We start from the raw sequence: 53885 nt of genomic DNA on the forward strand, positions 1-53885 counted from the left end.
TCGACCCGACCGTCTTCGTGCAACGCATCCAACCCCCGCCCCCCCCCGGCCCGACCGCCCCCGCCGGACTCGTGGCCGTGCCTGTTGCCCGACCCGGACGAGGCACCTCAGGACCGGGCGGCATGGGCAACCTCTTTGACCTCTCCGTGCTCGACCAGAAACCCGTTGCCATCTTCCAACCTCAGCCGGAATACCCTTGGCAACTCCGCCGCGAAGGCATCACAGGTTCCGTCCTCGTTGCCTTTGTTGTTGATTCCAGCGGAGCCGTTCGCGCCCCCCGCATCCTCCGCGCCACGCACCCCGGTTTTGAGACCCCCGTCCTCAACGCCCTCCAGCGTTGGAAATTCAAACCCGGACGCAAAGGCGGTGCCGTCGTCAACACGGGCAACGTGCAGATCACCCTCACCTTCAACCTGGGGGACGAACGATGAAGCCGGAAAACAAAAGAGATAAAAACCATCGCCCTCCCCCCGTTCCCCTCGTGCGCTGCTGCACATTTCTCAGCCCGAAAATCCTCTCCTCCTTACTCCGATCTCTGTGCCTCTGTGCCTCTGTGGTGAACCTCCTCGCTGCCGCCCCGCAAACGCCGCAAATCAGCCCCGCCCTCTCCGAAAAACTCGCTCCCCTCCACGCCGCCCTCGACGCCAAAAACACCACCGCCGCGCTCGCCCAAATCGACGCCCTTCTGCCCGCCACCCGCGCCGACACCTACGACCACTTCCTCCTCCTCCAAATTCAGGCGCAACTCCACCTCAGCCAAAACGCTTGGACCGCCTCCATCCCCCCCCTCGAAACCCTCCTTGCGCACGACGCCGCCCACACCACGCGCGCCCCGAACGACGCCCCCTGGCTTACCCCCGCCACCCGCCGCGACATCCACCACACCCTTGCGCAACTCCACTACACCCAAGCCGCCGACCTCCCCCTCTCAACCCCGCCCGCCGACCGACGCGCCGCCTGGCAACGAACCCTCGACCACGCCCGCCAAGCCGCTGCCGACCCCGCCCTCCTCACGCCCGACATACAAACCTTCCTTGCCACCGCCCTCTACGCCGCCGCCACCGCCGACCCCGCTGCCCCCGACCCGGCGCTCCTCCGCGAAACCCTCGCCGCCGCCCAACACGGCCTCGCCCTTACCCTCGACCCCCGCCCCCAATATTACCTCCTCCTCATAGCCGCCCACCAACAACTAGGCAACCACACCCCCGCTGCCGAAACCCTCGAACTCCTCGTCCAGCACACCCCCGACAACAAAACCTACTGGAGCCAACTCGCCGGCACCTGGCTCAACGTTGCAGAAGCCGCTGCCACCCACGAACCCGACCGTCCCGCCGCCGCCCGCTCCGCCCGACTCCGCGCCATCCACGCCGTCGAACGCGGCCAGCAACACGGCGCATTCGACACCCCCCGCGACCGCCAAAACCTCATCAACCTCTACCTCAACCTCGACTCCCCCGAACACGCCATCCCCCTCCTCGAAACCGGTCTCCGCGACAACCTCCTCCCCCCCGACCCCGCCCACACCCGGCGCAACTACGAACTCCTCGTCGCCGCGTATCAAAAAACCAACGACACCCCCGCCGCCCTCGCCGCCTGCACCGCCGCCGCCGCGAAATTCCCCGCCGACGGCAACCTCGACCTTCAGGCCAGCCAGCTTTACCACCAAGCCGGACGCCCCAAGGACGCCCTTGCCGCCGTCCGCACCGCCCTGACCAAAGGCAACCTCGACCAACCCAGCCCCGCCCACCTCTGGCACGCCTGGCTCGCCTTGGAACAATCCCTCCCCGAAGAAGCCTCCGCCGCCCTCGACCGCGCTGCCGCCCTCCCCGCCGCCCCCTCCGCGGAAATCGCCCGCCTCCGCGAAGCCCTCGCAGCGACGCCGAAAACTAAAAACTGAAAACCACATCACTCAAAACCCGCACACCATGCGCCGCATCTACATCCTCCCGCTCGTAGCTCTTGCCCTCTTCGCGGCCCTCTACTGGCGGCACGCCGCCACCTACAAAGAGCGCCAGCGCACCGAAGCCGCCGCCCGCGTCGAAGCCCAGCGCCAGCGCCTTGCCGCCGAGCACGAAGCCCGTCGCGCCGCCTACGCCGAAGCCATCGCCGCCCAGGAACAACGCAAACGCGAACGCGAAGAACGCGAAGCCCGCCGCCGCGAACGCGAGACTGCGCGCGACGCCGCCCTGGCCCGCCGCGACCAAGCCGGTTCCCGCCGCGACCAACTAGCCCGCACCCTCCAGCGCCTCGAAAGCGAAATCCCCCCCGAAGCCGAAGCCCTCGAACGCTACCAGCGCGAACTCCGCGAACTCACCGCCGAGCAAACCTTCCTCACCGAAACCTACCTCCCCCAAGCCCGCCTCAACCAGCAACACCTACAAAAACTAGGAACTAGAAATTAGAAATTAAGAGCCGACCTATCCTTAGACAAAATGAACAGAATGGACTCACGCAGAGACGCAGAGGCGCAGAGAAAAAAACTCTCCCCCCCCCCCTCCGTCCCTCCGCGTCCCCGCGTCTCCGCGTGAGAAAAACAACCATCCTTCAAAATTCCTCCCGATGAACCGCCTCTACCTCATCCTGCCGCTCCTCCTGCTCCTCCCCTTCGCGTATCTATATTACGACTACGCGCAAGACGCCCGCCATCGAACCGCCGCTCTTGCGGCCGAGCAAACCCGCCTCGAAGCCGCCGCTGCCGCCGAGCAGACCGCCACCCTCGAAAAAACCCGCGCCGCCGCCGAACGACGCGCTGCCGAACGAACCGCCGAAGAAACCCGCCGCGAAGCCGCCAGCATTGCCAAATGGGAAACCGACACCCGCCGCCTCGCCGAAGAAACCACCCGCCTCGAAACCGAAGTCGCCCGACTCACCGCCCAAGTTGCCGACCGCGAACAACACCTCGCCCGACTCAAACGCGACCGTGCCGCCGCCCGCATAGCCGTCTTCGAAGCTGCCAAAAACCTTGAAGCCGCCCAAGTCGCCCGCCGCACCCTCGACCTCGAAAACCAGCGCCTCCTCACCCTCATCGCTAACCAGACCCAATGACCCGCCTCCCCGACAGAGCGACGGCATCCCCAATCCCAAACCCAACCGCGAGTGGACGCAAATAAAGGCAGGATTTCCCGCCACGGCGCGACGGACGCCACGGTGCGAGAAACCAGCAGGCTGATGGCGTTGCGCCCGTTGCGCCGTGGCGGGAACCCCGTCGTCCCAGAGGGAGACCAGACGCTTCTTTTATTCGCGTCTATTCGCGGTTGGCTTGGCTGCTTTGATGCTCTCATCGTTCCTCCCCTCAAGACTGGCGAAGAGTGGCGGAGGAGCCTTGCGATTGTCCGCCGCCTCCGCATCAATCCACACCCATGCCCCAGCGCGTCACCATCCGCGACATCGCCCGCGACACCGGCGTGCACTTCACCACCGTCGCCCTTGCCCTCCGGGACAGCCCCCGCGTCAACGCCGCCACCCGCGCCGCCGCCGAAGCCATGCCATCCATATCCGCCCGCCTATGATCGCTCCCGCTCCTTTTGCCACCGAGCCAGCCTCCCGCACGCGTGCAACCAAACCCCGCGCGCTGCGCCTCCTCGTCCTTCTCACCGACGAGGAACGCTTCACTTTTTTCCCTGACGGCGGCATTGCCTCATGTCTCGAATTTCCCAATACAATCGCGTGCTGCATTCCACCGGCTGATCCCGTCGCCCACGACTGGACAACACTCCTTGAACAACACCGCCCCGACGTCCTCATCGGCGCATGGTCTCTGCCTCCGCTTCCCGCTCATTTTTCCGGCTGGGCTCCCCGTTATTACTGTCACCTCTCCGGCGCCATCCGCAGGCATGTGCCGCTCAGCCTCATTGAGGACGGTTTGCTCGTCACCAACTGGGGGGATTCCACCGCACCTTATGTGGCCGAGGTTGCTCTCATGCACACTCTCGCCGCGCTCCAAAACGCCGGACACCACCAGTTCGAAATCCATCAGCGTGGCGGCTGGCGCTGCGCCGAAACCGTGTCCGACAAATCCCGTCCGCGCAGCCTCTTTGGTCTGCGTGTCGGCCTCCACGGCTTTGGCGCCATCGCCCGGGAATACGTGCATCTACTTGCCCCTTTCCACCCGCGTCTCTCCGCCTGGGACCCCTACGTATCCGCCGCCACGCTTGCGCAGCATGACATTACTCCAACGCCTTCACTCGAAGCTCTTTTCCAGACGAGCGATGTTTTGGCCGAGTTCGCCGCCCTCACACCCGAGACGGATGGCATCGTCAACAAAACCCTCCTCTCCCGGCTGCCTGCTGACGCGGTTTTCATCAACGTCGCCCGCGGTCGTCTCGTGGACGAGGCCGCGCTGGCCGATTGCGTATCCAGTGAAAAAATACGAGCCGGTCTTGATGTCTTTGCGAAGGAACCCCTGCCCCTTGATTCGCCGTTGCGCGGACAGCCTGCGGTTCACGTCACGCCGCACATCGGCCTGCGTTCCGCCGCCAGTCGTCTGGCCGCAGGACGTCATGCCGTCCAGAACCTCGCCCGTTTCGCCCGCGGACTTCCGCTTCTCAACCCGATCACCCCAGCCCACTATGCCCGGATGACTTGATTCCCCTGTGTGCATTGACTCACGCAGAGACGCAGAGGCGCAGAGAAAACAGATGCATTTCTCTGCGCCTCTGCGTCTCTGCGTGAGAATAAATCGGCTTACAGGCTTTGTCGGGCAAGATCACGCCAGCGCTGCCGCGGCGATTTTTTCGCGCAGATGCGTGGTGCGGGCGCGGGCCTCGTTGTTGCGCACGGCCATGGCGTAGGCGGCGGGTTCGCCAACGATGTAAACTTTTTTCTTCCCGCGCGTGATCGCCGTGTAGAGCAGGTTGCGCTGGAGCATCATGAAGTGCGCCTTCATCAGCGGCACGATCACAACGGGGTATTCGCTGCCTTGCGATTTGTGGATGGAAATGGCGTGCGCCAACGCGAGGTCACCGGCGTCGCCGCGCGCGAAGACGTGGGTTTCGCCGTCAAATGTGGCGTCGAACGCGCCTTCTTCAGCGTCCACAGCGGTGATGGTGCCGATGTCGCCGTTGAAGAGGTTTTTGTCGTAGTTGTTGCGCAGTTGGATGATTTTGTCGCCCACACGAAATTCGCCCGATGGCGTGCGCAAGCCGGGGGCGCGGGGGTTGAGCGCGGCCTGGAGTTGTGTATTGAAATTTCCAACACCGGCAGCGCCTTTGTGCATGGGGGCGAGGACTTGCACGTCCTTGACGGGATGCGGCCACTTGAGGGCGCGGGGAACAAATTCGGTGCAGAGTTGGATGACTTTGCGCACGCAGTCTTCGGCGGAGTCGGCGGCGAGGAATACGAGGTCGCCCCAGACTTGGATGGCAGAGATGTCGCCCACGGTGGGGGGGAGGCTGGGGTCGCCGGCGTTGATGGCGTGAGCAGTGGTGACGATCTGGCTTTGGCCTTGCTGGCGGTGGATGACGTTGAGGCGGGTGACGGGGACGTGTTGCGTGGCAATGATGTCTTTGAGCACGTTGCCTGCGCCGACGCTGGGGAGCTGGTCGATGTCGCCGACGAGGAGGAGGTGGGCGCGCGAGGGGATGGCTTGGAGGAGCGCGGCGGCGAGGCGGGTGTCGAGCATGGAGGCTTCGTCAACGACGAGGAAGTCGGTGGCGAGGGGTTGGTGTTCGTTGTGCACGAATCCGCCTTTGGCTGCGTCGTATTTGAGGAGGCGGTGGATGGTGGTGGCGTAGCCGCCGGTGGTTTCGGTGAGGCGTTGCGCGGCGCGTCCGGTGGGCGCGGCAAGGTGGATGCGCACTTTCTTGGCCTTGAGGATGTCAACGAGGGCACGGAGCGAGGCGGTCTTGCCGGTGCCGGGTCCACCTGTGAGTATCGAGGCTTTGGATACGAGGGCGGCGCGGAGGGCGGCGCGTTGTTGGTCGGCAAATTGGAAGCCTGCTTTTTGCTGCGCCCAGTCGAGGGCGGCTTCGGTTTTGATGGGGGGGAGGGCGCTGCCGGTTTTGGTGAGGCGAACGATGGAGGCGGCGATTTTTTGTTCCGCGCGGTCGAGCACGGGCAGCTGGATGAGGGCGGAGCCGGGGAGGGGTTTATCTACGTCGGGGGGCCAGTGGCGGATGAGGTCGCGTTGTTCAACGAGGGCGTCGATGCGGGCGGCGAGGCGTTCGGCGGCGGTCTCAAGGAGGGGGGCGGCATAGTCGATGAGGTCGGCTTCGCGGAGCGCGGTGTGGCCTTCTTCCTGAAGCGTGTCCATGGCGTAGATGAGGCCGGCGTCGAGGCGGGGCGGGGCGTCGTTGGCAAAGCCTAGGTTGATGGCGATGCGGTCGGCGGTTTTGAAGCCGATGCCGTCCACGTCGCGGGCAACTTTGTAGGGTTGTTGGGTGAGGATGGCGCGGGCTTCGGAGCCGTAGCGGTTGATGAGTTTCACGCACTGGCCGGTGGTGACGCCGTAGGTTTGGAGAAAGATGTAGAGTTCGCGAAAGGCGCGTTGGTCTTCCCAGGCTTTTTTGATGGCGGAGGCGCGTTTTTTGCCGATGCCGGGCACGTCGTGCAGGCGTCCGGAATCTTCGCTGAGCACGCGGAAGGTGTCGGTGCCAAAGGCGTCCACGATTTTGTTGGCGTAGGCTTTGCCGATGCCGTGGACGAGGCCGCTGCCGAGGTATTTGCGAATCCCATACACGCTGGAGGGGAGTTCGCTGCGGAAGGTGTCGATGCGAAACTGGTCGCCGTGTTGCGCGTGGCGGGTCCAGGTGCCGCGCAGGTGGAGCGTTTCGCCGCACTGAACGCCGGGGAGGGCGCCGGTGATGGTGACTTTGGCGTCGGCTCCGGTGCGTCCTTCGGCACGAAATTCGGCGATGGTGTAGTGGTTTTCCTCGTTAAGAAAAATGATGCGCTCCAGCACGCCCGTCAGTGCGTCGGGCGCGTTGGCGGAGGCGGCAGCAGGGGGGGGGGGGGGGGGGGGAGGGGAGTTGGAATGAGGTGCGGTCACGAATGGGAATGTCAGGCGGATGTGAACCGGGTGCGAGGCGTCTTGCGAGGTTTCATGCGGAGGCCGTCTCGTCCGCCAGCTTTGTTTTGTGGCTGCGCAGGCTCCGGTCCAGTCCCAGTGCTTCACGTCCCACGTCGGCCAAGCCTGCGAACACTCCGTCGGCCCCGGCCTGGCGAAGCTCTTCCGCGGAGTGCGTGCCGGTCGTCACGGCGAAGCACGGGAAGCCCGCCGTGTGCGCGGCCTGCACGTCCCACGGTGAATCGCCGACCAGACACGTTGCCGCGGGCTTGGTGTCCTCCGCAGGCACGCCGAGTTCGCGCAGCCGGCGCAGCGTGTCGTCGGCGAATTCTGGCTGCGGTTTGAGCCAGGGCGTGTCCGTGGCGCCGACGATCAACCGGAGCCAAGGGGAGAGACCGAGGTGTTCGCACACGGCGCGTGCCGAGGGACCGTGTTTGTTGGTGAACACGGCGCACGTCACGCCGCGCGCCGTCAGCGCCGCCAGCAACTCGCGGCCCCCTGGCATCACGACCGCGCCTTCCAGCATGGTGCGGTCCCAGTAGGGACGGTAAATCGCGAGCCCTTCCGCCAGGCGGTCTTCGGGGACGAAGTTGCGCATGGCGTTTTCCAGTCCGCCGCCGATCGCGCGCCGCACCTGTTCGAGCGTGGGGGCGGGTAGGCCGAGTCGTGGCAGCGTGTGCGAGTACGCACGATGAATCGCGGGCAGGTGGTCGATCAAGGTGCCGTCGAGGTCGAATAATACCGAGCGGAAACGCATAAGCCCCCGACTCTAGCCCGCTCCGCACACCTCAGACCAAGCCTTTTTTGCCGATTGCCAATCGCCAATCGTTGACCGGCGTGACGCGGGCGTCTCGCCCGCTGTAGGGGCGTCGCTTGCGACGCCCGCGCACGCCATTCGATGCCACGTCCTGCATACGCGGGCTTCGCAAGCGAAGCCCCTACGCGTGGCGCGGGCGTCTCGCCCGCCGGGAACGCCGAGCCCCGGCTCGGCAAGGCCGTCGGCGTAACCATCAGGCATATAACGCCACGCCGGACTTGCACCCGCGCCGGAGCCACTCACTTTACGCTAGCAGATGAGCTGTCCAGCGAATCCATCCAGTAACGCGAGTTCCGCCGCCGCCACCGCCGATGCCATCTTTGAAGACGGCGACCTCCTGCGCATCCGGCTGGGCGGACGCTGGCGCGTCACCGCTCCCCGCCCCTCTCTGGCCGGAGTCATTGGCGACCGCAAACCCCGGCGCATCCGCATCGAACTCGCTCCCAATCTCGAACGTCTCGACAGCGCCCTCCTCCTCTTCACCCACGAAATCCGCAGTTGGTGCGAACAACACAAAACCGACTACGACACCTCCGCGCTTTCCCCTGAAGTTGCCGCCCTTTGCAACAAGCTTGCCACTGCCACGCAGGCCGAGCCCGCGCACGACCGCCGCACCAACCTTCTCACCTCCATCGGCGAGGCCACCATCGAGACCGTCGATCGCGCCACCGGCATAATGAGCTTCCTTGGCGAATGCCTCCTCAGCTTTTTTCATCTGGCCCGCCGCCCCAGGAAATTTCGCTGGGGCGACTGTTCCGAGGAAATGCAACAATGCGGAGCCATGGCCCTGCCCATCGTTGGCCTCATCAGCTTTCTAGTTGGCGTCATCATGGCCTACCAGTCCGCCGTGCTCATGCGCCAGTTTGGGGCCGACATCTACGTGGCCGACGCCGTCGCCCTGGTCATGGCCCGCGAAATGGGCGCCATGATGACCGGTATCATCCTCGCCGGACGCACTGGCGCCGCCTTCGCCGCCACCATCGGCAACATGAAGGCCAACGAAGAAATCGATGCCCTCAGCACCTTTGGCATCCGCCCCGTTGACTTCCTTGTTCTCCCCCGCCTCGTCGCCCTCGCCCTCATGATGCCGCTCCTCACCCTCTACGCCAACGCCCTCGGCATCGTTGGCGGCATGGGCGTGGCCATGGGCGTCCTCGACATCCCGCCCATCACCTACTGGAACCAGACGGTCAACGCCCTCGACCTCTCCGACATCAGCACTGGCCTCATCAAAGCCTCCTGCTTCGGCATCCTCGTCGGCCTCTCCGGCTGCCACCGCGGCATGAACGCCGACCGCAGCGCCTCCGGCGTCGGACGCGCCGCCACCTCCGCTGTCGTTATCGGCATGCTCCTCATCATCATCGCCGACGCCATCTTTGCCGTCATCTTCAACGCCCTTGGCTGGTAATCCCCACCACGTTCACCGCCGTCGCCGCAATGCCGCCCGCCACCACCACTAACCCGGCCCTCCTCCCCCCCCCCCCCCCCGTGGCCCCGCCCGCCATCCAGGCCACCGGCCTCGCTTGCGGATACGGAGAACGCCTCCTCGCCAAAGACCTCAATTTCGCCATCACCCCCGGCGAAATCGTCTTCATCGGCGGCGGTTCCGGCTGCGGCAAAAGCACCCTCCTGCGCCACCTCGTCGGCCTCAATCCCCCCCTTGCCGGCAACGTCTCCTACTTCGGCGAATCCTTCACCGACGCCGGCCCCCTTCGACGCCGCGAACTCCTCCGCACCTTTGGCATCCTCTACCAAAGCGGCGCCCTCTGGAGTTCCCTCACCCTCCGCCAAAACGTCTGTCTCCCCCTCGAAGAATACACCGACCTCAATCGCTCGGAACGCGAAGCCCTCGCCACCTACAAACTCTCCCAAGTCGGCCTCGACGGTTACGAGGACTACTACCCCTCCGAAATCAGCGGTGGCATGAAAAAACGCGCCGGCCTCGCCCGCGCCCTCGCGCTCGATCCGGCCATTGTGTTTTTCGACGAACCCTCCGCCGGCCTCGACCCCATCACCTCGCGCAACCTCGACGACCTCATCGTCGAAATCCGCGACACCCTTGGCACCACCTGCGTCATCATCTCGCACGAACTCGCCTCCATCATGAGCATCGGCCAGCGCATCATCATGCTCTCCAAGGAAACCCAGGGCATCATTGCCGACGGCGATCCGCGCGAACTCGCCCGCTCCAGTCCAAACCCCGCCGTCCGTGAATTTCTCACCCGCGGCGAAGTCAAAAAACATTAACCACAAAAGCACAGAAACACAGAACCCAAGCCAAAGGAAATGCACTTGAATTTTGAATACACACACACCCTTTCCCTTCCCCCCCTCCGGATCGGACTTTGTGCCTCCGTGTCTCTGTGGTTGATTGCAAATTCCCGGAAAAACCCGAACCCAGCCCTCTCATGAAAACCAAGGTCAGTCCCGCCATCATCGGCTTCTTCGTTCTCGGCGCCGTGGCGCTCGGCGCCATCGCCCTGCTCTCCTTCGGCAGTGTCAACCTCTTTAACAAGCCGCCCCGTTTCGTGGTTTATTTCAACGAATCCATCCAGGGCCTCGACATCGGCTCCCCCGTCAAAATCCGCGGCATGCGCATTGGCCGCGTCGCCGACGTGCAAATCCGCCACGTCCCCGGCAGCCATCAATCCCTTGTCGCCGTCATCTGCGAAATCAACCGCGACAAAGTCACCTCCACACGCGGCGTCACTTCCAAGGACGAACCCGGAGAAGGCGTCCGCCGGCTCATCAACGATGGCCTTCGCGCCCAGCTCGGCATCCTCGGCCTCGCCACCGGCATGCTCTACGTCGAACTCGACTTCCTCGACCCCGTCGCCAATCCCGCCGTCCTCCATCCCGAACTCGACTCCCCCTATCAGGAAATCCCCGCCGTCCCCTCCGCCATTGCCCAGATTCAGACCAACCTCAGCGACATCCTTAACCAATTCAAGGACGTCAAATTTGGCGATATGGCCAACGACGTGCAGAAACTTATCGCCGAGCTTCGCATCCAGTTTGAAAAGGCCGACATCTCCGGACTCATCGGCTCCGTCACCCAGGCTGCCCAGTCTGTGCACAACCTTGCCGACTCGCCCGACGTCAAGGAGACCCTTGCCAGTATCAAACACGCCAGCGCCCGTCTGTCCGGGCTCCTCGACGACGTCGGCAAGAACCTCGACCCTCTCACCGCCGACGCCGAAAAAACACTCGTTGAAGCCCGCTCCGCGCTGAAGGAATTTGCCACCACCGCCGCCAGCACCCGCCAGTTCCTCGACAACCAGCAAACCCTCGGAGTCGAAGCCGGCTCCGCCCTGCTCCGCCTCGGCCGCGCCGCCGACGCCATCAGCCGTCTGGCCGACTTCCTCGAACGCAACCCCACCGCCCTCCTCACCGGCCGCCCGCCGGAGAAACAATAAACTCACACCCGCACCCACCTTTCACCATGAAACGCATCCTCGCCGCCACCATCACCGCCGCCACCGCCGCCCTTCTTGTCCTCTGCGCCGGTTGCTCGCTCACGCCCACGCCCCGGCCCGACCCCACCCAATTCTATGTCCTCACCCCCCCCTCGCAGATCGGCGCCCACATTCCGCTTCCAGCCAAACTAGGCCCCCTCACCATCGGCCTCAAAACCGTGCAAATCCCCGCTTACCTCGACCACGTCGAGATAGCCGTCCGCACCGCCACCAACGAAACCATTTACCAACCCTATGCCCGCTGGGCCGAACCCCTTGCCCCCGCCATCCAGCGCCAGATTGCGCTCCAACTCCTCCAGTCCCCGCGTATCGGACAACTCCATACCATGCCCTTCCCGCTGGAGCAAAAGCGCGACTACGACATCGCCCTCTACGTGACCCGTTGCGAAGGCCAGCGCGATGCCGGCGGCCAATCCACCGCCAGCTTTGCCGCCATCATAGTTATCAGCAACGCCGGCACTGGCGACATCGTCGCCCGTCAGAGCTTCACCGCCCCGCCTTATCCGTGGAACGGCCATGACAACTCCATGCTTGTCCAGGCCCTCGGCGAATCCGTCACCAAACTTGCCGCCGCCACCCTCGCCGCCCTGCCGGAGGCGCCTGCGACAGAAAAAGCCAAAAACTGAAATCAAAATATCTCACGCAGAGACGCGTGAGGCGCAGAAAAATCCACTCACACACTATCTTTCTCCGCGCCCCCGCGCCTCCGCGTGAGATCCTCGAACCCATTATTATGGGAGGTTCTAAAAATTCATTTTTGCACAGAAGATAACCAAGAAAACGAAGATGAAGACAGGGAGCATAATTTGTTCTAAATTATTTATTTATAATATTTTATTAAAAAACAAAAGGTTCTTCGACGTTTTCAGTGGAGGGACAGGATTACGATATGGAGTGCGGCGATTCATCGCCGCTTTAGGCGACGTGATTCATCACGTCGCCTCGCCTTACCCTGTTGCTACCTTCTCTGCCGTCTGGCAAAGGACGCATCGGGAGGCGGGAGGGCGGGAGGCGGGTCGTTAAAACGACCCGTCGAAAGCGGCGATGAATCGCCGCACTCCATGTCGAGCCATTGAAAATGTCGAAGAACCAAACAAAAATTCCACTTCAATTGATTGTCTTCGTTTCCTTCGTTACCTTCTGTGCAATTTTTAGAACCTCCCTTATATTTTTGAGAGGGAAGCGGTCTGAGATCAGGTAACTCCATTTCAGCTTTCAGCTTTTCAGTTTTCAGCTTTTCCTCCTCCCCATGCCCTCAACCATTTTCACCATAGCCAATCAGAAAGGCGGCGTCGGCAAGACCACCACGGCCGTCAACCTCGCCGCCGCCCTGGCCGAGAAAAAAATCCCCACGCTCCTCATCGACCTCGACCCGCAGGCCAACGCCACCAGTGCCATCGGTGTTGAAAAACACGAAGGCCGCAGCCTCTACGGCCCCCTTCGCGGCGAAAGCACCGCGCTCGAAATGATCGTGCCAACCCCCACCCCGCACCTCTCGCTCATCCCCAGCGAAGAAGACCTCGCCGCCGCCGAAATCGAAATCGCCCAGTCGGAGAACTATCTCGCCTGCCTCCGCACCCTCTTGGAGCCCGTTCGCGCCAGCGACCGCTACCGCGCCATCATCATCGACTGCCCCCCCTCCATGGGAATGCTCTCGATGAACAGCCTCGCTGCCGCCGACTACCTCCTCATCGCCCTCCAGTGCGAATACATGGCGCTCGAAGGTCTTGGCCAGATCCTGCGCAACATGGACCGGATAAAAAACGCCGGCCTCAACAACGACCTCCAGCTAGGCGGGATCGTGATGACCATGTTTGACATCCGCACCAACCTCTCGCGTCAGGTGGTGGACGAGGTGAAGCAACACCTGCCCGACAAAATCTTCCAGACCGTCATCCCCCGCACCGTGCGCCTCAGCGAAGCCCCCAGCTTCGGCAAGACGATCCTCACCTACGATTCCTCGTCCCCCGGAGCCAGCGCCTACCGCTTCCTCGCCAAGGAAGTCATCAAACGCTTCGCCCTGAAAGAATGACACCGTCAATGGAGCGGCACGGAGGGCGGGTCTCCTGACCCGCCAGACGCGGCGCAGCCGCGCCATTCCGGATGGGCGGAGGCTCGCTGACGCGAGCCTCGTCGGCGGGTCAGGAGACCCGCCCTCCGCCAACAGCATTGTCCGCTGACATCACTCTGATTGCACCCGTTTTCAGGACGACGTTGCTGGCCCTGTTGACCCGCGTGGGTTTTGTGGTAACGGCTTGACGTTTTGATGCCAACCGCCGCGCTCGCCAAATACCGCCACGTCTTCCTCATCGGGATGCAGAGCGCGCTCGTGTACCGGTGGAACTTCGCCATCCGCGCCTCGCTTTCCTTTGTCCATCTCGCCTACGTCTTCATCCTCTGGGGCGCGGCCTACGCGGGCAAAACCGAGCTTGGCGGCTTCAACCTCGGGCAAACGCTCACCTACTTCGTCGTCGTCCTCATCCTCCAGTTTTTCATCGGCGCGATGAACGAGGACTATGAAGTCTCCGAGGAAATCCGCAACGGACTCATCAACCAGTTTCTCACCAAACCCATCAACTACTTCGGCTACCGCTTCACCCTTTACACCGCCGCCCGCTTCATCTCCGGCACGCTCGCGCTCGTGCCCCTCGTCCTCGCGCTGCCCTGGCTCGCGTCGCATCTCACGTTTCCCTCCCCGTCCGCACCCGGAGCGGCCTGGACCTACGCCGCGTTTGTTCCGGCGCTTGTCATGTCGGCGCTGATACAATTCACCATCGCCTATCTCTTCGGGCTGCTCACCTTCTGGTTTCTCGAAATCCAGTCCTTCGTGATCCTCTCGCTTGCCGTCGAGACGATCCTTGGCGGCCAGGTCTTCCCGCTCGATCTCATGCCGCGCTGGTTCCTCGAACTCTCGTCCTGGCTCCCCTATTACTACCAGATGTATTTCCCCGCAGCCCTCCTCACCGGACGTATCCAGGAGCCCATGCTCGCCTTGCGCGGACTCGGCATTCAGGCCATGTGGGTGTGCCTGCTTTTTGGCCTGGCCCACCTCCTCTGGACACGAGGCCTGCGCCGTCACACCGCCGTCGGCGGATGAATCGAATCCGCATTCACAAACTCAAACCATGAACTACCTTCGCATCTGGCTGGCCAGCATTCGCTACTCCGTGGTGCGCGCGATGATGTTTCGCGGCGACTTCATCATGTGGTCGCTCACCGAGTTGTTTTGGATGTCGGTCAACCTGCTCCTCGTCGGCGTCATTTACCGGCACACCGAATCCATCGCCGGCTGGGGCGCGTGGGAAATGACGCTCCTCGTCGGCACCTCCATGATCGTGCAACGCCTCCTCATGGGATTCTTCTGGAGCAACCTCTTTGAGATGGGGCGCAACGTCCGCACCGGCCACTTCGACTTCTTCCTCGCCCAGCCCGGAAACCCCCTCTTCATGATCTCCACGCGCAAGCTCGATCTCGACGGGCTCTTCAACCTCCCGCTTGCCGTCGGCATCGTTCTCTACGCCGCGCACCAGATCGGCCTCGACTGGAGTTTCGCCCGCGCCGCCGCCTACGCGTTTCTCATCCTCTGCGGCCTCGCCATCCATTACTCCACGCTGCTCATTTTCATCAGCCTGGTTTTTTGGATACAAAACGCGCGTGGCGTCGAAGGCGGCTACTTTGCCCTCAACGAATACTCGCGCCTCCCCCGCGAAGCCATGCGCGGCATTGCCTCCATCATCCTCGTTTACACGCTGCCGGTTGTGATCGTCACCAACGTCCCTGCGCGCACGCTCATCCACGGCATCGAACCGGGCCAGATACTCTGGTTGACTGCCGCCGCCGTGTTCTGGTTCGCCATCGGCGTCATCGTTTTCAACCGTGGCCTCCGCCGCTACGCCAGCGCCAGCTCCTAAAACAAAACATGAGCAACGTCACAACCAACCCTCCCCCCCCCCCCCCCCCTCCCAACGATTCCGCCGCGCTCGCCGCGTTGCAGATGCGCATCGGCCACAAATTCACCACGCCCGCTCTGCTGGAAACCGCCATCACGCACCCCTCTTGGTTGCAAGACAACCCCGGCGCGCCGGACAACAACCAGCGTCTCGAATTGCTGGGCGACGCCGTCCTGCAACTCCTCCTCACACACGAACTCTACACCCTGTTTCCCACCGACCGCGAAGGCCCCCTGAGCAAACGCCGCGCCGTCCTCTCGCGCGGCGGCTTCCTCGCGCAACTCGCGCGCGAAGTCGGCCTCGACACCGTGCTCCGCCTCAGCGCCAGCGAGGAGCAGACCGGCGGACGCCAGCGCGACTCCGCGCTCGAAGACGCTTTCGAAGCGCTTTTCGGCGCGCTCTATCTCGACGCCGGACTCGACCGCACCCGCGAGGTGCTGCGCACGCTTTACGGCCCACTGAATGTCCGTCTGGAAACCACCGAGGACACCGACAATCCCAAGGGCCGCCTCCAGGAGCGCGTGCAACCCCTGCACGGCAACCAAGCCCTGCGTTACGAGACCGCGCACATCTCCGGACAAGACCACGCCCGCGAATACGAGTCGCGCCTTTACGTGTTGGAGCACCAGTTTGGCACCGGTCGCGGCCCTTCCAAAAAACTCGCCGAGGAAGCCGCCGCCCGCGCCGCCCTCGCGGCGCTCGACGCAAGCGAGAACAAATGAGTCGTTTTGACGGTAGGGAGGCCTCTCCGAGGCCTCCGCCGTGGGTGGTGAGAAAATGCGAAACGCATAGGTGAATGAAGCGTGGTTTCGGAGGCCTCGGAGATGCCTCCCTACCAGATAGGAGATGGCTGCAGCTTTCTTGAAAATGCGCTGGAAATCAAAACGGCGATGGAGAGACCGAAGATGCGCCATCGCCCTTTAGCGCCATCTGCATTTGCGCGGCGCAGTCCTTGAGTGCGCGCAGGCATTCGCGTTGCCGGCGTGCGTCCGAAAAATCCTCCGGCCACCCCACAATGGTCAGCGCGGCGGACTCCGAACCGGTCAATGGCAGGGCGACCGACATTGCGTGAATCGCGGGATTGCGCGTGCCAAACGCGCTGCTGTAACCGGCCTTTTTGGCGGCGGCGATTTCCCTTAACACAAGCTCTTCCGCCACGCCCGCGTTCGTGGTGGATTTAAGGATACGCATCACCTCGTTTTTCGGAAGCCGGGCCATGAGACTGACGCCCACCGATCCCGAATCCAGCAGGTGCATGCGCGAGCCGATGGGCGACGAAATGGAATTGGGACGGCGCGACTCGGCGCGCAACGCCGTGACAACCTGCATCCCCTCGCGGATCGAGACCTTGGCGGAGAGCCCCGTGCGTTCCGTCAACTCGCGCAGCGGACGCCGCAGCAGCGAGAGCGCGTGTTCCACGCGCGCATACGAACGGGTGACACGGGCGAGGCCGAAGGCGAGTTGAAACTCGCCGCGCCGCGTTTCGCGCAGCCAGTCGTTTCCGGCCAGCGTGCGCAGGATGCGATACGTAGTGGCTGGAGCGATACCAAGGGACAGCGACAGGTGCTTGGCGGCCAGCCCCCCCCCCTCGTCGGCGGCAATCTCGTGGATGATGTCGATGGCTTTTTGCAGAATCGGGATCGTGTTCATGGATGTCCGTGGTCCGTAGCAGAAGGCCTCTAGTTTTACCATAAGAGATAATTTTCGATCCAATACCGAATTGAGGCGACCTGCGCCCGGCGCTGGACTTGAGGCATGAAAATCACCGACCTTCGCGTTCGCACCGTTGCCATTCCGCTCACCTGCCAGCTTCGCCACAACACCGGCGTGCATCCCGGCTATTTCCTTCGCACGATCCTGGAGCTGATGACCGACGAGGGCATTGTCGGCCTCGGCGAAGTCGGCGGCGGCGACCAGCGCGGCGCGCTCCTCAAGCTCAAGCCGCGCATCGTGGGGCTCGATCCATTTCACCTCGAAACGATCAAACTCAAAGTCCTGCGTTCGATCTACTACATGTCCAACGCGCGCCTTTACGCAGCCATTGAGATGGCGTGCCTCGACATCATCGGCAAAGCCGTCAACCGTCCGCTCAGCGACCTGCTTGGCGGTTCCGTGCGCGACGAAATCCCGATGATCGCGTATCTGTTCTGGCGATACGAAAGGCCGGAGGGCGGGGACGACACTCGCGCCGAGGACCTGGCCGACTGGTGCGTGGAGCTTAACCGCACTCTTGGCGTGCGTTCGATGAAGCTCAAGGCAGGCGTGATGGACCCCGGCGAGGAGGCGCGCGTGCTGGAGCTTTGCCGCGAGCGACTTGGGCCGGACTTCGGTCTGCGCATCGACCCCAACGGAGTATGGTCCGTGCCGACCGCGGTGCGCATCGGGCGTCGACTGGAGGCGGTGGCGCCGGAGTATTTCGAGGACCCGTCCTGGGGGCTCAACGGCAACGCGGAGGTGCGCAAACAGATCAGGATTCCGGTGGCGACCAACATGTATCCGGCGCGTTTCGACGACCTGGCGCCCGCCGTGAAACTGGGCTCGGTGGACATCGTGCTCACTGACATTCACTATTGGGAAGGTCCGCGTGGCGTGAAGGATCTGGCGGCGGTTTGTCGGACGTTTGGCCTGGGTGTGGCGATGCATTCCGGGGCGGAGTTTGGCATCGAGCTGGCGGCCATGCTACATACCGCGAGCACGATCCCCGAGATGACGTTCGCGGGCGACGCGCACTATCACTATCTCACGGACGACATTATTGAGGGCGGCCTGATAAAGTATAAAAACGGCTGTCTCCCGGTGCCGCGCGGTCCCGGTCTGGGCGTGACGCTGGACGAGGACAAGATGGCTAAATACGAGCGCGAATACGAGAAGCGCGGCGACTATTACGCCCGTTTCCACGCCGACCCTCGCCGCCCGGATTGGTATCCGATCGTGGGCGGGATTTGAGGGGAGTGGGGGGGAGGGGGCAGGTCCAAACAAACTTACATTTGTGTGCATTGCAACTGCCTGCTTAATGCATGATTAAGCAGGCTAATGCCATTGGATGGATTATTTAATAATTTGATTCAATAAATGTATTCGATTGCTCCATCCATTTGCGGGAGGCAGCAACCAAACCGTTTTTTCGAGCTTTTTGACCAATCCATAAACCTTTCCGAAAATATGAAATCCGCTCTCGCTGTCTTTGTGTGCGCCGTATTCCTGTCCATTGGCCTGTCGCTCTCAATGCAGGCCCAGACCAATGTCTTCCCGGCAACGGGATATGTGGGAATTGGAACGACTAGCCCTACTACGACGTTAGATGTAAATGGCTTTATAAGCGTAGGAGGTTCAGATCTTTTCCTTGGAAAACGTGACGGACGCCCCCAAGGGCAGAACTTGAGTAATCGAGCATTGGTACATACAGATTGATCACTTTATCCTGATTGTTTATATATAAACTATTCCGGTGATTTTGAAGGAGGAGTTATTGTGCATGGTCCACGATTGTGGGTCACTGGGGATGTTGGAATCGGAACAGGTAGTCCCACGCACAAACTCACTGTCAACGGTCCGATTCGCGCCAAAGAGGTGATTGTGGATACAGGTTGGGCGGACTATGTGTTTGCTGATAACTACACGCTTGTGCCGCTTTCCGAAGTCGAAGCGCACATCAAAGAACATAAACACCTGCCCGGCCTTCCCACTGCGACGGTGGTTGCCTCTGAAGGCGTGAGCATTGGGGAAATGCAAGCGGCTCTCCTCGCCAAAGTCGAAGAACTTACCCTGCACCTCATCGCTCAAGACAAAAAACTCTCCACGCAAGCCGAGACGCTTGCCACCCAAACCGCCCGCATTGAACGTCTCGAAGCCGAAAACGCCCGCCTCAAACAAGCCGCCCAATGACTGCACGCCTGCATTTTTCCGTTCGTTTTCCCGCTCGAACGCAAACACAAGCCCTCTTGCTTTCGTTTGCATTCGCTCTGTTTGGCCTTGCCTTCACCCACCATCACGCAAGCGCGGCAGCCGATGAAGTGATCACGCCTCGCACTTGGACTTCCGGTGCCACCACCATCACAGGCACGAACTCCGTGACCACCGCCGGGGCCGTCATCTCCCAAGGCACGGCCAACGTCACCCTCCAGTCGCAGGGAGTCATCCGTCTTATGCCAGGCTTCCGTGCGTCTCCGGCCAGCGGCGGCAAATTTCGCGCCACCATCACGACCAATCAGGCCCGGTTCGTCTCATGGTCCGTGCCCACTGAATTATCTCCCGGCGAACCCCGGCAGGTCTCAGTTGTCCTCAACAACGCGGGCGGCAACACATGGACCAGCGCGGCAGGTTACAAACTCGGCAGCCAATCGCCCACCGACAACACCAGATGGAATCTCAGCCGGGTGACGCTTCCCGCCACCGTTCAACCCGGGCAAAATGTGACTTTTACATTCAACATCACCGCTCCGTTTGTCGCTGACACACACAGTTTTCAGTGGGGCATGCTGCAAGACGGCGGAGCCGGCTGGTTTGGCAATTTTACGCCGGTGCAATCCATTTGTGTCCGCGGTCGTCCACAGGACGACGCCAATAACGACGGCCTTTCCGACATTTACACTCGTGACACCAACAACAATGGCATCCCCGATGCCATTGAAATTTCTCTCGGACTCGATCCCGCCACACCCTCCACCAACCCGTCCGGACGCTCCGACACCTTTCAATACGACAAAAGTCAGCGGCTGATCAACGGTCCCGGCGGTGCCTACAGTCAGGATGCGGAAGACAACATCACCGGACGCTAAGCCCTCATGAAGACCTGTTCCACTATCCGCCCCCCTCTTTCCCCCTCCCGTTATGGCCGGTTTTTGTCCGCGCTCATGGCCATCGGTTTGAGCCTGATGCTGGCGCTGCCGTCCGCCGCGCTGGCGCAGGAAGGCTGGCAGTTTGCCCGGTTCGACCCGGGCACCGTATTTTCGTCTCCCGGCCAGACTTTGCAGACGCCGGTTGTATCCGGGGAGGAAACGGACATTCCGGGGGAAACGGACATTCCGGACATCCTCCCATCCCCCCTCCACACGATGGCGATGCAGGCGTCCGCGATGGTTGCTGTCGCCGCCACGGATACCGGCGTGGCCGACGCCGACCTGATCACGCCAGAACTTCAGGCCATCGCCAACGCCCTCGGCAACGACCCCCTGCGCATTTACGAATGGGTCAGGAATACCATCCACTTCACGCCCTACTACGGGGTGAAACGCGGCGCGCATCTCACTGCCATCGAGCGCACGGGCAACGACTTTGACACCTCGACGCTGCTGGTTGCCCTGCTGCGGGCTTCCGGCGTGACTGACGCCCGTTACCGCTTCGCATACGTGCTGATGCCCATGTCGCAGGTCGAAAACTGGCTCGGGGTTGACGCCAGCCAGACGCGCATCCTGCTCGGCAAGACCGGCTGTGTTTACGATGGCGATACAGCGAATGGCTTGGGACTTCTTTATTATTCCGATGGAGCATCCATAACCCATTTGAGGCTTCCCCGCATGTGGGTGGTGGCGACGATCGACGGCGCGGAGCGGCAACTCGACCCGTCCTTCAAAAACTACACCACACCCGCCATGCCGGACCTGCGCACCCTGAGCACCTACACACGGGCCAGCCTGCTGTCGCAGACAGGCGGCACGCTCGCCACCGTGTCCGGCGCGTCCGCGAATTCCAAATACACCCTGGCCCCCTCCGGCCTGACCGCCCTCGGCAACGCCCTTGCCGCGCACACCTCCGCCCTCGTCAACAACGTTACCCAAACGCGCCATCAGCAATCCGGCGCCGACATCGCCGGCGTGCGGACCATCTGCCGGGAAACCGTCACGCAATTACCCATGGTCAACGGCCTCGGCATCCCGTCGCATTTTCACGGCTATTTTGGGGACCTCTCAACCACCACGGCCATCCCCCAAAAATACGGCGTGCAATTCACACTCACGGTGGCGGGCCTTTCCCATACTTGGACGACGGCGCAACTGCGGGACCGGAAAATCGCCCTCTGGTTTTCCAACAACAGGGCGCAAATTTACCTCGAAGACACAAAAATCGCCGAGGAATTCGACGCCCCCCCCTCCCCGTCCACCACTCCGGCCAGCGTTTCCTTCGCCTACACCTATCCGGACAATCCCGCGCAGAACGCCTCCACCAGCGCCGCCGGGCTGGACCGCGCCGGCTCCTATGTGGTCGCCTGGGGCTTCGGGCACAGCCTCGGACGCCTGCAAGAACGCCTCCGCAAACAGGCCGACTACATCGCCGCCAACAAAAACCCCGCCGAACGCGAACTGCGCACCGAAAACCTCAACATCGTCGCCCTCCAGTATCTCAACCAATACGCCACGCTGGCCGACATCGCCGGAGGAGCCACCGGCAGCAGCATTCACCTGCGCCACTTCGCGGGCATCGCAGGCCAGGCACAGGCTCCGTTCGTGGACCTTCCACTGGGGACTGTGGCCATCCAGCCCAAAACCGCGCAAGCCGCCGACTGGCCGGGCTCCGGCTGGGCCACGCATGTTGAGAACTCCAGTCTCATCGCCACGCAGGTGTTCGCCGGTTTTTCTTACATGATGAGCGCCTTGGAGCACGTCACCATTGCCCAGACCATCCCCGACGAAGGCGTTTCCACCGTCGGCATGATTCGCCACGCGGTCAGAAACGGCCAACCCCTCTTCCTCGCCAAAAGCACCGCCGACTTCACCGCCATCAGGAGCCAACTCACCAACTACAGCAGCAACAACACCGACAACATCGATACCGCCGCGATTACCACCGCGCTCGCCTCCCAAGGCGGACGCATCCTCCTGCCGCAAAACCTTGCGATGGAGATCAACAACTACAAAGGCAACGGCTACATGCTCTCCCGCGTCACCGCCACCGGCCAGAGCATCCTCATGGGCATCAAGGGCGGACTCTCCGGCGGCTACGGCACGGTCACCAATCCGCTCACCACCACCTTCACCGCCCCCAATTACCTCAGCAGCCTCACCAGTTCACTCGCCAGCTTTTCCCAGACAACCACCAGCGCCGACCCGGTGGACATGGCCACCGGCGCCTTTTACGACAGCAAGACCGACCTGACTCTTGCCGGCGACGGCCCCGCGCTCAACCTGTCATTTACCCGCCACTACAACTCCCTGCGCCGCCACACCGATCCCGCCGGCCTCGGCAAAGGCTGGACCCACAGCTACGACATTCGCCTTGCCCGCCGCAGCCCCAACGACATCGACCTCCGCCGCGCCACCGCCGCCGAAGTCGCTCCCTTCATCGTCGGCTTCCGCGCTATCCACGACATCCTCCGCGGCACCGATAACCCCGCCGCCGTGGGCCGCAACTGGCGCGACGGCGACGCCCGCGACTGGACCCTCCCCGCCCTCGTCGCCTGCTGGATGGGCGACCAGCTCGTCAACTCCCGCGCCTCCATCTCCCTCGGCGAACGCACCTTTGAATTCACCCGCCTGCCCAACGGCGCCTATGCCCCCCCCTCCCCCCTCGCCGCCACCCTCACCTCCACCGGCTCCGGCAACTCCGAAAAATATAAACTCAAATTCCGCAAAGGCATCGAAATCAATTTCCTCACCCTCGACACCTCCGCCCAGGCCGGACGCTTCGAAAACATCACCGATACCAACACCAGCGGCTCCACCGCCCGCAAAATCACCCCCACTTACACCTCCGGCAAACTGACCAAAATCACCGACGCCCTTGGCCGCATCCTCACCCTCACTTACTCCGGCGACACCCTCACCGCCCTCACCGACAGCACCGGACGCACCGTCACCTATGCCCGCTCCGGCAATACTCTGTCCGTCACCGACCCCGCCGCGTCCGTTTTCAAATACAACGCGGATTCCAGCGGACGCATCACCTCGCTCGTCGATGCCCTCAACCGCGAACTGATAAAAAACACCTACGACACCCGCAATCGCGTCACCCAGCAAACCGCCCTCAACAACAACAACTCCCTCTGGCGCTTTTATTACGCCCCCGGCGCATCCCGCCTCCTCGACCCCGCCGGCGAAGACACCTTTTATCAATTTGACGACCGCGGCCTGCGCACCGCCCTCACCAACGAACTCGGCCACACCACCCGCTGGACCTACGACGGCGGCGAACGCCTCACCTCCACCCAAACCCCGCTCGGCAGAACCACCGAATACGCCTGGGACAAAAACCACGAACTGGTTTGGGAGCAAAACCCTGCGGGCCACGAACGCCTCATCGTCCCCGACGTCCCCGCCACCGAGGGCACGGCGACGCCGCGGGAGGAGGACAATTTTGAGGGGAAGACGACCACGACGCAGTATTACGCTTACAACAAGCCCCAAAAAGTCACCCACCCCGGCGGCATTTTTATCGAATACCAATACGACGCCTGGGGCCGCGTCTCCGCCGTCCATCCGGCTGGGTTCGCCTCCGGCAAGTGGATCACCTATGCGTATACGCACACCAGCGGGGCGGTAAAGGTCGTCGCCACCTACCCCGATGGCACGAAAGAGACCACGCACTATAACAACCGCGGCGAAGCCATCTACCAACTCGACCGACTCGGACGCCGCACCACCACCACCTGGAACAACCGCTCGCAACCGACAAAAATCATCCGCTGGCCCGGCGTGTATGCGCACACCGAAGCCCTGTCCGACGTGCCCGCCACACCTGCCGCCGGCTCCCTGATCAAAACGATCACCTACGATGCCGCCGGAGACATCTTGACGGAGGCCATCGGCGCGGGCGATTCCACCGACCGCGTTACCCGCTACGAGCACAACGCCCTCGGCAACCTCACGGGCATGTGGACTCCTGACGGCAACCGCCAGATCGAAAACATCTATGATGCCCGCCACTTGTTACTGCGAACGCACAACGTATTCAATTTCGAGGCCGGCCAGCAATACGACGCCGCCCAGCACCCCGTCCTCGCCTACGACACCCTCGTTCGCGCCACCACGCAGACCTACGACGCCGATGGGCGGAAAATAAAGACCACCACCCCGGCAACCCGCGGCGTCACCCTCACCTACGACACCGCCGGAAATATAAAGACCAGCACCGACGCCCTCAACCGCACCGTCACCTGGACCTACGACAAAGACGGACGCACCCTGACATTAAAAAATCGCCTCGACCGCACCTATACCACCACCTACGACGACGCCAACCGCAAGATCACCACCAAAACCCCACTCAACCGCACCACCGTCACGCAGGCGAATACACGCGGCCTCACCGAATATATCCAATCGCCAACCGGAACACGCGCCGAGAACGTGACCTTCGACAACGAAGGCCGCGTCACCCAACAACGCTATAAAACCCCCAGCGGAGCCGTCGAGGCCACCGTAACGCTGACCTATTACGCGGATGGGGCAATCAATACAGTCGCGGAGCAAACCTCCGCAGGCACCAAAACCACGACCCGCACGTATGACAACTTCGGACGCCTCGCCACCTACAACGACGGCGAAGGCAACACGCTGAGCTACACCTACGACAAATACAGCAACCTCGCCACGCTCGTTTATCCCGGAAGCAAAGTTGTCAGCTACACCTACGACATCAACAACCGGTTAAAAACAGTAAAAGACTGGGAGAACCGCACCACTACCTATTACTACGACGAGGCAGGCCGCATGATCAAACTCACGCGACCCAACGGCACGTGGCGGCGCATGGTTTACGACGCCGCCGGACAAGTCCGGCAAATCGAAGAACGCAAATCTGGCGAAACCGGCCAACTCCTCTGGCTGCGCGCCCTCGCCTATACTGACAACGGACGCACTGGCGACTTCCGCAAAAACGACGGCGAGATCACCTGGACTTTTGAGTCCCCCCCCCCCCTCCCCTTCACACTTCCAGCGGACACCGCCACGTATAACAACGACAACCAGGTGGCGATGTTTACTCCCGCAGGCGCATCAAGCCAGACGGTGACACACGACGCCAACGGCAACATGACCAATGGCCCCGCCGCCCTGCCCGCCCTTGGCCCCCCCCCCCCCCCCCCCTCCTCCTACACCTACGACGCCCGCGACCGCTTAACGGCCCACGGCGGAACAACCTATCGCTACAATCCCGACGGTCTGCGTGTCGCCGCTATCACGGGCAGCACGACTGAAAATTATGTGGTCGATCCCGGCGGACTAAGCCGCGTGCTCATGCGCACCAAGTCTGGCACGACGACTTATTACATCTGGGGTGCAGGTTTGCTTTACGAGATCAGTGGCAGCACAACCAAAACCTACCACCCCGACCACCTCGGTAGCACGGTAGCCATCACTGACTCCAGCGGCAGCGCTACCGACCGCGTAACATACGCCCCTTACGGCAGCATCGTTGACCGCACGGGAACGACTGACACCCCGTTCCTCTTCCACGGCTCACTTGGTATCCTGACTGACCCCAACGGCCTCGCCCACATGCGAGCCAGATATTACCATCCCCGTCTCCAACGCTTCATCAACAAAGACCCAATTGGCTTCAACGGCGGCATGAACTGGTATGCCTTCGTTAGCAACAATCCGATGACGGGCATTGACCCAGCAGGCACCCAGCGAATGGATGCGATGACCAGTGCCTATAATAATTACATGAACGGACCTGTAACGCCGTTGGTGAATTCAGCAAGAGATCCCGTCACCCCTTTCAACATAACCGCAGGAGCCCTATTATACAGTGCGCCAGCGTTAGCAGCCCGCTCCGCATTAGGACAAGTCGCTTGGTTGTCTTTTTTGGGGGGACAATTTGCTGCTGATCCCTCACCGGAAAATGCTCTCGCTCTTAAAACACCTGGAATAAAAGCCATTTCAGCCGCAGAGACAATAGCGAACCCGGTTCCGACAACGATGGCGCGCGTCATACCTGGAAAAGGGCCGTATCCATCCTTAGGATTGCCAGGAAGGAGTGATGTTTTCATTACGGCGGCCGATGATATTGCCGGCCTTACTCCCGCTCAAATATCGCAACGTCTGACAATACCTGCATCGGATACGTTCACTATCATCCGATTCCCGACGCCAAGCAGCGGAGTTGCTTCGCCAATCTTGCGCCCTGATCCAGGATTTATCGGTGGAGGGCGAACCCTCGGAGGAGCAAGAGAATTTGTCATCCCCAACGGGCCGATCCCGCCGGGAGCAACCACAACAATCATCGGACCATGAAGCTACAATCGCACGAAACAGATTTAGTTGGCAAGTGGATCGCCGAAGGTCGTCAGGTCAAGGCTGATACCACATGCGAACGAATCGAATGGCTGATCACCCATCAGCTACAGCAAGTCGCGTTTAGTCCACAATGGGGAGCATGGGAAACCCTTTTCCAAGACCCGGATGATGGGCGCTTTTGGGAGCGCACATATCCTGACAGTCACATGCACGGTGGTGGTCCGCCGCGTCTATCTGTGCGCAGTCTTGAGCAGGTGCGAGCGAAGTATCAGATCGAAACGAGCCCGTAAGAAATATGCCTACGATCCTACGGCTGACGTTCGTTCTGTTGCTCGATTTTTTGAGACAAGCCGTAAGGGGTCAAACCTTTACTTTTGACATTTTTTAACCCGGCGATTGGGGAAACAATCGCAACAGGATGAGCAGAATTCAGATAACGAGGAAGCAGGTTACGTCACCAGTCGGGGACGTGACGGGGCGAAGCTCGGTCAGATTCCATAAATCTGCCCTGCTTTCATCAATGCCTCCCCCCCCCCCCCTAAAGGGGAATAGAACTCCTTGCAATGGAAGAAAATGGATAAAAATATCAAAAATAAAGATTTGACCCCTTCCGGATTGTCCAAACAACGGCCTGACTCCTTCGGCATTCCTGCGGTTGTCCGAGGCGCTCTTGAGAAAGCGGACTTTTGGCTTGTCGCAGTCGCGTGGCTCATCATTAATTTTTAACTCAAAAGGCCCAAACTACTATTAACTGTTACTTTATATTATGATCAAGAAAATACTAAGAAGCGTTGCTCAACCGGTTCGGAGGCTCCTGGGCATCGAACAAATAGTGCAGCAGGTTGATCTACGGCATAAGGAGTTGCTAAAAGAGTTGAAAACTCAAATAGTGCATCAGTTTGACTTACGGCATAAGCAGTTACTAAAAGAGCTGAAAACTCAAAAGCACCAACTCGACAGAGCCAGTTCGTATATTGAGTTCGCAACGATCGACATTGAGCGGATGAGAAAATCGGATAAATTTATAAATTTTCATGAAATAATCCCGCTTCTCTCCCCTGTGGATATTTCTGGGGCAAAATATAGACGTCTGGGGCGAAATTATGATGGTGGCTACGTCATGTTAGATGATTTTTCGTCACATAATATCGAGGCCGCATACAGCTTCGGAATTAGCAATGATGTGTCTTGGGATGAAGCAATTGCGGAACTGGGAATTGACGTCTTTATGTATGATCACACGATCGATGCCTTGCCAAAACAGCATTCGCGCTTCCACTTCTTCAAAAAGGGTGTCACTGGCAATCCTCCCGGGAAGAATTTCGAAACACTTAGTAACCTGATTGCTCATAACGGACATCAGAAATCCGAGAATTTAATACTAAAAATGGACATTGAGGGATATGAATGGGATGTTTTCAAAGAAACACCTAGTGGTGTCATTAACCAGTTTTCTCAGATTGTAATTGAATTACATGGACTTGATCCAAGCAGATCGCCGGCAAACTTAACAAAGATATCGTCGGTGCTTAAAAAGATAAACCAAACCCACCAATCAGTCCACGTTCATGCAAATGGTCATTGCCCAATCAGTTGGTTGGGTGAGCTAGCACTCCCGCATCTACTGGAAGTTACTTACGTTCGTCGTGCAGATTACGAAAATAGATTTGTCCCAAACACACGGACATTTCCGACTAGAATTGACCAACCGACTTTCCCGTGGTTGCCCGATGTTGCCTTGGGAACTTTTACAGTAAAAGAAAAATAATATTCCAGAAATAAGTTACAAGGCGATGCAGCCAACTCCGGTAGATGTCACAGATTGTGCCAAAGCACGCTCTGCGCCATCTACCTCCGTGGCTGATCTTGGACGCCAGAGAATGTCGGCAAAAATAAAAACCTTCCAAGATACTGATGGAGAATTGGTAATAAATCATGGAAGAAAAAGCACGAACTGCATATAATACCAATCTGGCGGATAAAGAACGGGAAATATTGAATGCCAAACTGGCTCAAGACCCGAAGAAAAAACCCGGAAGACCAGCGGGAATTGAGCGTCGGGAGATCATTAATGCAATATTGTATCGGATGAATACAGGATGTCAGTGGAGAAACTTGCTGCATGATTTTCCCGAATGGACGGTAGTATATAAAACTTATCGCAGATGGATTAAATCCGGAGCATGGACTCAAGATCAAGGGAATCGAACGTCATGTGGTGGTGGACATGCTTGGTTTATTAATGGGCGTAGTGATTCCCGCCTCTATTCAAGATCGGGATGAGGCCAAAATACTTTTGGAACGCATTGCTCGTTTTTTCCAAAGGTCAAAATCATTTGGGCTGACAGCGGATATGCCGGGAAACTTATCAAATGGGTCAAAAATCATACTGGCTGGAAATTCGAAATCGTGAAAAGAACCCCAAAACATGTTTTCACAGTCTTGCCCAAACGTTGGATCGTTGAACGCACCTTTGACTGGATGATGTTCTGGTGGATCATGAATCGCCACCATGAGCGAAAATATAACATCGCAGAAAATATCATGCGTATCATCATGATAAAGCTTATGCTCAGGAAACTTTTCGCTTAAAAAAATGAGGCTTTCCCATGATAAAAATCTTTGTCAACAGGCTCTAATTCTACTTTGTTAAACTGAAGGTATGGCCGCAAAAAGGCGCAAAACCCACAGCGCATGACGCCGTAAATGCGCCTATAGGCGCGCGAAAAATGCATCGTCGGGCGGCGCCGATTTTTGTGCCTCTTTGCGGCAATCAATTCCGGCGTTTTCATCCTCTTCCCGATCATTTCTCTAATTTAACCAAGTAGAACTAAGGCCCCACAACAAATTCGCTCCCCTACGTGTCACTCGAAATATTTCACAGCTTCCAACCATCTGGAAAACATATGATCATTAAAAACCGTCAACAATCACATTCCTTGTTCAACTCCCATTCCAAACTATTCTCGTCAGCCATTTCTCGATACAATATGCATAATATAACCAAAACCCTCCTGATGCCATTTTTTCTAATATCAACAGCATCTTTGCTATTCAGCCAAACCAACACTTTTCCTGGAACCGGCAATGTTGGCATTGGCACCACCAATCCTCAGTCCAAATTAACAGTCGCAGGCAGGATAGATTCTCAAGGAACCGTCGGTTTCTATCTGGATGAGCAACGACTTACCCGAGGCCAAGGAACCGTAATTGTGGAGGATGCGTCTGCGGAAGGTGGTATTGCCATTTTCCGACGGGCATCCGTGAACGGGTATCATGCGGTTTGGTTTGGTCCTTCTGTGTCTCTACCTCCCGGCAATTATCTCGCCCAAGTGAGAATGAAGGTAAGTTCCAATGTGTCTTCTGGAAAATTATTGGATTTGGACGCTTTTTCAAACTCAAGTTCATTCAAGAAAGTTTCGTTTCTCATTCGTCCTTGTGACTTCAGAAAGCCCAATGAATGGCAATTGTTTACATTCCCATTTAATGTCGAAGACGGTTCTATTAACGATATTCAATTAAGAGGAGTCAACTTTGCATCAGGAATCGCAGATTTATATTTAGATTACATAAACATTGTAAGCGGAGATCATCGTGGACTATATTCCGATGAAATTACTATTTCGCCCAGCGGGAAAATCGGTATCGGTTTTCAACGCCCACGCGGCAAATTAGAGGTTCGAGACGAAAACTCCGAGGCGCAAATACTGATATCATCAAATAATGCTGTTCAATTAAGGCATTCCACTGATCATATTAGTGTCTTTGGCTGGAGTTGGGGACAAGATGGCGGAGATAACGATAAATTCAAGATTTCCGCTCATTGGAATGATTTGACTATCAATACTAAGTTCACAATCGATCGCAGTGGCCGCATTGGCATAGGCACCACATCTCCCACACATGCTCTCACCGTGAATGGTCCGATCCGCGCCAAGGAGGTGATTGTCGAAACCGATTGGGCGGATGATGTTTTTGCGGAGAACTATTCATTAAAGCCCTTGGAAGAAGTGAAGCGACATATCAATGCTAACAAGCGGTTGCCGGATGTGCCCTCTGCCGAGCAGGTGGAGCGGGATGGTGTCAGCGTGGGGGAAATGCAGTCGTTGCTTCTGCGCAAAATCGAAGAGTTGACTTTGCACGTCATCCGCCAACAGGAGGAAATCAATGAGCTTCGCCTCAAAATGGGGCAACGCGCCAGCGACCCTTAATCCCCGGTCATGGATTGTAATTTGACCCGATTCCATGGTGCGATTATTTTGACGATGCCATGTTCCGCCGCCTCCTGTTCCCCTTCGCTTTGATCGTTGTGTTGACTCGTGCCTGCCTCGTACCGCTCTTCGCGGAAAACGATCCGACGGATGACATCGTGCGCCTTACCGGGGCGAATGGGCGCGAGGTGGATTTTTATGGGATTTGGGAGGCGCGTCCCAACGGGCTCGTTGTGATCACCGATCCTGAATCCGATCTGCAACTCGTCCCGTGGGACCGTTTTGATCTGCAAAAACTCAAGGCCGACCAGCCCGCCATCGAAGCCGCGCGCCGGCGCGCTGTTTTTTTGCGCACATCCCAGTCGGTCAACCTGGGGCTTTTTGCTGGCGTGCTGACTCCCGCCCAAGTCGGCGTCGAACTGCGAAAGGCGATTGATGCGCCCATCACGGTCAAGGTTCCCGTCGTTTACCGGACCAAAACCGAGACCAGGATTTCCTCCGGCGTTGTCACCCCTGTGTATCCGCCGCCTGTCTACAATGGTATCGTGGTTGCGCCCGTGCCAGCCGGGGGGATTATCTCGGGCAAGATCGTGACCACCACGGAAACGCGGCAGGTGACGCCGGACGAGATTACGACTTCGCCGCGTCGCGTGCTGGCGATGCTCGCCCAGGTGGACGGCGTGGGCGATTCCGTGAGGCGCGCGGTTTTTGAACTGGTGAAGGTGAACCCGCAGCTTCTCGACGAACCTGCGCAACAGGTGCAGCGTGTTCGCGCTTCATTGCCTCCCACCCGGCTTCTGGCGAATGACCCGACGTTGCAAACGTTGCCGGGCCGGCTTTCCGAAATTCTCAAGACCTTCAACGAACTGCAAACCACTCGAACCGTGCAGCCCGCGCAGCAGGATCGCATCCGCGATTTCCTTGTGCTCGTGGATCATCCGATCCTGAACTGACCCGGTCTTGCCGACGCCATACTCGCCGAACGGGAGGAAGGCTGGTGAGATTTCGGGATAGCCCCGTCCATGTTTCCCTGCTGGCCAGCCTAAAAACCCAATGTTGAGAGCTGCCTTGCCAGCCGCGTTGCACCCCGCATGTTCGCTCCCCATATACCTGTATTATGAGCGCCACTCACGCTTGGAAATTTTACCGCATCGGAGGCTTTGACCAAGTTGCCCTGGAAACAGCCGACGACCTCCTCAACCTCCATCAGCTTGACCAAAAGCTTTGGGTTGCACTGTCGTGCCCCGTCAAAGGACTCGAACTCGACGAAAAAACCCTCGCCCTGATCGACACCGACAAAGACGGGCGCATCCGCGTCCCCGAACTCCTCGCCGCCGTGCGCTGGGCCGCCTCGCTTCTCAAAGACCCCGCCGACCTCCTCAAAGGCGCGCCCAGCCTCCCCGTTGCCTCCATCAACACCGCCACACCCGAAGGCGAGCTCCTTGCCTCCTCGATTCGCCAGGTGCTCAAGCGCATTGGCAAAGACGCCAGCGCCGCCGACGCGACCATCACCGTCGCCGACGTCTCCGACACCACCAAGATTTTCTCCGCCAGCACGCTCAACGGCGACGGCGTCATCCCCCCCTCCGCCTCCGCCGATCCCGCCGTTCAGGCCCTCATCAAAGAGATCATCTCCTGCGTCGGCAGCACGCCCGACCGCACCGGCGAGCCCGGACTCACCGGCCCCCGGATCGAACAATTTTTCAAAGACCTCGCCGACTACACCAACTGGGTTGAGCAGAGCGCTCACACTCATGTCGCCGTCCTCGGCGAAGCTACCAACGAAGCTGTTGCCGCGATCAAGGCCGTGCGCGCCAAGGTCAACGACTACTTTGCCCGATGCCGCCTCGCCGCCTTTGACGCCCGCTCCATTGCCGCGCTCAACCGCAACGCCGACGAATACCTCGCCATTGCCGCCGGAGACCTCGCCACCCCCAGCGTCGAAATCTCCAACCTCCCCCTCTCCCGTATCGACGCCATCCGCCCCCTCCCCCTGCTCGAAGGCGTCAACCCCGCCTGGGCCGACGCCCTTGCCGCCCTCCATGCCAAGGCCGTGACCCCCGTTCTCGGCGCCTCCGTCGTGACCCTCACCGAAGCCGGCTGGAACGCACTCAACGCCCACCTCGCCCCCTACGAAACCTGGGCCGCGGGCAAGGCCGGCGCCAGCGTCGAAAAACTCGGCGTGGCCCGCGCCCGCGAGATCCTCGGCAGCAACGCCCGCGCCTCCATCGACGCCCTTCTTGCGCAGGACAAACTCCTCGAACCCGAGTTCAAGGCCATCAGCGACGTCGAACGCCTCGCCCGCCTCCACCGCGACCTCCGCGAACTCCTGCACAACTTCATCAACTTCCTCGACCTCTACTCCAACGACCGCCATGCCACCTTCCAGGCCGGCGTCCTCTACCTCGACAGCCGTTCCACCGAACTATGCATTCAGGTGACCGGCCCCAGCCCCCTCGCCGCCACGAGCAAACTCTACCTCGCCTACTGCGACTGCAAACGCGCCGGCTGCGACCCGATCAAAATCGCCGCCGCCTTCACCCAAGGCGACAGCGACTACCTCTTCGTCGGACGCAACGGCATCTTTTACGACCGCAAGGGCCGCGACTGGGACGCCACCATCACGAGCATCGTGGACAACCCCGTCAGCATCCGGCAGGCCTTCTGGTCGCCTTACAAAAAAGTCGCCAAATTTGTGGAGGACCAAGTCGCCAAATTTGCCGCCGAGAAGGAAAAAGCCGCCGACGCCAGCCTCGTCACCGGCCTCACCACCGTCACCACCGCACCCAAGCCCCCGGCCGCGCCCGCCGCCGCTCCCGCTGCCGCGCCCACCGCCTCGGCCTTCGACATCGCGCGCTTCGCCGGCATCTTCGCCGCCATCGGCCTTGCGATTGGCGCGATTGGCGGCGCTCTCGCCTCGCTCGGCAAAGGGTTCATGGCGATTGACCCTTGGTATTGGAAAATCGCCGCCGTCGCCGGCGCGCTGCTCGTCATCTCCGGCCCCTCCATGCTCATTGCCGGGCTCAAGCTCCGCCAGCGCACCATCGGCCCCCTGCTCGACGCCAACGGCTGGGCGGTCAACGGACGCGTGCACATCAACATTCCCTTCGGCACCAAGCTTACCGAACGCGCCATGCTCCCGCGCGGCTCCAAGCGCTGCCTCGACGATCCCTATGCGGACAAAAATGCGCGCCGTCGCCGCCGCGTGATCTACGCGCTGTTGATCCTGTTGCTCGCCGCCTGGATCGCCGCCCACATCGACCATTCCCGCCGCGGCCACTACATCTGGCAGGGCGCTCCGCCGCCCGCCCCCGCCGCTCCCGCGCAGACCGTCACACCCACCGCACCCTAGCGCATCGGCCCCCCTTATGAGCACCCGACTCCTCCAGGAAACACCCGCCACGGCCATTCCCGCCGGCGACCTCGTCACCCTCGCGCCCGGCACGAGTGTTGACATCGTGCAGACCCTCGGCGGCAACGTCACGGTCCGCACCGATCGCGGCCTCTATCGCATCGCCCGCGAACATGCCGCCGCCATCGCCGGCCTCGACCTCGCCCGGCTCGACGCCGACGCCGCCCCCAGCCCCGCTGCCGCCGACCCCGGAGCGTTCAGCGAGCAAGCCGTGTGGGACGCATTGAAGACCTGTTTCGATCCCGAGATTCCCGTCAACATCGTGGACCTCGGCCTTATTTACGATCTAAGTATCGAAAAATCAACTACGGATGAGACGAAGCATGTCGTCGAGGTGAAAATGACCCTCACCGCTCCCGGTTGCGGCATGGGCCCGGTGATCGCCGAGGATGCGCGCCAGAAAATCGCCGCGCTGCCCGCCGTTGAGTCCGCCAAGGTTCACATCGTCTGGGACCCGATTTGGACCCCGCAGATGATCTCCGAAGCCGGCCGCCAGAAGCTCGGGCTTGAATAGCGCCCCGGCGGCCCTCCCCCCCCCCCCCCCCCCCGGTCGGCTTCACTCAACGTTGGCGATCTGTTCGCGGATGCGTTCGAGTTCGTTTTTCAACTCGATCACATTGCGGGCGATGTCGAGGTCGTTGGCCTTGCTGCCGATCGTGTGTACCTCGCGTCCGATCTCCTGCAAAATGAACTCCGCCTTGCGCCCGATCTCGCCCTTGCCGCTGATCAAAGTCCGAAACTGCCCGAGGTGACTGCCCAGACGCGTCAGTTCCTCCGTGATGTCGCAGCGGTCGGCGAAAAGCGCGACCTCCTTGAGCACGCGCTCGTCGTTCACATCGAGATCCAGCCCCGCATCGCGCAACCGCTTCAACAACGCCTCGCGGAACCCCGCTGTCACCAGCGGCGCGCGCGCCGCCACCGCCGCCACATGACGCGACAGCGTTTCCAGCCGCGCCAGAAAATCCGCCAGCAACGCCTCACCCTCCTTCGCGCGCATGACGGCGAAAGCCTGTAGTGCCTCTCTCACTACGCGCATCACGGTTTCGCGTGCCGTATCCACATCGGGAGCACGGCTCGACTGCCGGTGCGCGCTCGCCACCTGCCAGAGCAACTCGGCGGTCGGGTGCAGCACGAGACCACGCTGGTCGGCGAGCGCGGCCAGATGATCGAGCGCGCGCCCCACCGCGGCATCATCCCAAACGATCTCGTTCGCCCCGCCCGCCCCGCCGGTTCCGGTAAGCTCGACCGCCACGTGAACCTTGCCACGAGCGGCAACTTGGCGCACCTGGTCGGCGATGTCCGATTCGAGCGCATCCCACTCCGACGGGAGCTTTTGGGTGAGATCGAGCGTCTTGCGATTCACCGAACTCACTTGGACGGTAAGCGAATAATTGCCGAGGGCGGCGGTGGCGCGGCCGAAGCCTGTCATACTTCTCATAAATGAGAAGAAATCCCAAACGGCTTCGCCGTTAAATCCCAAAAGGATCAAAAAAACGAAGGGGGCAAATCATCAAGGACAACTCATTTTGGGATTTGTCCATTTTCTCCCCTTTGGGATTTTCCCTCTTTGGGATTCAGCCCCCCAACTTGCGAATGATGGTGGAGTAAATGGAAACGAGTTGGAGCGCCTCGTCATGCAGTTGTGTCCTGCATTCTTGCAGACCGGCATGGCTTCCAACCTCCAGCAACGACAGCCACAGCCTGCTTTCCTTGGCTTCCTTCCGGCATATCTTGAATTTCATGAGTTGGTCTTTTTCGCCCAACGGCTCGTCTGCTTCGATTTGATTGGCGGCCACTGAACCCGACGAACGAACCAGTTGTTTGGCATCCTCAATATTGCATAAGGTTCGTGGTAGTTGTCGGATCAGTTCCCGAGTCTTTCGGGCAAACGCTTCCGTGCGCTCAGGCAAGTCTCCCTTTCTCATCATAGCCTTGATTCCCCCTTTTGAAATTCGCCCATTTTTTCCCCTTCAGAATTTTTGAAATTTGTCCATTTTTGATCTTTTGGGATTTTGCCCCGTTTGGGATTTAAGCTGCTCGGGGCTCAGTGCAACTGAGCCCCGAGCAGCTTTGCAGCTTGCTGCACGTCCTTGTCGCCGCGTCCGCTCAAGTTCACCAAGACGATCTTGTCCTTGCCCAAAGCCTTGGCGCGCTTGATGCCTTCGCAGAGCGCGTGCGTGGATTCCAGCGCGGGGATGATGCCCTCGATCCGCGACACCAGTTGGAACGTCTCCAACACCTCATCATCGCAAGCGTAGGTAAAATGGACGCGGCCGAGTTCGCGGTAGTAAGCGTGTTCGGGACCGACGGCGGCGTAGTCGAGCCCCGCGCTGACCGAGTGCGTCGGGTCGATCTGGCCGTCCGCATTTTGCAGAATGAAAGTCTTGCACCCCTGCAACACGCCGAGTTTGCCGCCCTCGAAGCGCGCCGCGTGTTCGCCGGGACGAATGCCACGCCCGCCCGCCTCCACACCGATCAGACGCACGCCCTCAAACGGCAAAAATTCAAAAAACACACCAATCGCATTGGACCCCCCCCCCACGCACGCCACGATCTCGTCGGGCAACCGCCCCTCGCGCGCCAGAATCTGCTCGCGCGCTTCGCGTCCGATCACGCTCTGAAATTCACGCACCATTTTTGGATACGGCTTCGGTCCGTAAGCCGTGCCGAGAATGTAGTGCGTGCTGCGCACATTCGTAACCCAGTCGCGCATGGCCTCGTTGACGGCATCCTTGAGGGTTTTTTGCCCCGCCTCCACGCCGCGCACCTCCGCGCCCATGAGACGCATCCGAAACACATTGAGCGCCTGCCGTTCCATGTCCACCGCGCCCATGTACACGACGCATTCGAGGCCAAACTTCGCGCACGCCGCCGCCGTGGCCACGCCATGCTGTCCCGCGCCCGTCTCGGCGATGATGCGCTTCTTGCCCATGCGCCGCGCGAGGATCGCCTGGCCGATGGCATTGTTAATCTTGTGCGCGCCGGTGTGCAGCAAGTCCTCGCGTTTGAAATAGATTTTCGCGCCGCCGCAGTGCTCCGTCAGCCGCTTCGCAAAATAAAGCTCCGTGGGCCGCCCCGCGAACTCCTTCAAATGCCCGCGCAACTCGTCGATAAACTCCGGGTCCTGACGGGCGGCCTCGTAGGCATCGCCCAACTCCTTGAGCGCGGTGACGAGCGTTTCGGGAACGTAGGAGCCGCCGAACTCTCCAAAATGCCCGCGCGCATCGGGCAGCGCATCGCGCGACGAAACGGACGCTGCACAGGAAGCGGAGGAAGCAGAGGCGGTCGAAGCCGCGGCGAAAGAAGAGGCCATGTCCGCCAGCCAAGCACCTCCGCGCCGCTGCTGGCAAACGGGATTTACGAGACACCGGAGGGCGGGTCTCCTGACCCGCCGACGAGGCTCGCGTCAGCGAGCCTCGCCCATCCGTCGTCCATCCGGAATGCGCGTCTGCGCCGCGTCTGGCCGAATCAGGAGCCTCCCCCCCCCCCCCCCTCCCACTCCGTCCGTCCAGATTCAACACCCAGCCGTTGACTCCCCATGCCCCTCGCGCCGATGTTTCCCACCTTCGTATCGCAACCCGTACACCCGAACACACGCACACATGACGACATCCCGCTTCCGCCGCCTCGCCTGCCTGGTCCGCGTTTTGATGATGTTACCGATCCTTGCCGGCCTTGGCATTTTTTCTCTCTCCGCCCAGTCCGAAGACCCCGCCGCCGCGCCAACCGACTCCACCAGCGCAACCGAAACCACGCCCGAAAAGTCCGACCCGCTCGCCGACCTCAAAGCCGAGAAAGAACGCCTCGCCCTCGAAAACAGCCTCGCCGAGGAGAAACTCAAAGCCCGGCTCTCCGATCTCACGCAGGAAAAGAGCCGCCTCACCGCCGAGATCGCCCTTGAACAAGAACGCGCGCGCAAAGCCGCCCTCGCGCAGCAGGCCGAGATCGACCGTCTCAGGCAGGCCACCGACCTCCTCAACCAGCGCCTCGCCTCCGCCCAGGCCGAACGCGCCGCCGCCACCGCCGCCGAACTCGCCGAACTCCGCCAAAAAACCGAACTCCTCCAGGCCCAAAACCAACTCGCCGCCGCCAACGACGAAAAACGCCTTCAGACCATCAAAGTCTCCACGCAGGAAAACCAACTCCAACTCCAGGAAACCCAGCTCAAGCTCCAAGGCATGCAAGCCGAGCGCGGCCTCCTCGACTTTGAAATCGCCAAACTCACCAGCGAACTCGACCTCCGTGACAAACGCGACCGCCTCCGCAACCTCGTCAAACGCGACATCGTTTACACCAAAACCCCCTTTCAGGACGGCGTCCTCACCATCAGCGACCGCCGCATCCCCCTCAACGGCCCCATCAGCATGCGCACCGCCGACCGCATCCAGGAGCGCATAGATTATTTCAACAACCAGAACACCGAATACCCCATCTTCATCGTCATCGACGCCTCGCCCGGCGGCTCCGTCATGGCCGGCTACAAAATCCTCAAAGCCATGGAAGGCAGCGCCGCCCCCGTTTACACCGTCGTCAAATCCTTCGCCGCCAGCATGGCCGCCGGCATCACGACCCTCTCCAAACAATCCTACGCCTACCCCAACGCCATCCTCCTCCATCACCAGATTTGGACCTCTTCCGGTGGCAACCTCACCGAGCAACGCGAAGGCGTGCGCGAACTCGAAGAATGGTGGCGCCGCCTCGCCGCCCCCATCGCTGCCAAAATGGGCATCGGCCTCGAAGACTTCATCAAGCAGATGTACGCCAACCGCAGCACCGGCGACTGGATCGCCTTCGGCGACAAAGCCCGCGACCTCAAGTGGGTGGACCACATCGTGACCACCATCCGCGAAGAATCCTACGATCGTAACCCCGACGCCGTGCCTACCGCTTCCACCGCCCGCTATGCCAGCACCACGCCCGACCTTGGCGAGGAACAGGTGGACCCCACCGGACGCTCTTACCAGATGCTTCCGCGCCTCAATCCGCTCGATCGTTACTACCTCTACAATCCCGACGGCTACTACCGCCAGTCCCGCTGAACCGCTCCTCCCCCCCCCCCCGCCTCCATGTCCGCGTCGCGTCCATTCGTATCCAAAGATCCATTGCACGGGCTCACGCTCGAAACCATCGTCACCCGCCTCGTCGAACACTTTGGCTGGCGGGAACTCGGACGCCGTATCGACATCCGCTGCTTCAATTACGACCCCAGCGTGAAATCCAGCCTCCAGTTCCTCCGCCGCACCCCGTGGGCGCGCCAAAAAGTCGAAGAACTCTACGTGCGCGAACTCGTCTGATACCAGTTCCCGCTCAACGAGAAACTCACGCGGAGACGCGGGGGCGCGGAGAAAACCATTTTGAACAGAAGGAAACAGAGAGAACGGGTTTCCTTCTGTAAGACTCATCTGTTTTTTTCTCCGCGCCCCCGCGTCTCCGCGTGAGATATCTCTGAATGAGAAATGGTAAACTCCCCTTCCTCCCGCCTCGCCTCCTCCAAGAAAACCAAAAAAAAAGACGCCCGGCGGTGAGGCCGGGCGTCATAACGCCGAGGAGCTAAGCTCAACTTCGGCGTTTGTGGCGGGAGGACCTTTGAAAAAGGAGAGCACCTCCCCCCTCCGCAAGCTTTTTTTAAGAGATTTTTCAGGAAAGGCATTTGGCGGTTCGGACAAAAAGTTCCGAGCTTGCCTTCATGGGACGCTTTTCCCTGCTTCTCATCTCGTTTTCATCCACACGGATTTTCCACCTCATCCAATACCATGCAAAACCCGTCATCCGACTGCATTCCTCCCACGCACATGGCCATCATTGCCGCCGTCGTTTCCGCCACCATGGGACGGCAATCGCGCGTCTTCTCCGTGACCCCGGCCCACGACAAAGTGGAAGCCACCCGACAGTGGGCCGCGGAAGGCCGCCGGGACATCTTCGCCTCCCGCCGCGTGCGCTGACCTCGGCGCGCGCCATCAACCCCTTGGTTGCCCCCTTTCCCCGCCCCCTCCTCAGCCTCGCTCGCTTCGCCCCGCCCCTCGATCCGCCCCAAAAACACGCGATGGCGGAGCTTTCTTGCTCGCCCATCGCAACGAGGTGGCAAAGCTCGCCGCCCTCTTTTCGCATCCTCGCTACACAATGCACTCGTCACCGTTTCGACGGTTCATCGGCATGGTTAAACCCCATTTGCCGAAACTCTCACTAGGCGTCCTCCTTATACTCCTGGCCACCGCGCTGACCCTGCCGGCCCCCTGGATATTCAAACTCATCATCGACGAGGCGCTTCCCTCGCACGACATGCACCGGCTCCTAGTCCTGCTCATCGTGTTCACCGCGATCTTTGTGGCGCGCGGCGTTGTCACCTTCATGCGCACGCGCATCCTGCAATTCACGGCCATGCGCATTGTATGCGACATCCGCATCGCCCTCTTCGCGCACATGCAGACCCTCTCCCTGCGCTACTTCGACGCCCACCAGACGGCCAAAATCACCTCCCGCATTTCGCAGGACACCAACGAATTTTACCAGCTTACCAACGGCTTTCTCATCAACCTCATCGCCGACACCGTCACCGTCCTCTGCGTGCTCGGCTTCCTCTACTGGGTCGAGTGGCGGCTCGCTCTCTGCGTGACGCTCGTCCTGCCCTTTTTTGCCATCAACTACCTCTACAACCGCCGCAAAATGCGCGCCGAGAGCCGCACGCACCGCGACAACTGGGACACCGTCATCGGCTTTCTCCAGGAGCGCGTCGCCGCCGCCCGTGTCGTCAAATCCTTCACCCGCGAAGCCGCCGAAACCACCACCTTCGCCAGCGGCATCAACCGCGACTACTTCAACTTCTCGCGTATCGTGATGCGCAATACGCGACTCTCCATCGTGGCCGATCTCCTCGGCTCCGTCGGCGCCCTCATTGTGCTCGGCTACGGCGGCTGGCTCGTCCTCAAAGGCGAGATGCAAGTCGGCACCCTCGTCGCCTTCAACGGCTACATCGCCTTTGTCTTCCCCCCCATTGTGCGCTTCGTGGACCTCGCCACCGTGCTCCAACGCGCCAGCACCTCCATCGAAAACATTTTCGCCCTGCTCGACACCAAGCCCGAGGTGAAGGACGAACCCGGCGCGGCCGAACTCCCGCCCGCCCGCGGCGAAGTGGAGTTTCGCAACGTCTGCTTCGACTACGAACCCCCCACCGTTTCCGTCCCCGCCCCCCTGCCCGGCACGCCCACCCGCGCCGCCGCCGCCGCCCGCCCCGGCAATCCCGTGCTCGGCGTGCGCCGCCCGCGCACCCTCACCGACGTGAGCTTCAAAGTCCCCCCCGGACGCATGGTTGCCATCGTCGGTCCCAGCGGCTCGGGCAAGAGCACGATCATCAACCTCCTCGCCCGCTTCTACGATGTGGCCTCGGGCGAAGTTTTGGTGGACGGCTGCGATGTGCGCCGCGTCACCGTCGAATCCCTGCGCCGCCAGATCGGCATCGTGCTCCAGGAAAACGTGCTCTTTTCCGGCACCATCGAGGATAACATTAAATACGGCCGGCCTGACGCCACGCGCGAGCAAATCGTGGCCGCCGCCACCGCCGCCAACGCCCACGAGTTCATCCTCGCCATGCCCGACGGCTACTCGACCGTGATCGGCGAGCGCGGCGCCAAGCTCTCCGGCGGCCAGCGCCAGCGCCTGGCCATCGCGCGGGCCATCCTCAAGGACCCGCGCATCCTCATTTTCGACGAGGCCACGAGCGCGCTCGACACCGTATCCGAACGCCTGATACAGCAGGCGATGGAACGCCTGATGGACAACCGCACCAGCTTCGTCATCGCGCACCGGCTCTCGACTATCCAGCGCGCTGACATGATCCTGGTTTTGGAGAGCGGCCATCTCGTGGAATGCGGGCGGCACGAGGATCTGGTCAACGCCGGCGGCCTCTATTCGCGCCTGCACGCCCTGCAATTCCGCGAGCCCGTGTAGTCCTGCGACGGGGACAGCCCTAATGGGCGGGTCTCCCGACCTATACGCGCTAACATCTTTTCAATCGCCACGCATTTCTTGAGATTATTTCAGCAGAAAACAGCGATTTTTAGATTTAAAAGGCTGGTTTGAATCAAAAAATGAAGAAAAAAACGAAACATGTTAGCGCGTATAGGTCTCCCGACCTATACGCGTTCAAGCCAATTATCAGTCATGGGTGTACATTGTCTTAACGGTAGGGAGGCCTTTGTGCCCTCTGTCGAGGGCAGCCCTTCGGGCCATCGCCTTCGGCGATGCCATCTCCGCGCTGCTGCGCTCCGTCCGAGGCCTCCGAAACCACGTTCCAAGCACCTACGAATTTCGCATTCTCACACTACGCACGGCGGAGGCCTCGGAGAGGCCTCCCTACCAGGTATCAAATGGCTCCAGCTTAAATGAAACTGCTCTCGCCTCCGAGGAGCTCTCGGCGACCCTCCTCGCAAGCGCATCCTTCGCCCTCCAAGGGTTACTTCTCCGGTGGCGGAGGCGGAGGGAGGTTATCCGGTGATTCGTCGGGACCGGGGGCGGGGGGACGGTCATCACGTCCGGCACGCTCGTTGCGTTTTTGACGTTCGGCGGCGCGCTCGGCGTTCCATTTTTGTATGCGCTCGCGCTGGGCTTTTTGGAGTTCGGCCAGTTGCTGGCGTTGCGCTGGTGTCAGTTCCTTGGCGACCTGTGCTTCCATCTGCTCGATGACGGTGCTGGCTTGCTTGAAACTTTCGCGGCGCAGACGGCGGAGTTCTTCGGTGCCGGCTTCGACGATCGGTTTGATTTTTGCGTCCTGCTCGGGGGTGAGTCCGAGCTTGTCGAACTGGCGGCGTTGCATCCGCGCAAAGTCTTCCGGGCCGGAGCGACGGGGGGGGGGGGGGGGCTGTTGCGCGGCGCGTGTGCAACGGAGCGTCACCATGCCGCCGGCAATGGTGCCGGCAATAAAGATGCCGGTGCACAGCAGGGTGGCTTTGAGGGTGCGGTTCATCATGAGGAGGGTTCGACCACGGCGAGTACTTCGCCGACGGGATCGAGGTAATCGTTGAGATGAGTGTCGTGCGAGGCTCCGGCGGTCGCTGCGTTCGGGGCCACGCTCCAGAGGATGCACACGGTCATGGCGAGGGAGGCCACGCCGAGAGCGCGCCAGGCGAGGCGGTCGAACCAGATCAGGAGCGCGCCACCGGGACCGGTGACGAAGCGGGGGGCGCTGGCAAAGGCGAGTGCCACGACGCGGGTGGCGAAGCCCGGGGGCAGGGAGATGTCGGTCGGGGGGACGGGGGCTTGACGGGCGACCGCGATCAGGCGCATCCAAGGGGTGTCGTTTGGCGGTCGCGGGGCGGTGGAGGAGGGGCGGGTGGTGTGGGTGGTTGTTTTCATGAGCGTTCCTTTCGTTTCAGGGCTTCGAAGAGTTTTTGCAGTTTGCGGCGGGCGCGGAAGGCGCGAACTTTGATCAGGGTGATATTCCAGCCGGTGAGTTCGCGGATCTCAATGAGAGTCTTTTGTTCGAGGTCGAGGAGTTGAAGGACGAGGCGGTCGCTTTCGGAGAGCTGACCGAGGAGCTTATGCACGAGTTCGTGGGCGGCAAGTGCGTCGGGCGCATGGCGGTCGGAATCGTTGGTGATGACGGCGTCGAGGACGTTGGCTTCGTTTTCCGAGAGGTCGGCCCAGCGCAATTCGGGTCGGCGTTGCTGGGCGCGGAGGTGGTCGATGCAGGTCGTGACGGCGATGCGCGAGACCCAGTGCGGGAAGGGGACGTTGCCCTGATACTGTTCGAGGCGGGTGAACATTTTCAGATAAACCTCCTGAGCGAGGTCTTCCTCGGCCATGCGGCGCGGGCGGCGTGCCCGAACGATGCGCATGACCATCGGGGAAAGCTCCTCCACCAGTTGCCGTGCCGCAGACTGGTCGCCCATGCGGACACGATCAAGGCATTGATCAATGTCGATGGGTGATTCGTCGGCGTCGGACATGTTTGAGTTTGGCAATAAATGGGGGAGGCTGCATGCACTCTTGCCAAGACGCCAGCCCGCATGCGCGGTTACTGTCTCCAACGTCTTCAACGATGACCGGCTCCGATCCCGTTTTTTCCCTTGATGATCTCGCCCGATGGTCCCGCCCGGGAGTGTCGCTCGCCGTGCTTGGGCATCCGATAAAACACTCGATCAGTCCGCCCATGCACAACGCAGCGCTGGCCGTCATGGCGGCGCGTGCGGAGGCAGGGGGGGGGGGGGGGGGAGGGGCTCCGGCGTTCGCGGACTGGCGTTACCATCGGTTCGAAATTCACCCGGACGATTTGCCGCGGGCACTGGAGTTGTTGCACGAAAAACGTTTTCTCGGGGTCAATCTTACCGTGCCGCACAAGATCATCGCGTTCTCGTGCGTGGCGCGGGTGGACCCGGCGGCGCGTCCGATTGGCGCGGTCAATACGCTCAAGTGGACTCAGGAGGGCTGGCATGGTTTTAACACCGACGGCTACGGCTTGGCGACGGCGGTGCGCGAGACGCTCGGCATCACGCTGGCGGATTCGCCCGTCGTGCTGCTCGGCGCGGGCGGGGCGGCACGCGGGGCGGCGGTGGAGTGTATTCACCAACGATGCGCGGGTCTGTGGATCGCCAATCGCACGCGCGCCAATCTCGACACGCTGCTCTCTCAACTCGCGCCGCTCGCGGCGAAGGCGGGCGTGGCAGTGCAGGGGGGAGGGGGGGGGGGAGAAAGTGTTCCGGAGGGCGCGTTGGTCATCAATGCCACGAGTTCGGGGTTGCGTGTGGACGATCCGCTGCCGGTGGAGTTGGAGCGGTTGCCGCGTCCGGCGGGGGTTTACGACATGATTTACAATCCGCCCGAGACGCGACTTCTGGCGCGGGCGCGGGCACTCGGATTGCCGGCGGCCAACGGGCTTTCGATGCTGATTCATCAAGGCGCGCGTTCGCTGCAAATCTGGAGTGGCGCGGAGGTGCCGGTGGAGGCGATGCGGAAAGCAGCGGAGGCGGCTTTACGAAAAAGCTAAAAAGCCTCCCCCCCCTTTTTTTTAGACAGAATTAACAGAATTTTCTGAATTAACGGAAGTTGTGAGAGAGATGTCTTTTTGAAAATTCTGTTAATTCCGCAAATTCTGTTAATTCTGTCTAAAAAACTGCTGTTCCGTGGTTGGCTGCGTAATATCAGTGAAGAACTAAAACTCACATGCGTGTCGTCGTCATTGCGGATATCCATGGCAACCTCGCGGCGCTGGAGGCGGTGCTGGAGGAAATCGGACGGTTGCGGCCGGACCGCCTGATCGTGGCCGGAGATATCGTTGACGGGGGACCCGACTCGGCGGCGTGTTGGGAACGGGTAAAAACGCTCGGTTGCCCAGTGTTGCGCGGAAACCACGAACGCTACGTTTTTGACTTCGGCACGGAACGCGCCGCGCCGGAATGGCTGAAGCCGCAGTTTGGTCCATTGCATTTTGCACGATCCGAGCTTTCGGAGCGGCAAATGCGCGAGATGGCGGCGTTACCCACGGTGTGGCGCGATCCGGCGTTGCCGGGGCTGGTTGTGGTGCATGCGTCGGAACTCGGCGACCATGATTCCGTGCTCACTTACACGCCGGACGATGTGGTGGAGGCCTTGTTCCCCACGATACGCGAGCCTCTGATCGTGCGCGGGCACAATCATCAGTGCATGACGCGCGAGTGGCGGCACGGGCGGATCGTCACGACGGGCGCGGTGGGCATGCCGCAGGACGGGAATCCGTCGGCGCAGTTCGCGGTGTTTGAGTCAGGGGCGCATGGTTGGAGCGCACGTCACCGGTCGGTGCGTTATGATGTGGGCGCGACGTTGCGACGGTTTCACGAATCGGGGTATCTGGAAAAATCGGGACCTCTGGGGGGATTATTTTATCGCGAAGTGGAGACGGCGACGATGCAGGTGGTGCCGTTCCTGCGTTTTTGGGGGACGGCATCAATGGCGAGGCCGGACTTGTCGCTGGAGGCCGCAGTGGCGGAGTGGCTGCGGCGATAACGCAATGTCCGACGGTCGCAAAAAAATCCCCGGCGCGTGGTGCACCGGGGACTTGGAAGAATGACTCGGACGTTGTCGTGTGCGACTGCCGTTTATTCCTTGGGAGCGGGGACGAATTCGAGGCGGAGGGCGTTGTCGCCGGTGAGGATGAGGCGGTTTTTCTTCAAATCGGCCTGTTTGGTGGCCTTGAGGTCGGCGACATAGGCGGCTTCGCGTTTGATTGTCTCGGGCGAACCCATGATGCGGGTGGCGGCGAGGGCGCGGCCCCAGTTGATGCTGCCATCGGCTTCGAGCACGGCGGTGCCGAAGTAGGCATTTTCACCCGAGGAACCAGTGGCGCGTCCATTCTCACCAAGGCGCAGGGTGATCAGCGCGGGGAGATGGGTGGTGCCATCGGCAGAGGTCCATTGATCGAGAACCCATGAGGTGTTGGCGGCGTTTTGCAGGGCTTTGGCGGAGGTGGCCAGCGCTTTGGCGTCGGCTTTGACTTCGGCGCCGGTCGCAGTCGCCGGTGTGGCGGCAGGCGAGGCGGACGGGGTTTGCTGGCAACCTGAGAGGGCGACAAGGGCGAGGAGGGAGACGGGTGTGGCAACGTGTTTAAGGAATCGTGTTAATTTCATGGTGCTTCAAAGATGAGGGGTTATTGGATGTATGCAAGTCGCAGTTATTCTGCAATTAGCTGTTTTTAAGGTAGTGGAGGAGACTTGTCGAGAGGCGGCTTTGGCGGGAGGGGAGGTAACAATGGAGCTTGGGACACGTCTTGGTGTCTGATTACAATTCGCCCCGCGCGTGCATCTCCCCCCCACAACCACATACGTCTATGAAAAACCTATTTTACCTTTTGTTGAGTTTCAGTCTGACGGCGTGGGCTCCCGTTGCTTGGGCGGATGAAAATGTCTCCGGAGGCGGAGAGCGCGGCGATGAAGCGCCGGAGGTTTTGTTGTCGGATGAGGAACTGGACAAGTTGACCGGGCCCATCGCGCTCTATCCCGATGCGCTTGTAGCCTTGATCCTGCCGGCCTCCACGGAGGCGGCGGATGTGGTGCTGGCTGCGCGTTTTTTTGCCAATGGAGGCAAGTCGGCGGATGTCGGTGTCCAGCCGTGGGACGAATCGGTGCGCGCCTTGGCGCGTTATCCGGAGGTGATCCAGTGGATGGACGAGAATCTGGCATGGACCCGGCAGTTGGGGGTGGCGTTTCTCGCGCAGCCGTCCGGTGTCATGCAGGCCATCCAGAGGATGCGAGCCCGGGCGCAGGAGGCTGGGAATCTCACGAGTACGCAGGAGCAAACAGTGATCGTGGAACCGGACTACATCCGCATCGTGCCGACGCAGCCGGAGGTGATCTATGTGCCGCGTTACAATCCGGAGATCGTTTATGTGCCGGTCAGCACGTATTACGGGCCGGTCATCGCCTACGGCGCGCCTTATCCGTGCGGGAGTTGGCTGCGTTACGACTGCAACTGGTTGTCGTGGAGCATTTGGGTGGGGTCGTGGAGTTATGTTTATTACCGTCAGCCTGCCTGGCGTCCGCCGCCCGGCTACCATCCTCCGCGTGGCGGGCCTCCTTCGCATCATGGTAACACATGGCGTCCGCCGCCGGGAAAGCGTCCTCCCGCCCATGTGTATCCACCACGCTATGACGGCCGTCGTGACGAGCGCCGGGCGGAGCGTCCGGTGCCGATGCACGGGGCTCCGGGACGGGCGTCTTACTTTGTCCGGCCCGGGGACGGGGGCACGGGACCGCGCGCCGGGCGCTGGGAACGTCCGGGATCGGACGGGCGTTTGGAAAACCAGGGCAACTTCAACAGCGGCAACCGGGGGGACAACCGGCGTCCCGATGGAACCTTGCGGCCCGCCCCGCGCCCTCGTCTGGGGGAGGACGGGAATCGTCTTGCTCCCGGTATTTCAAATCCCAATACGCCTGCGGCGAGGCCGTCGCCGCCGGTTGCCGCGCCTGATGCCGTGGGGCGTGGCGGGAGTGGCGGACCGGCCGCCGCGGACCGGACGGACCGCAGGGAGCGGACGCGGGTGGAGTCAACGGGTCGTCCGGAGGGATCCTGGCGGCGCGAATGGGGAGACGGGCAGCCTGTCCGCCGTAATGAAAATCGAATTACACCTGTCCCCGGCGTTTCTCCTGCGCCGTCGCTTGCGCCCGCGCCTGGCGTCCGGGGAGAGCGGGAGTCGCGTGAGGCGTCGTCCGACGTGCGCCGTCGCACTTTCCTGTCTGGCGGGGATGGCGCTGCGCCGCCAAGCCAGGGCGTTCGTCCTGGACGGAGCGATGCCTACACCGGCGCGCGTGAGGTGCGTTCGCGCCGGGATTCGCCGTCGTCGTTGTCGTCACCGGCTTCGCCTGCGCAGCGTCCGTCGGCCCCTCCTCCGAGGCGGCAAGCTCCACCTCCGCCGCCTCCGTCGCCCCCGCCATCATCGCCGTCGATCACGGATGATCAGAAGCAGGCGGATTCCTCCGCCCGCGCCTCCGGTTCCTCGCGGGATGGCCGTGAACGTTCGCGCCGGTAGCATCTGTGATCGGCCCGGCAACAAATGCTTAAACCGCGAGCCATTCGTTGACGGTGGCACTCTTCCGGCTACATTTTTCACGTTATGCCGACTATCACCAAGAATGTTCCCTCCGCCACGAAGGCTTCGCCTATCGTTTCGCACCTGCAAACCGCCCTCGCCAGCTCCTACGCTTTGATGGCCAACACCCACTACGCCCATTGGAATGTGGAAGGGTCTGGTTTTTTTGCCCTCCATGCCGCGTTCGAGGAGCAATACACCGCTCTTTTTGAGGCAGTCGATGAGATCGCGGAACGCATCCGCGCCCTCGATCACTACGCCATCGGCGGGCTCCGCAACCTCGCTGACAAGGCTGGTATCGAGGAGTTTTCGCATCCCGTTGCGCCCAAGGACTTCATCGCCGCGCTCATCGTCGGTCACGAAAAGGTCATCGCCGACATGGTCGCTCTGCGCGACGCTTCCGAGGCGGCCAAGGATCTCGAAACTCAGGATGTCGCCATCGGCCGCATCCAGTGGCACCAGAAAACCATCTGGATGCTGCAAAGCTGCCTTAAGTAAAAAGCGGCAGGACATCATCCGCCCTTATACTTGGAAAATCCACGCGTCTTTCCCACCGAAAGGCGCTTTTTATGAATCATGATTGAGACTGAGTATCAGCCTAATGCCGAGACTGGCACCAGCGGCACAACCACAATGACGTTGCCTGACGGTGGTGCGGCGGCGGTTCGTTCCGCTGGTGGTTGTTGTCCGTTTCACGATGGACCGGAAACGTTGGATGGCTTCATGGCGGAGGTCTTGAGGGAGGGAGGACAGGTGAATCAGGAGGGGGGACGGGAGGTTTTGGATACGGCGCTCGATTTGCGTCACGCCGTGCAGACGCGGCGCGATGCGGGTACGTGTGTCGCGTTGCTTTGCCGGTTGCGCGCGCAACTCGACGGGCGGCATTATCTGGCGTTTTACCGCGTGCGTTGCTGGATGCGCCGGGTGTTGGCGGTGGAGAGTTCGGCGGGGCGCAACGAGCCTTGGGTTCGTCAGGCGTTGCCGCTGGATTTCGCGCGTCCGGAGGAGATTGAAGATCAGAGTCTCGCCCTCTGGCCTGCTTACGATGGCTGCGTTTCGCCCATGGCGCGGGTGCGGTTTGTGTTCGCGCAGGAAGGTCGAAAAGGCTCGCGCGATTAAAAGGCTGCAAGGTCGAGGAGGAGTTCGCCTTTGCCGGGTTTTTGTCCGGCAGCGGTGACGGTGAGTTTTTTTTCGCCGACGCCGACCGACCAGAGGGCGCGAAATTCACGCGAGTAACGGATGGGTTGCCCGTCGGCGTGGTCGCGGGGGAGGGACGGGAGATATTCGGGAACAAGTGTGTCGAGCGTGGCAGGCAATGCGCGGTCGTGGTCGAGCGCGTAGTGCCGGAGCGCAAGAAAGGCTTCGGTCGCGGAAAATGCGGATTCGTGACGGACTCCCGTTTGGAGGAGTTTGGACCAGCTTGGAGAGACGAGGTTTAACAGCACCCGCCCCAGGTAGTTTTCCTGATGGATTTTCGAGGAGGGTTCGAAAGGAGCGTCGATGTTTGAGGTCGTGATTGCGGTACCGTCCTGCCCGATGAGCCGGATGACTTCGCGCAGGCGTTCGGCGTAGAGACGGGTGGTTTTGTTGCGCTTAAGCAGGGGGGTGAGTTTCGGATCGAAGCCGAGTGACTTAACGTTAAACGGGGTGTAGCCACCCAAAAGCCTTCTGAATGATCCGCGCGTTTTTGGGTTGGTGATGTTATCCAAGGCGAGATGGAAAGAATTCAGTTCCATGCGGAATGTGCGCCGTGTGTTTTCCGGGTTGAGGCGCGAGGCGCGGACAGTGGCGAGGGCGAATCGGAGGTCATCGCAGGAGAGCGGATGGGTGATGGCAACGCGGCGGGTGGCGTCGAGCGCCTGCGTTTTGATGGCGATGGCGGTAAGGTGGTGAATCAGCGTGGTGGAACCGTTTTCGATCACGGTGCCGATGGCAAAAATGTCTCGAAGCGTTTGCAGGGATTTGCGGGTGTCGCCACGGCGGGCTTCATCGGTGGCGCGCAGTATCATGAGCCAGGCAAGGGGACGAAGTTGGCCGGTTTCCGGGTATTCGGAATCGAAACTTTCCGGCCACGCCGCTTGCGAGCGTGGGGCGGCGAGGGCTTGAGCAACAAGCGGCCAGACTCCTTGGGCGTCGGCGTGGGCGAGGAGTTCCTGGCGCAGGGCGTCGTCTTGCCGCGTGCCTTCGAGCAGGGCGTTGATGTCGGTTCTGCGGGTTTTGTGGAGCGGGTTTTGCGCGGCGGCGGCGGCGCGGACAAGGAGGGCGTAGGCGTTTTGGTTTTCGGGGAGTTCTGGAGGACGCGGGACTTCAAGGTCGGTGAGATTGGGCGGGGGTTCGTCTCGCGCCCAACAAAAGTAGGTAAAAGAGAGGGCCGCCGAAAGTGCGATTGCGGCGACGAGAATGATACCGAGCGTCATGCGGGTGCGGCGTCGGCCTCGGGATGGCGTCGCGCCAGCGGAGGAGGGAGGGGGAGGGAGGGGTGGCGGTGTGGTTTTCATCGGCTGCGAAATTCGATTTTCGGAGGTCCGCCGTCGGGCGTGGAAGACGGGGCGGGCGAGACGGACGCAGGCGCGGGTGCAAGCAGGGCAGGGGAGGGGGGGAGGGGGATAACGGAGCCGGTGAGCGCGAGTCGGGCGAGGTCGGCGAGGACGGGTTGGAGCGATTCGAGGTTGCGATAGGTTTTGGCAAAGGCCTCGCGGCTTTGGTGTCCAAGCCGGTCGGGCGATCCGGGGGCGGCAGGCATGGAGGCAACAACAAGAACGAACTCGCGGATGCGCACGGGAGGAAGCGCGGCGGCGAAGGCTGAAAAATTGTCCCGTCCGTCGGCGTCGCGGGCGAGGTCCACGGTGTCGAGTTCGACGCGAACGTATTTGTAGTCGAGCACGGGCGCATCGTTCCCCCTCCCCCCCCCCCCCCCGGCCATGCGGGTCGCGGCGGAGAGTCCGGAACCGCCGCTGGCGACGAGGTTGCGTCCGCGCAGAAATACGCGTTGCGAGAATGCGCCGGGATTGCGCAGGACAAATTCCCCGGCGCGCAGGCTGCCGCCGAGGGGATTGGCGGCGTAGGTGGTCAGTTCGCAGGTGAAGCCGGTGCGCATCTGCACGCGGCGCGCGGCGATGCCGGGGGCGAGCACCATCCAGCCGAGGACGGCCCCGGCCAGCGCCATGAGGACGATTACGAGGAGCACCACGGCAATGCCGCCGCGCTCTGTCCTCTGGCTTTTGTCTTTTGATGCCATTGCCCGCATTGCCCGGAAAATATCTCACGCAGAGGCGCAGAGCCGCAGAGAAGAAGAGAAGAAGAGGAAGGATGTTGGGAAAAATGGCTTTCTCCGCGCCTTTGCGTCTCTGCGTGAGTTTTTTTTTAGCCGCCGAAATTTTCCGTCAACAGCACGAGTGATGCGTCCTCGGCCTTGAAGGTGAAGGTGCCGGAGTAGGGCAACACTACGTTCTCGCCGCGAACGAGGGCGCCGCCGTTGCCTTCGCCGCCGGTGCCGGAGGAGGGGACGAGTTTGCCGGTGACGACGCTGAGGATGCGGGCGTATTCGTTGGCGGGGATGGTGAGCGTTTCGTCGCGGTCGAGAACGATGCGGCGGATGCGGAATTCGTCGCAATCGGCGATGACTCCCGATGTGGGGGCGGCGCGCACGGGGGCGGGTTCAAAATCGTCCCACTTGATGGAGGCGAGCGATTCTTCGATGTGGAGCTGGCGGGGTTTGCCGTCGAGGCCGGTGCGGCCCCAGTCGTAAACGCGATAGGTGGTGTCGGAGTTTTGCTGGATTTCGAGGATCAGGTTGCCCGCATCGATGGCGTGGACTTCGCCGCTTTGGACGAGGATGGAGTCGCCCTCGGCAACGCGGAAGCGGTGCACGCAGTCTTCAAGCGTGTTGTTGGCGATGGCTTTTTCGAACTGCTCGCGGGTGACGCCTTTTTTGAGACCCACGATGAGGCTGGCGCCGGGCTCGGTGTCGGCGATGAACCAGGTCTCGGTCTTGGGCTCGCCTTTGAGCGAGGCGGCGACGGAAGCGGGCGGGTGAACTTGAAGGCTGAGGCGTTCGCGGCAGTCGAGCCACTTGACGAGGATGGGGAAGGGTTTCTCTTTGTCCCAAGCGGGGCCCATGATCTCGGCGGCGTTTTTGGCGAGCACGTCGCGGAGCTTTTTGCCCTTGAACTTGCCGGAGGCGATGACGGATTGCGCCTCGGGGCGGTCAACGATTTCCCAGCTTTCGCCGATGGGTTTTGTTGTTGATCCCGATCCCGACCCGGAGGGGAGACGGCGGCCGAGGGAGGTTTCGAGGGCGCGGCCGCCCCAGACGCGTTCTTGGTAGAGAGGTTGAAAACGGAGGAGTTCGTTCATGGATCGAATTGAGATTGGAAACAAAATGGATGGATCGAAAAGACGATGAGTCAGTTGGAGGAAACGGGCGACGCGAATAAGCGGCCCGGATGGAATGCGTTTGACCGTGTGTGGTGGCGACGCGTGTGGTATTCAGCTCACATTGATTTGTTCAGCGCCCGCCAAACCACATGCCCAAGCCCGTAAACTCAAACTCAAATAACAGACCCTCTTTCCCCGCCCAGAGGCTCAGCCCGCGCTGGCTGACCGCAACGCTCTGCCTGCTGTTCGGGGTGTTGCTGGTCGTGGCCATGATCGGCTTCGAGCCCGAGCAGAGCCGCTGGGTGCGCGACACACCGATCAACACCAACCCCGTGGGCAGCATCGGGGCCGAGCTTGCCTGGTGGTCATTCCGGTTGCTCGGCGTGGTGGCGTGGCTGGTGCCGGCCTTCCTCTTCTGGACCACCTGGGTGTCGATTCGCATTCCGCGTCAGGTTACGTGGTTGCGTGTTGTTGTCATGTTCATCTGTCTTTTCGCCGCGTGCGGGCTGGGCACGATGTTTCAGGGCAGCACGGAGGCTGTATCCAATACCCTCAGCGTGGGCTGGGGCGGGCAGGTGGGGGAGGCGGTTTATGAGAAGTTTTTCTTTGTCTATTTTGGCCCCATTGGGTCCACCCTCATTCTGGGCTTCATTTACCTCATCGGCCTGATGTTCATCCTCACCCCGGACGTCCGGCAGGAACTCGACAAACTCCTCGCCAATTTCCACCGCTGGCGCGAAGAACGCGCCCGCCTCCGCGCCGAACTTGCCGAGGCCCGCCGCATTCGCCGCGAAGCCGACGAAAAAGCCCGTGCCGTCGCCGCCGAGGCCGAAGCCAAGGCCGTGCTCGCCGCCGAAGCCGCTGCTGCCGCCGAGGCGAAGCGCAATGCTGAACTCAAAGTCACTCGCGGCGCG

Annotated in this window: 50 protein-coding genes; 37 read left to right on the plus strand and 13 right to left on the minus strand. The window is 61.0% G+C overall.

The features are described 5' to 3' along the window. From OBACDRAFT_RS11175 to OBACDRAFT_RS11195, 6 genes are all read left to right on the plus strand, one after another. Positions 1 to 431: energy transducer TonB (locus OBACDRAFT_RS11175; RefSeq protein WP_043585626.1), on the plus strand; the 431-nt coding region annotated here is incomplete at its 5' end. 125 nt (positions 432 to 556) lie between these two features. Beyond that, entirely contained in the window at positions 557 to 1897 is a 1341-nt protein-coding gene (locus OBACDRAFT_RS11180; RefSeq protein WP_232767014.1) for a hypothetical protein, read from the plus strand. Between the two features lie 28 nt (positions 1898 to 1925). Then, positions 1926 to 2402 (plus strand): hypothetical protein, encoded by a 477-nt coding sequence (locus OBACDRAFT_RS11185; RefSeq protein ID WP_052361746.1) that lies wholly within the window; start codon positions 1926 to 1928, stop codon positions 2400 to 2402. Between the two features lie 157 nt (positions 2403 to 2559). Then, entirely contained in the window at positions 2560 to 3045 is a 486-nt protein-coding gene (locus OBACDRAFT_RS11190) for a hypothetical protein (protein ID WP_043585628.1), read from the plus strand. A 314-nt stretch (positions 3046 to 3359) separates the two neighbouring features. Further along, on the plus strand, positions 3360 to 3509 hold the full coding sequence (locus tag OBACDRAFT_RS26490) for a LacI family DNA-binding transcriptional regulator (protein ID WP_081721972.1): 150 nt from the start codon (positions 3360 to 3362) through the stop codon (positions 3507 to 3509). Next, positions 3506 to 4585 (plus strand): hydroxyacid dehydrogenase, encoded by a 1080-nt coding sequence (locus OBACDRAFT_RS11195; protein WP_043585630.1) that lies wholly within the window; start codon positions 3506 to 3508, stop codon positions 4583 to 4585. The genes OBACDRAFT_RS26490 and OBACDRAFT_RS11195 overlap by 4 nt, the downstream gene beginning before the upstream one ends. Positions 4586 to 4705: 120 nt before the next feature. On the opposite strand, the gene recD2 is transcribed toward OBACDRAFT_RS11195, so the two are convergent. Together recD2 and OBACDRAFT_RS11205 are read right to left on the minus strand one after the other, a co-directional pair. Continuing rightward, complete coding sequence (gene recD2, locus OBACDRAFT_RS11200; RefSeq protein ID WP_052361747.1) at positions 4706 to 6985, minus strand: SF1B family DNA helicase RecD2; 2280 nt, start codon at positions 6983 to 6985, stop codon at positions 4706 to 4708. 52 nt (positions 6986 to 7037) lie between these two features. After that, positions 7038 to 7760, minus strand: a complete 723-nt coding sequence (locus OBACDRAFT_RS11205) for an HAD family hydrolase (RefSeq protein WP_052361749.1) — start codon at positions 7758 to 7760, stop codon at positions 7038 to 7040. Between the two features lie 141 nt (positions 7761 to 7901). On the opposite strand from OBACDRAFT_RS11205, the gene OBACDRAFT_RS28195 reads away from it, so the two are divergent. From OBACDRAFT_RS28195 to rnc, 9 genes are all read left to right on the plus strand, one after another. Further along, the gene (locus OBACDRAFT_RS28195) at positions 7902 to 8105 is read left to right on the plus strand and encodes a hypothetical protein (RefSeq protein ID WP_157837028.1); all 204 of its coding nucleotides are present in this window, start codon (positions 7902 to 7904) and stop codon (positions 8103 to 8105) included. Beyond that, complete coding sequence (locus OBACDRAFT_RS11210; RefSeq protein WP_043585632.1) at positions 8077 to 9228, plus strand: MlaE family ABC transporter permease; 1152 nt, start codon at positions 8077 to 8079, stop codon at positions 9226 to 9228. Before OBACDRAFT_RS28195 ends, OBACDRAFT_RS11210 begins: the two co-directional genes overlap by 29 nt. A gap of 29 nt (positions 9229 to 9257) precedes the next feature. Next, positions 9258 to 10067, plus strand: a complete 810-nt coding sequence (locus OBACDRAFT_RS11215; protein WP_052361751.1) for an ABC transporter ATP-binding protein — start codon at positions 9258 to 9260, stop codon at positions 10065 to 10067. A gap of 161 nt (positions 10068 to 10228) precedes the next feature. After that, on the plus strand, positions 10229 to 11236 hold the full coding sequence (locus tag OBACDRAFT_RS11220) for an MlaD family protein (protein ID WP_043585702.1): 1008 nt from the start codon (positions 10229 to 10231) through the stop codon (positions 11234 to 11236). Positions 11237 to 11262: 26 nt separating this feature from the next. Continuing rightward, complete coding sequence (locus OBACDRAFT_RS11225; RefSeq protein WP_043585633.1) at positions 11263 to 11922, plus strand: PqiC family protein; 660 nt, start codon at positions 11263 to 11265, stop codon at positions 11920 to 11922. Positions 11923 to 12545: 623 nt separating this feature from the next. Further along, positions 12546 to 13328 (plus strand): ParA family protein, encoded by a 783-nt coding sequence (locus tag OBACDRAFT_RS11230; protein WP_043585635.1) that lies wholly within the window; start codon positions 12546 to 12548, stop codon positions 13326 to 13328. Between the two features lie 234 nt (positions 13329 to 13562). Then, positions 13563 to 14393 carry an ABC transporter permease gene (locus OBACDRAFT_RS11235; protein ID WP_043585637.1) on the plus strand — a complete coding sequence of 277 codons (831 nt, stop codon included), beginning with the start codon at positions 13563 to 13565 and terminating at the stop codon, positions 14391 to 14393. Between the two features lie 28 nt (positions 14394 to 14421). Next, positions 14422 to 15207, plus strand: coding sequence for an ABC transporter permease (locus OBACDRAFT_RS11240; RefSeq protein WP_043585639.1), 786 nt, complete (start codon positions 14422 to 14424; stop codon positions 15205 to 15207). Between the two features lie 8 nt (positions 15208 to 15215). Beyond that, positions 15216 to 15968 carry a ribonuclease III gene (gene rnc, locus OBACDRAFT_RS11245; RefSeq protein ID WP_052361753.1) on the plus strand — a complete coding sequence of 251 codons (753 nt, stop codon included), beginning with the start codon at positions 15216 to 15218 and terminating at the stop codon, positions 15966 to 15968. A gap of 157 nt (positions 15969 to 16125) precedes the next feature. On the opposite strand, the gene OBACDRAFT_RS11250 is transcribed toward rnc, so the two are convergent. Then, the gene (locus OBACDRAFT_RS11250; protein WP_232767018.1) at positions 16126 to 16896 is read right to left on the minus strand and encodes an IclR family transcriptional regulator; all 771 of its coding nucleotides are present in this window, start codon (positions 16894 to 16896) and stop codon (positions 16126 to 16128) included. A gap of 105 nt (positions 16897 to 17001) precedes the next feature. Here OBACDRAFT_RS11250 and OBACDRAFT_RS11255 point away from each other — a divergent pair, with 105 nt between their 5' ends. The 12 genes from OBACDRAFT_RS11255 to OBACDRAFT_RS11310 all read left to right on the plus strand — a co-directional run bounded on the left by OBACDRAFT_RS11255 (position 17002) and on the right by OBACDRAFT_RS11310 (position 34557). Continuing rightward, the gene (locus OBACDRAFT_RS11255) at positions 17002 to 18192 is read left to right on the plus strand and encodes an enolase C-terminal domain-like protein (protein ID WP_043585641.1); all 1191 of its coding nucleotides are present in this window, start codon (positions 17002 to 17004) and stop codon (positions 18190 to 18192) included. A gap of 525 nt (positions 18193 to 18717) precedes the next feature. Further along, positions 18718 to 19131 (plus strand): hypothetical protein, encoded by a 414-nt coding sequence (locus OBACDRAFT_RS29675; protein WP_232767024.1) that lies wholly within the window; start codon positions 18718 to 18720, stop codon positions 19129 to 19131. Between the two features lie 56 nt (positions 19132 to 19187). Further along, a complete protein-coding gene (locus OBACDRAFT_RS11265; RefSeq protein ID WP_157837029.1) occupies positions 19188 to 20024 on the plus strand; it encodes a hypothetical protein in 837 nt (278 codons plus the stop codon). 6 nt (positions 20025 to 20030) lie between these two features. Beyond that, a complete protein-coding gene (locus tag OBACDRAFT_RS11270) occupies positions 20031 to 26417 on the plus strand; it encodes a polymorphic toxin type 10 domain-containing protein (RefSeq protein WP_043585645.1) in 6387 nt (2128 codons plus the stop codon). Then, positions 26414 to 26710, plus strand: coding sequence for an Imm27 family immunity protein (locus OBACDRAFT_RS11275; protein ID WP_043585648.1), 297 nt, complete (start codon positions 26414 to 26416; stop codon positions 26708 to 26710). Before OBACDRAFT_RS11270 ends, OBACDRAFT_RS11275 begins: the two co-directional genes overlap by 4 nt. 476 nt (positions 26711 to 27186) lie before the next feature. Then, a complete protein-coding gene (locus tag OBACDRAFT_RS11280) occupies positions 27187 to 28188 on the plus strand; it encodes an FkbM family methyltransferase (RefSeq protein WP_043585650.1) in 1002 nt (333 codons plus the stop codon). 167 nt (positions 28189 to 28355) lie between these two features. Next, positions 28356 to 28703, plus strand: a complete 348-nt coding sequence (locus OBACDRAFT_RS26500) for a transposase (RefSeq protein WP_081721973.1) — start codon at positions 28356 to 28358, stop codon at positions 28701 to 28703. 84 nt (positions 28704 to 28787) lie between these two features. Further along, the gene (locus OBACDRAFT_RS31245) at positions 28788 to 29012 is read left to right on the plus strand and encodes a transposase (RefSeq protein ID WP_425601738.1); all 225 of its coding nucleotides are present in this window, start codon (positions 28788 to 28790) and stop codon (positions 29010 to 29012) included. Positions 29013 to 29281: 269 nt separating this feature from the next. Continuing rightward, entirely contained in the window at positions 29282 to 30631 is a 1350-nt protein-coding gene (locus OBACDRAFT_RS28200) for a hypothetical protein (RefSeq protein WP_157837030.1), read from the plus strand. Between the two features lie 59 nt (positions 30632 to 30690). Then, positions 30691 to 31584 carry a hypothetical protein gene (locus OBACDRAFT_RS11300; RefSeq protein ID WP_043585656.1) on the plus strand — a complete coding sequence of 298 codons (894 nt, stop codon included), beginning with the start codon at positions 30691 to 30693 and terminating at the stop codon, positions 31582 to 31584. Positions 31585 to 31748: 164 nt separating this feature from the next. Next, a complete protein-coding gene (locus OBACDRAFT_RS11305) occupies positions 31749 to 33983 on the plus strand; it encodes a hypothetical protein (protein ID WP_043585658.1) in 2235 nt (744 codons plus the stop codon). Positions 33984 to 33999: 16 nt separating this feature from the next. Then, positions 34000 to 34557 carry an iron-sulfur cluster assembly protein gene (locus OBACDRAFT_RS11310; RefSeq protein ID WP_043585660.1) on the plus strand — a complete coding sequence of 186 codons (558 nt, stop codon included), beginning with the start codon at positions 34000 to 34002 and terminating at the stop codon, positions 34555 to 34557. 42 nt (positions 34558 to 34599) lie between these two features. Here the strand turns inward: OBACDRAFT_RS11310 and OBACDRAFT_RS11315 are convergent, their stop codons facing one another. From OBACDRAFT_RS11315 to trpB, 3 genes are all read right to left on the minus strand, one after another. Then, positions 34600 to 35481, minus strand: coding sequence for a YicC/YloC family endoribonuclease (locus tag OBACDRAFT_RS11315; RefSeq protein WP_043585712.1), 882 nt, complete (start codon positions 35479 to 35481; stop codon positions 34600 to 34602). Positions 35482 to 35617: 136 nt separating this feature from the next. Continuing rightward, complete coding sequence (locus OBACDRAFT_RS11320; protein ID WP_043585662.1) at positions 35618 to 35971, minus strand: four helix bundle protein; 354 nt, start codon at positions 35969 to 35971, stop codon at positions 35618 to 35620. Between the two features lie 116 nt (positions 35972 to 36087). Continuing rightward, positions 36088 to 37365, minus strand: coding sequence for a tryptophan synthase subunit beta (gene trpB, locus OBACDRAFT_RS11325; RefSeq protein ID WP_345777635.1), 1278 nt, complete (start codon positions 37363 to 37365; stop codon positions 36088 to 36090). Between the two features lie 280 nt (positions 37366 to 37645). Here trpB and OBACDRAFT_RS25280 point away from each other — a divergent pair, with 280 nt between their 5' ends. From OBACDRAFT_RS25280 to OBACDRAFT_RS11345, 4 genes are all read left to right on the plus strand, one after another. Beyond that, positions 37646 to 39082, plus strand: a complete 1437-nt coding sequence (locus OBACDRAFT_RS25280) for a ClpP family protease (protein ID WP_232767027.1) — start codon at positions 37646 to 37648, stop codon at positions 39080 to 39082. Positions 39083 to 39109: 27 nt separating this feature from the next. Beyond that, positions 39110 to 39337, plus strand: coding sequence for a VF530 family protein (locus OBACDRAFT_RS11335; RefSeq protein ID WP_043585664.1), 228 nt, complete (start codon positions 39110 to 39112; stop codon positions 39335 to 39337). 459 nt (positions 39338 to 39796) lie between these two features. Beyond that, positions 39797 to 39985 (plus strand): hypothetical protein, encoded by a 189-nt coding sequence (locus tag OBACDRAFT_RS11340; protein WP_043585666.1) that lies wholly within the window; start codon positions 39797 to 39799, stop codon positions 39983 to 39985. 211 nt (positions 39986 to 40196) lie between these two features. Continuing rightward, positions 40197 to 41987, plus strand: coding sequence for an ABC transporter ATP-binding protein (locus OBACDRAFT_RS11345; protein WP_052361767.1), 1791 nt, complete (start codon positions 40197 to 40199; stop codon positions 41985 to 41987). Between the two features lie 505 nt (positions 41988 to 42492). Here the strand turns inward: OBACDRAFT_RS11345 and OBACDRAFT_RS11350 are convergent. The 3 genes from OBACDRAFT_RS11350 to OBACDRAFT_RS11360 are packed head-to-tail and all read right to left on the minus strand — an operon-like array spanning position 42493 to position 43984. Further along, entirely contained in the window at positions 42493 to 43005 is a 513-nt protein-coding gene (locus tag OBACDRAFT_RS11350; protein ID WP_198529885.1) for a hypothetical protein, read from the minus strand. After that, positions 43002 to 43391, minus strand: coding sequence for a hypothetical protein (locus OBACDRAFT_RS11355; protein WP_232767030.1), 390 nt, complete (start codon positions 43389 to 43391; stop codon positions 43002 to 43004). The genes OBACDRAFT_RS11350 and OBACDRAFT_RS11355 overlap by 4 nt, the downstream gene beginning before the upstream one ends. Then, positions 43388 to 43984 (minus strand): RNA polymerase sigma factor, encoded by a 597-nt coding sequence (locus tag OBACDRAFT_RS11360; RefSeq protein ID WP_043585670.1) that lies wholly within the window; start codon positions 43982 to 43984, stop codon positions 43388 to 43390. Before OBACDRAFT_RS11360 ends, OBACDRAFT_RS11355 begins: the two co-directional genes overlap by 4 nt. A gap of 92 nt (positions 43985 to 44076) precedes the next feature. Between OBACDRAFT_RS11360 and OBACDRAFT_RS11365 the strand changes: the two genes are divergently transcribed. Then, complete coding sequence (locus tag OBACDRAFT_RS11365; RefSeq protein WP_043585672.1) at positions 44077 to 45021, plus strand: shikimate dehydrogenase family protein; 945 nt, start codon at positions 44077 to 44079, stop codon at positions 45019 to 45021. Between the two features lie 176 nt (positions 45022 to 45197). Beyond that, positions 45198 to 46016: a metallophosphoesterase family protein gene (locus OBACDRAFT_RS11370; protein WP_043585674.1), complete on the plus strand. Its 819-nt coding sequence runs from the start codon at positions 45198 to 45200 to the stop codon at positions 46014 to 46016. Between the two features lie 92 nt (positions 46017 to 46108). Here the strand turns inward: OBACDRAFT_RS11370 and OBACDRAFT_RS11375 are convergent, their stop codons facing one another. Next, on the minus strand, positions 46109 to 46636 hold the full coding sequence (locus OBACDRAFT_RS11375; RefSeq protein ID WP_043585676.1) for an META domain-containing protein: 528 nt from the start codon (positions 46634 to 46636) through the stop codon (positions 46109 to 46111). Between the two features lie 200 nt (positions 46637 to 46836). On the opposite strand from OBACDRAFT_RS11375, the gene OBACDRAFT_RS26510 reads away from it, so the two are divergent. The 3 genes from OBACDRAFT_RS26510 to OBACDRAFT_RS11395 all read left to right on the plus strand — a co-directional run bounded on the left by OBACDRAFT_RS26510 (position 46837) and on the right by OBACDRAFT_RS11395 (position 49713). Beyond that, positions 46837 to 48534, plus strand: a complete 1698-nt coding sequence (locus OBACDRAFT_RS26510) for a DUF3300 domain-containing protein (protein ID WP_081721975.1) — start codon at positions 46837 to 46839, stop codon at positions 48532 to 48534. Between the two features lie 84 nt (positions 48535 to 48618). Beyond that, positions 48619 to 49092, plus strand: coding sequence for a Dps family protein (locus tag OBACDRAFT_RS11390; protein WP_043585682.1), 474 nt, complete (start codon positions 48619 to 48621; stop codon positions 49090 to 49092). A gap of 78 nt (positions 49093 to 49170) precedes the next feature. Continuing rightward, entirely contained in the window at positions 49171 to 49713 is a 543-nt protein-coding gene (locus OBACDRAFT_RS11395) for a hypothetical protein (RefSeq protein WP_043585685.1), read from the plus strand. Here the strand turns inward: OBACDRAFT_RS11395 and OBACDRAFT_RS11400 are convergent. The 3 genes from OBACDRAFT_RS11400 to OBACDRAFT_RS11410 form a co-directional block, all read right to left on the minus strand. Beyond that, positions 49710 to 51092, minus strand: a complete 1383-nt coding sequence (locus OBACDRAFT_RS11400) for a hypothetical protein (RefSeq protein ID WP_052361764.1) — start codon at positions 51090 to 51092, stop codon at positions 49710 to 49712. The two genes, OBACDRAFT_RS11395 and OBACDRAFT_RS11400, sit on opposite strands and share 4 nt — an antisense overlap. Next, positions 51089 to 51832, minus strand: a complete 744-nt coding sequence (locus tag OBACDRAFT_RS11405) for a hypothetical protein (protein WP_052361765.1) — start codon at positions 51830 to 51832, stop codon at positions 51089 to 51091. The genes OBACDRAFT_RS11400 and OBACDRAFT_RS11405 overlap by 4 nt, the downstream gene beginning before the upstream one ends. A gap of 125 nt (positions 51833 to 51957) precedes the next feature. Then, the gene (locus OBACDRAFT_RS11410; protein WP_043585687.1) at positions 51958 to 52950 is read right to left on the minus strand and encodes a type I phosphomannose isomerase catalytic subunit; all 993 of its coding nucleotides are present in this window, start codon (positions 52948 to 52950) and stop codon (positions 51958 to 51960) included. 170 nt (positions 52951 to 53120) lie between these two features. Here OBACDRAFT_RS11410 and OBACDRAFT_RS28205 point away from each other — a divergent pair. Then, on the plus strand, positions 53121 to 53885 hold a 765-nt coding region (locus OBACDRAFT_RS28205; RefSeq protein ID WP_198529886.1), incomplete at its 3' end, for a DNA translocase FtsK 4TM domain-containing protein.

This window comes from Geminisphaera colitermitum TAV2 (assembly GCF_000171235.2).
Classification (GTDB): Bacteria; Verrucomicrobiota; Verrucomicrobiia; order Opitutales; family Opitutaceae; genus Geminisphaera; species Geminisphaera colitermitum.

Excerpts from the sequence above, each read along its gene's own strand:
- OBACDRAFT_RS11195 (WP_043585630.1), top strand. The coding sequence starts at position 3,506 with ATGATCGCTCCCGCTCCTTTTGCCACCGAGCCAGCCTCCCGCACGCGT.
- OBACDRAFT_RS11365 (WP_043585672.1), top strand. The coding sequence starts at position 44,077 with ATGACCGGCTCCGATCCCGTTTTTTCCCTTGATGATCTCGCCCGATGG.
- OBACDRAFT_RS11370 (WP_043585674.1), top strand. The coding sequence starts at position 45,198 with ATGCGTGTCGTCGTCATTGCGGATATCCATGGCAACCTCGCGGCGCTG.
- OBACDRAFT_RS11275 (WP_043585648.1), top strand. The coding sequence starts at position 26,414 with ATGAAGCTACAATCGCACGAAACAGATTTAGTTGGCAAGTGGATCGCC.
- OBACDRAFT_RS11250 (WP_232767018.1), bottom strand. The coding sequence starts at position 16,896 with ATGAACACGATCCCGATTCTGCAAAAAGCCATCGACATCATCCACGAG.
- OBACDRAFT_RS11355 (WP_232767030.1), bottom strand. The coding sequence starts at position 43,391 with ATGAAAACAACCACCCACACCACCCGCCCCTCCTCCACCGCCCCGCGA.
- OBACDRAFT_RS11255 (WP_043585641.1), top strand. The coding sequence starts at position 17,002 with ATGAAAATCACCGACCTTCGCGTTCGCACCGTTGCCATTCCGCTCACC.
- OBACDRAFT_RS11230 (WP_043585635.1), top strand. The coding sequence starts at position 12,546 with ATGCCCTCAACCATTTTCACCATAGCCAATCAGAAAGGCGGCGTCGGC.
- OBACDRAFT_RS28195 (WP_157837028.1), top strand. The coding sequence starts at position 7,902 with ATGCCACGTCCTGCATACGCGGGCTTCGCAAGCGAAGCCCCTACGCGT.
- OBACDRAFT_RS11220 (WP_043585702.1), top strand. The coding sequence starts at position 10,229 with ATGAAAACCAAGGTCAGTCCCGCCATCATCGGCTTCTTCGTTCTCGGC.
- OBACDRAFT_RS11215 (WP_052361751.1), top strand. The coding sequence starts at position 9,258 with ATGCCGCCCGCCACCACCACTAACCCGGCCCTCCTCCCCCCCCCCCCC.
- OBACDRAFT_RS11300 (WP_043585656.1), top strand. The coding sequence starts at position 30,691 with ATGTTCCGCCGCCTCCTGTTCCCCTTCGCTTTGATCGTTGTGTTGACT.
- OBACDRAFT_RS11305 (WP_043585658.1), top strand. The coding sequence starts at position 31,749 with ATGAGCGCCACTCACGCTTGGAAATTTTACCGCATCGGAGGCTTTGAC.
- OBACDRAFT_RS11335 (WP_043585664.1), top strand. The coding sequence starts at position 39,110 with ATGTCCGCGTCGCGTCCATTCGTATCCAAAGATCCATTGCACGGGCTC.
- OBACDRAFT_RS11350 (WP_198529885.1), bottom strand. The coding sequence starts at position 43,005 with ATGATGAACCGCACCCTCAAAGCCACCCTGCTGTGCACCGGCATCTTT.
- OBACDRAFT_RS11185 (WP_052361746.1), top strand. The coding sequence starts at position 1,926 with ATGCGCCGCATCTACATCCTCCCGCTCGTAGCTCTTGCCCTCTTCGCG.
- OBACDRAFT_RS11205 (WP_052361749.1), bottom strand. The coding sequence starts at position 7,760 with ATGCGTTTCCGCTCGGTATTATTCGACCTCGACGGCACCTTGATCGAC.
- OBACDRAFT_RS11390 (WP_043585682.1), top strand. The coding sequence starts at position 48,619 with ATGCCGACTATCACCAAGAATGTTCCCTCCGCCACGAAGGCTTCGCCT.
- OBACDRAFT_RS11315 (WP_043585712.1), bottom strand. The coding sequence starts at position 35,481 with ATGAGAAGTATGACAGGCTTCGGCCGCGCCACCGCCGCCCTCGGCAAT.
- OBACDRAFT_RS11405 (WP_052361765.1), bottom strand. The coding sequence starts at position 51,832 with ATGGCATCAAAAGACAAAAGCCAGAGGACAGAGCGCGGCGGCATTGCC.
- OBACDRAFT_RS11375 (WP_043585676.1), bottom strand. The coding sequence starts at position 46,636 with ATGAAATTAACACGATTCCTTAAACACGTTGCCACACCCGTCTCCCTC.
- OBACDRAFT_RS11280 (WP_043585650.1), top strand. The coding sequence starts at position 27,187 with ATGATCAAGAAAATACTAAGAAGCGTTGCTCAACCGGTTCGGAGGCTC.
- OBACDRAFT_RS11210 (WP_043585632.1), top strand. The coding sequence starts at position 8,077 with ATGAGCTGTCCAGCGAATCCATCCAGTAACGCGAGTTCCGCCGCCGCC.
- rnc (WP_052361753.1), top strand. The coding sequence starts at position 15,216 with ATGAGCAACGTCACAACCAACCCTCCCCCCCCCCCCCCCCCTCCCAAC.
- OBACDRAFT_RS26500 (WP_081721973.1), top strand. The coding sequence starts at position 28,356 with ATGGAAGAAAAAGCACGAACTGCATATAATACCAATCTGGCGGATAAA.
- OBACDRAFT_RS11190 (WP_043585628.1), top strand. The coding sequence starts at position 2,560 with ATGAACCGCCTCTACCTCATCCTGCCGCTCCTCCTGCTCCTCCCCTTC.
- OBACDRAFT_RS11310 (WP_043585660.1), top strand. The coding sequence starts at position 34,000 with ATGAGCACCCGACTCCTCCAGGAAACACCCGCCACGGCCATTCCCGCC.
- OBACDRAFT_RS11340 (WP_043585666.1), top strand. The coding sequence starts at position 39,797 with ATGCAAAACCCGTCATCCGACTGCATTCCTCCCACGCACATGGCCATC.
- OBACDRAFT_RS11410 (WP_043585687.1), bottom strand. The coding sequence starts at position 52,950 with ATGAACGAACTCCTCCGTTTTCAACCTCTCTACCAAGAACGCGTCTGG.
- OBACDRAFT_RS11270 (WP_043585645.1), top strand. The coding sequence starts at position 20,031 with ATGAAGACCTGTTCCACTATCCGCCCCCCTCTTTCCCCCTCCCGTTAT.
- OBACDRAFT_RS11320 (WP_043585662.1), bottom strand. The coding sequence starts at position 35,971 with ATGATGAGAAAGGGAGACTTGCCTGAGCGCACGGAAGCGTTTGCCCGA.
- OBACDRAFT_RS11395 (WP_043585685.1), top strand. The coding sequence starts at position 49,171 with ATGATTGAGACTGAGTATCAGCCTAATGCCGAGACTGGCACCAGCGGC.
- OBACDRAFT_RS11235 (WP_043585637.1), top strand. The coding sequence starts at position 13,563 with ATGCCAACCGCCGCGCTCGCCAAATACCGCCACGTCTTCCTCATCGGG.
- OBACDRAFT_RS11345 (WP_052361767.1), top strand. The coding sequence starts at position 40,197 with ATGGTTAAACCCCATTTGCCGAAACTCTCACTAGGCGTCCTCCTTATA.
- OBACDRAFT_RS11240 (WP_043585639.1), top strand. The coding sequence starts at position 14,422 with ATGAACTACCTTCGCATCTGGCTGGCCAGCATTCGCTACTCCGTGGTG.
- OBACDRAFT_RS26490 (WP_081721972.1), top strand. The coding sequence starts at position 3,360 with ATGCCCCAGCGCGTCACCATCCGCGACATCGCCCGCGACACCGGCGTG.
- OBACDRAFT_RS25280 (WP_232767027.1), top strand. The coding sequence starts at position 37,646 with ATGACGACATCCCGCTTCCGCCGCCTCGCCTGCCTGGTCCGCGTTTTG.
- OBACDRAFT_RS11400 (WP_052361764.1), bottom strand. The coding sequence starts at position 51,092 with ATGAAAACCACACCGCCACCCCTCCCTCCCCCTCCCTCCTCCGCTGGC.
- OBACDRAFT_RS11225 (WP_043585633.1), top strand. The coding sequence starts at position 11,263 with ATGAAACGCATCCTCGCCGCCACCATCACCGCCGCCACCGCCGCCCTT.
- OBACDRAFT_RS11360 (WP_043585670.1), bottom strand. The coding sequence starts at position 43,984 with ATGTCCGACGCCGACGAATCACCCATCGACATTGATCAATGCCTTGAT.
- OBACDRAFT_RS26510 (WP_081721975.1), top strand. The coding sequence starts at position 46,837 with ATGAAAAACCTATTTTACCTTTTGTTGAGTTTCAGTCTGACGGCGTGG.